The sequence below is a fragment of the Pseudomonas sp. AC242 genome (assembly GCF_979258655.1).
The window spans coordinates 4959442-5014132 of the sequence record NZ_OZ409873.1 but is presented as its reverse complement, the minus strand read 5'-3'; the positions used below and the strand labels follow the sequence as shown (position 1 = coordinate 5014132).

The following is a 54691-nucleotide window of genomic DNA, read 5'->3' as shown; positions in this document are numbered from 1 at the left end:
CTGTGAGGCGTTGAGCTAACCAATACTAATTGCCCGTGAGGCTTGACCATATAACACCCAAGCAATTTGCGTCGAAGAGACCAGATTGCGGTGTGTGAAGACGAAACGAACCGAAAGTTCGAAAGACTCACAAAACACCAGCTGTCACATACCCAATTTGCTGAAGCGAGGCCACAAGGCCACGATTCAGTACCCGAATTTCTTGACGACCATAGAGCGTTGGAACCACCTGATCCCATCCCGAACTCAGCAGTGAAACGATGCATCGCCGATGGTAGTGTGGGGTTTCCCCATGTGAGAGTAGGTCATCGTCAAGATTAAATTCCGAAACCCCAATTGCGAAAGCAGTTGGGGTTTTGTTTTGCCTGCAGGAAAAGCGTCTGCTTGATTTCTATGCAACGGCCCGGAGCATGGCTATTATTCGGGCCTCATTGTGAGGCGAGACCTGCATGCTGACGTTGTTGAACCTTCTGAAGGATGGTCGATTCCATTCTGGTCAGGATCTGGGGGCTGCCCTGGGAATAAGTCGAAGTGCTGTATGGAAACAGCTTCAGCATCTAGAGGCTGAGCTTGGCTTGTCCATTCATAAAGTTCGCGGGCGGGGTTATCAATTGGCTGCGCCATTAACGCTTCTCGACTCTCGGGCGATATCGGCAATGGCGCCAGGTTGGCCGGTGACCGTTCTGGATTCAGTCGACTCGACAAATGCTGAGGCCTTGCGTGCGATCGGCCAAGGTAGTTTGGCCCCCTTTTTGGTACTCGCGGAGCGACAAGTCTCTGGACGTGGGCGAAGAGGTCGCAAGTGGGTGAGTCCGTTTGCTGAGAATCTCTATTACAGTCTTGTCCTGCGTATTGATGGCGGAATGCGGCAACTCGAGGGGTTGAGTCTTGTCGTGGGGTTGGCTGTTTTGCAGGCTCTGCGAAATTTTGGAGTGCAAAGTACCGGATTGAAGTGGCCCAACGATGTCTTGGTAGGTAACAAGAAAATCGCTGGCATTCTCCTTGAACTCGTCGGAGACCCCGCCGACGTTTGCCATGTTGTGCTGGGCATTGGCATTAACGTGAATATGCAGCTATCGGATGAGGTCGATCAGGAATGGACCTCTATCCGTCTTGAGTCAGGCAAAAGCAGTGATCGTAATGCCTTGGTGGTTGAGCTGAGTAAGCAGTTAAGTGCTCACATCAAGCGCCATCAGGCGGATGGTTTCTCGGTTCTCCAGTCAGAATGGGAGGCCAATCACTTGTGGCAGGGTCGGTCTGTATCGTTGATTGCGGGCTCCAGTCAGATAGACGGCGTTGTGCTCGGAATAGATAGTCAGGGTGCGCTGCGCCTGAAGGTGGATGGCGTGGAAAAAGTCTTTAGTGGTGGTGAGCTCAGCCTGAGGTTGCGTGATGATTCTTGAGCTCGACTGCGGGAACAGCTTTATTAAGTGGCGAGTGCTGAAAGCTGCGCCCGGGGTTCTCTTTTCTGAAGGGGTTGTCGACTCTGATCTGGCGTTACTTGAAAGTTTGAGGTCCCTGGACGGGCTTGTGCTGCGCAAGTGCCGCGTGGTCAGTGTCAGGACTGCGGAAGAAACTGATGTATTAATCGATGCGATCAAGCGGGAGTTCGGTATTTCGGTGGTGTGTGCGAAGTCCGCCCGTGAAATGTCTGGTGTCAAAAATGGTTATGAAGACTATGAGCGTCTAGGGCTTGATAGGTGGTTGGCCATGCTGGGCGGGTTTCATCTTGCATCGGGCAGCGCTTGCCTGGTACTCGATTTCGGTACGGCGGTAACGGCTGACTTTATTGCTGCTGATGGTGAGCATCTGGGAGGTTTCATTTGTCCTGGTATGCCATTGATGCGCAATCAGTTACGTACACATACCCGTAAGATTCGCTATGGAGATCTGGCGGCTGAGCGCGCGCTGTCCAGCAATGCACCTGGGCGCACCACCGTTGAGGCGGTGGAACGTGGGTGTTCGTTAATGTTGCGAGGTTTTGTGCTGACGCAGCTGGAAATGGCGAGCGCCTACTGGGGGGAAGATTTTGCAGTCTTTATAACTGGTGGTGATGCTGTATTGGTTGCAGATGTCGCGCCCAGGGCCAAGGTTGTTCCTGACCTGGTATTTGTGGGGCTGGCTATGGCATGTCCTTTTTCCTGAGGTTTGTATGCGTTGGTTGTTCCTCCTGCTTATCGTTCTTAATGGCTTCTATTATGTCTGGCACCAGCAGGAAGCACCTTTGCGGGCGAAGGACGTAACGCCTCTCAGTTTGTATCGAGGTCCCCAGCAAGACATTCGCTTGCTTAGTGAAACGACAGGTGATGTTCGGGAGGGGCGGGGAGGGCGACGGCAGGAATGTCTGTTCCTCGGTGGTTTTTCCCGGCAGGACTCGCTTTCAGCCCTCCAGCAGCGTTTGGCCGAAATGGGGGTCGACGCGCAATCTTCATCGAAGGATGCTTCCGGGGCTGGTTATTGGTTGTCTGTCGCGCCTCAGGGCCAGCGTTTGTTGGGTGATGCTCAGCTGCAGAACCTTTCCAACGAATTCAATGAGTTAAAACATAAAATAATGCTGTGTGAGGGGGTTGCACCTGCTGAGTAGTTTGCATAGAATGGCGCCCGCTCCACAGCGAAGACCCAAACAGGTTTTCAGTGTGAGGCGATGTCAACGCAGCTAACCTCAGGTTTTTAAATGAGAAAATGCTTGACAAGGGGTTGGCATAGTATAGAATGCCGGCCTGATTAGGAGGGGTTCCCGAGCGGCCAAAGGGATCAGACTGTAAATCTGACGTCTACGACTTCGAAGGTTCGAATCCTTCTCCCTCCACCAGATTTAAGCGTGAGCTGCAGGCTCCGCGGGTATAGTTTAGTGGTAGAACCTCAGCCTTCCAAGCTGATGATGCGGGTTCGATTCCCGCTACCCGCTCCAAGTTTGCAGGTTGTGCAAAGTGTTTTGCTCTTGTAGCTCAGTTGGTAGAGCACACCCTTGGTAAGGGTGAGGTCAGCGGTTCAAATCCGCTCAAGAGCTCCATATAACAAGGCAGATATGAAAATATCTGCCTTTGTTTTAATGGTTGATATTGTTTGTCTAATTTCTTCTGTTGAGGGTGATATCGATGGCTAAGGAAAAATTTGATCGTTCCCTGCCCCACGTCAACGTTGGGACCATTGGTCACGTTGACCACGGTAAAACCACTCTGACTGCTGCTCTGACTCGCGTTTGCTCCGAAGTTTTCGGTTCCGCAATCGTTGACTTCGACAAGATCGACAGTGCGCCAGAAGAAAAGGCTCGCGGTATCACCATCAACACCGCACACGTTGAGTACAACTCGAAGATCCGTCACTACGCTCACGTTGACTGCCCGGGTCACGCTGACTATGTGAAGAACATGATCACCGGTGCTGCTCAAATGGACGGCGCTATTCTGGTTTGCTCGGCCGCTGATGGTCCGATGCCACAAACCCGTGAGCACATCCTGCTGTCCCGTCAGGTTGGCGTTCCGTACATCGTGGTTTTCCTGAACAAGGCTGACCTGGTAGACGACGCTGAGCTGCTGGAACTGGTTGAGATGGAAGTTCGCGACCTGCTGTCCACCTATGACTTCCCAGGTGACGATACTCCGATCATCATCGGTTCGGCTCGTATGGCTCTGGAAGGCAAAGACGACAACGAGATGGGCACCACTGCCGTCAAGAAACTGGTTGAAACTCTGGATAGCTACATCCCAGAACCAGTGCGTGTAACCGACAAGCCGTTCCTGATGCCAATCGAAGACGTATTCTCGATCTCGGGTCGCGGTACTGTTGTGACCGGTCGTATCGAGCGCGGTATCGTTCGCGTTCAAGATCCGCTGGAAATCGTTGGTCTGCGTGACACCACCGTTACTACTTGCACCGGTGTTGAAATGTTCCGCAAGCTGCTCGACGAAGGTCGTGCTGGCGAGAACTGCGGCGTTCTGCTGCGTGGCACCAAGCGTGACGACGTTGAGCGTGGTCAGGTTCTGGTTAAGCCGGGTTCGGTTAAGCCGCACACCAAGTTCACTGCAGAGGTTTATGTTCTGAGCAAGGAAGAAGGCGGTCGTCATACTCCGTTCTTCAAAGGCTACCGTCCACAGTTCTACTTCCGTACTACTGACGTGACTGGTAATTGCGAGTTGCCAGAAGGCGTTGAAATGGTAATGCCAGGTGATAACATTCAGATGACTGTTACCCTGATCAAAACCATCGCAATGGAAGATGGTCTGCGCTTCGCTATCCGTGAAGGCGGTCGTACCGTCGGCGCCGGTGTCGTAGCTAAAATCATCGAGTAAGTAGTTGTAATGTATTTTTCGGGCCGGCATAATGGTCGGCCTGATTTTGTTTTAGGTCAGTAGCTCAATTGGCAGAGCGACGGTCTCCAAAACCGTAGGTTGGGGGTTCGATTCCCTCCTGACCTGCCAGATTCACTTGGTGTGTCTGGCTTTCTTTTCACAGGATCTTCAAAGATGACTCCTAAAGCTGAAGCTCAAGGCTCTCGCTTCGATCTGCTCAAGTGGCTTGTAGTTGTCGCTTTGGTGGTTGTTGGCGTTGTTGGCAATCAGTATTACTCTGCTTCGCCGATCCTGTACCGTGTACTCGCCTTGCTTGTCATTGCTGCTGTAGCTGCCTTTGTAGGCCTGCAGACTGCGAAGGGCAAGTCTTTCTTTGTACTGGTTAAGGAAGCTCGCACCGAGATTCGTAAAGTCGTTTGGCCAACTCGCCAAGAAACCACGCAGACCACCCTTATTGTGGTGGCTGTTGTTCTGGTTATGGCGTTGCTGTTGTGGGGTCTTGACTCCCTGCTCGGCTGGCTTGTTTCCTTGATTGTCGGCTAAGGGTGTCCCGTGGCTAAGCGTTGGTATGTTGTGCATGCTTACTCGGGTTACGAGAAGCATGTGATGCGCTCGCTGGTCGAGCGCGTAAAGCTGGCTGGCATGGAAGATGGCTTCGGCGAGATTCTGGTTCCCACTGAAGAAGTGGTTGAAATGCGTAACGGCCAGAAGCGCAAAAGCGAGCGTAAGTTCTTTCCAGGCTACGTGCTGGTTCAGATGGATATGAACGAGGGTACTTGGCACTTGGTCAAGGATACTCCTCGGGTGATGGGTTTCATTGGCGGTACCGCTGATAAGCCTGCACCAATCACCGATAAAGAGGCAGAGGCAATTCTGCGTCGTGTTGCTGATGGTAGCGACAAGCCGAAGCCGAAGACTCTCTTTGAGCCAGGTGAAACGGTGCGAGTCAATGACGGTCCATTTGCTGATTTCAATGGCGTTGTTGAAGAAGTTAACTACGAAAAGAGCCGGATCCAAGTGGCTGTGCTTATTTTCGGTCGCTCTACCCCGGTAGAGTTGGAGTTCAGTCAGGTCGAAAAGGTCTAGCTGAACAAGCATCCCAACCCCGCAGCCCTAGGCTGTGGGGTTTTGTCGTCACTGGGATAAACGCGCAAGTAACCGGGGAGCCTTTCGAGGCGATCGAACCCGTAATTGGAGTGCCTCATGGCCAAAAAAATTACCGCTTACATCAAGCTGCAAGTGAAGGCCGCTCAGGCTAACCCAAGCCCACCTGTTGGTCCTGCTCTGGGTCAACACGGCGTGAACATCATGGAATTCTGCAAGGCTTTCAATGCCCGTACTCAGGGTCTTGAAGCAGGTCTGCCGACTCCAGTGATCATCACTGTCTACAGCGACCGTAGCTTCACTTTTGAAACAAAATCCACCCCTGCTTCGGTTCTGCTGAAGAAAGCGGCCGGTCTGACCAGCGGTTCCGCTCGTCCGAACACCGTTAAGGTTGGCACTGTTACCCGTGCTCAGCTGGAAGAAATCGCGAAAACCAAAAACGCGGATCTGACTGCAGCTGATATGGATGCAGCCGTGCGTACTATCGCCGGTTCTGCTCGTAGCATGGGCCTTAACGTGGAGGGTGTGTAATGGCTAAGCTGACCAAGCGTCAAAAGGCTATCGCCGGCAAAATCGAAGCAGGCAAGGCCTACAACATTGTAGACGCCGCTGCCCTGTTGGCCGAGCTGTCGACTGTCAAGTTCAGCGAGTCGTTTGACGTTGCTGTGAACCTGGGTGTAGACCCGCGTAAATCCGACCAGGTTGTTCGTAGCGCTACTGTGCTGCCACACGGCACTGGCAAGACTGTTCGCGTTGCTGTGTTCACCCAGGGTCCAGCTGCCGAGGCCGCTCTGGCTGCCGGCGCTGACCGTGTAGGTATGGACGACCTGGCTGCCGAAATGAAAGGCGGCGACCTGAACTATGACGTAGTGATCGCATCCCCGGATGCCATGCGCGTTGTAGGTCAACTGGGCCAGATCCTTGGTCCGCGCGGTCTGATGCCTAACCCTAAGGTTGGTACCGTAACTCCAGATGTAGCGACTGCGGTCAAGAATGCTAAAGCTGGTCAGGTTCGTTATCGCACCGACAAAAACGGCATCATTCACACTTCCGTTGGCAAGATGGGCTTCGATGCCGTCAAGCTGAAGGAAAACGTTGAAGCCCTGATCGCTGATCTGAAGCGTATCAAGCCAGCTTCCTCGAAAGGTATCTACGTCAAGCGCGTTACCCTGAGCACCACTATGGGCCCAGGTCTGGTTATCGACCAGAGCTCGCTGGACGCTTAAGACAAAAATTGGCGCGACTATTCGCGCCAGTTGAAATATTGGGGTCCCTGCCTGGCGGGGGCTATCCAAGACCGTAGGCGACGCAAGTCTTAAACCACCAGCCTACGCAGATGGTGCTCCCGGTTCCTTACCGAATCAGACACCAAAACGACATTCGGTTTCGATCGAATGAAACGGTAACAAGCAGGAGTTAAACCCGTGGCAATTAATCTCGAAGACAAGAAGGCCATCGTCGCTGAAGTCAACGAGGCTGCCAAAGTCGCTCTGTCCGCTGTCGTGGTTGATGCCCGTGGCGTAACAGTAGGCGCAATGACCGGACTCCGTAAAGAGGCTCGTGAAGCTGGCGTTTACGTACGTGTTGTACGTAACACCCTGCTCAAGCGCGCTGTTGCTGACACTGAATACAGTGTTCTCAACGACGTGTTCACCGGCCCGACCTTGATCGCATTCTCCAACGAACACCCGGGCGCTGCTGCTCGTCTGTTCAAAGAGTTCGCTAAAGGTCAGGACAAGTTCGAGATCAAGGCAGCTGCGTTCGAGGGCAAGTTCCTCGCAGCTAATCAGATCGACGTTCTGGCAAGCCTGCCGACCCGTGACGAAGCAATTTCCCAGCTGATGAGCGTGATTCAAGGCGCTACCAGCAAATTGGCTCGTACTCTGGCGGCACTTCGCGACCAGAAAGAAGCTGCTGCAGCCTGAGGCTGAGCGTTTCCTCTCTCGCGTATTTTTGTTTATTTCGATGGCCTCCAGGCTATCCCCCAATTCAGGAAATAAGTCATGTCTCTGACTAACGAACAAATCATCGACGCAATCGGCGAAAAATCGGTTCTGGAAATCGTTGAGCTGATCAAGGCAATGGAAGAGAAGTTCGGCGTATCCGCTGCCGCTGCTTCTGCTGGTCCAGCTGCTGCTGCCGCTGTTGTTGAAGAGCAAACCGAGTTCAACGTTGTTCTGCTGGAAGCTGGCGAGAAGAAGGTTAACGTGATCAAGGCAGTTCGTGAACTGACTGGTCTGGGCCTGAAAGAAGCCAAAGAGAAAGTAGACGGCGCTCCTCAGGTTGTAGCTGAAGGCGTTTCGAAAGAAGCGGCTGAAGACGCTAAGAAGAAGCTGGAAGAAGCAGGCGCTAAAGTCGAGCTGAAATAAGTATCGACTTTGCTCCTCCAGCCCGAGCGTCAAGCGACAGGCTGATGGCTGGTGGCTCTTGCCACCGGCCTTTTCCGTTATTGGCAGCCGACTGGGTCGGTGCTGATAAAGGCGCTGTAACCACCCGATGCGGTGGCGCAAACCATGGGGTTTGCACGATTTTCTGGCTGCTCCCGTCGGGAGGGGCCAAACAAGCAGGTGACCAAGCTGGGGAACGCTGATGGCTTACTCATATACTGAGAAAAAACGTATCCGCAAGGACTTTAGCAAGTTGCCGGACGTCATGGATGTGCCTTACCTCCTGGCCATCCAGCTGGATTCGTATCGTGAATTCTTGCAAGCGGGAGCGACTAAAGATCAGTTCCGCGACGTGGGCCTGCATGCGGCCTTCAAATCCGTTTTCCCGATCATCAGCTACTCCGGCAATGCTGCGCTGGAGTACGTCGGTTATCGCTTGGGCGAACCGGCATTTGATGTCAAAGAATGCGTATTGCGCGGTGTAACTTTCGCCGTACCTTTGCGGGTAAAAGTGCGCCTGATCATTTTCGACAAAGAATCGTCGAACAAAGCGATCAAGGACATCAAAGAGCAAGAAGTCTACATGGGTGAAATCCCCCTGATGACTGAGAACGGTACCTTTGTAATCAATGGTACCGAGCGTGTAATCGTTTCCCAGCTGCACCGTTCCCCGGGCGTGTTCTTCGACCACGACCGCGGCAAGACGCATAGCTCCGGCAAACTGCTGTACTCCGCGCGCATCATTCCTTACCGCGGTTCGTGGCTGGACTTCGAGTTCGACCCGAAAGACTGCGTGTTCGTGCGTATCGACCGTCGCCGCAAGCTGCCGGCATCGGTACTGCTGCGCGCGCTCGGCTATACCACTGAAGAAGTGCTGGACGCTTTCTACACCACCAACGTTTTCCACCTGAGCGGCGAAACCCTCAGCCTGGAACTGATTGCTTCGCGTCTGCGTGGTGAAATTGCGGTTCTGGACATTCAGGACGAGAAGGGCAAGGTGATTGTTGAGGCGGGCCGCCGTATTACCGCGCGCCACATCAACCAGATCGAAAAAGCCGGCATCAAGACTCTGGAAGTACCCCTGGACTACGTCCTCGGTCGTACTACCGCCAAGGTCATCGTGCACCCGGCTACCGGCGAAATCCTGGCAGAGTGCAACACCGAACTGAACACCGAAGTCCTGGCAAAAATTGCCAAATCCGGCGTTGTTCGCATCGAAACTCTGTACACCAACGATATCGACTGCGGTCCGTTCGTTTCTGACACGCTGAAGATTGACTCCACCAGCAACCAATTGGAAGCGCTGGTCGAGATCTATCGCATGATGCGTCCAGGCGAGCCGCCAACCAAAGACGCTGCCGAAACCCTGTTCAACAACCTGTTCTTCAGCCCTGAGCGCTATGACCTGTCTGCGGTCGGCCGGATGAAGTTCAACCGTCGTATCGGTCGTACCGAGATCGAAGGTTCGGGCGTGCTGTGCAAGGAAGACATCGTCGCGGTACTGAAGACTCTGGTCGACATCCGTAACGGTAAAGGCATCGTCGATGACATCGACCACCTGGGTAACCGTCGTGTTCGCTGCGTAGGCGAAATGGCCGAGAACCAGTTCCGCGTTGGCCTGGTACGTGTTGAGCGTGCGGTCAAAGAGCGTCTGTCGATGGCTGAAAGCGAAGGCCTGATGCCGCAAGACCTGATCAATGCCAAGCCAGTGGCTGCGGCGGTGAAAGAGTTCTTCGGTTCCAGCCAGCTCTCGCAGTTCATGGACCAGAACAACCCGCTGTCCGAGATCACCCACAAGCGTCGTGTCTCTGCACTCGGCCCTGGCGGTCTGACTCGTGAGCGCGCAGGCTTTGAAGTTCGTGACGTACACCCGACTCACTACGGTCGTGTTTGCCCGATTGAAACGCCGGAAGGTCCGAACATCGGTCTGATCAACTCCCTGGCTGCGTACGCTCGCACCAACCAGTACGGCTTCCTGGAAAGCCCGTACCGCGTGGTGAAAGAGGGTGTGGTCACCGACGAGATCGTGTTCCTGTCCGCTATTGAAGAAGCCGATCACGTGATCGCGCAGGCTTCGGCGACCATGAACGACCAGAAAGTCCTGATCGACGAACTGGTAGCCGTACGTCACCTGAACGAATTCACCGTTAAGGCGCCTGAAGAAGTCACCTTGATGGACGTTTCGCCGAAACAGGTAGTTTCGGTTGCAGCGTCGCTGATTCCGTTCCTCGAGCACGACGACGCCAACCGTGCGTTGATGGGTTCGAACATGCAGCGTCAAGCTGTACCAACCCTGCGCGCTGACAAGCCGCTGGTAGGTACTGGCATGGAGCGTAACGTAGCCCGTGACTCCGGCGTTTGCGTCGTGGCTCGTCGTGGCGGCGTGATCGATTCCGTCGACGCCAGCCGTATCGTGGTTCGTGTTGCTGATGACGAAGTTGAAACCGGCGAAGCTGGTGTCGACATCTACAACCTGACCAAATACACCCGCTCGAACCAGAACACCTGCATCAACCAGCGTCCGCTGGTGAGCAAGGGTGATCGTGTTCAGCGTAGCGACATCATGGCCGACGGCCCGTCCACCGACATGGGTGAACTGGCACTGGGTCAGAACATGCGCATCGCGTTCATGGCATGGAACGGCTTCAACTTCGAAGACTCCATCTGCCTGTCCGAGCGTGTTGTTCAAGAAGACCGCTTCACCACGATCCACATTCAGGAACTGACCTGTGTGGCCCGTGACACCAAGCTTGGGCCTGAAGAGATCACTGCGGACATCCCTAACGTGGGTGAAGCTGCACTGAACAAACTGGACGAAGCCGGTATCGTTTACGTAGGTGCTGAAGTTGGCGCAGGCGACATCCTGGTCGGTAAGGTCACTCCGAAAGGCGAGACCCAACTGACTCCGGAAGAAAAACTGCTGCGTGCAATCTTCGGTGAAAAAGCCAGCGACGTTAAAGACACTTCCCTGCGCGTACCTACCGGTACCAAAGGTACTGTTATCGACGTACAGGTCTTCACCCGCGACGGCGTTGAGCGTGATGCTCGTGCACTGTCGATCGAGAAGACTCAACTCGACGAGATCCGCAAGGATCTGAACGAAGAGTTCCGTATCGTTGAGGGCGCGACCTTCGAACGTCTGCGTTCCGCTCTGGTAGGCCACAAGGCTGAAGGCGGCGCAGGTCTGAAGAAAGGTCAGGACATCACCGACGAAGTGCTCGACGGTCTTGAGCATGGTCAGTGGTTCAAACTGCGCATGGCTGAAGATGCTCTGAACGAGCAGCTCGAGAAGGCTCAGGCCTACATCGTTGATCGCCGCCGTCTGCTGGACGACAAGTTCGAAGACAAGAAGCGCAAACTGCAGCAGGGCGATGACCTGGCTCCAGGCGTGCTGAAAATCGTCAAGGTTTACCTGGCAATCCGTCGTCGCATCCAGCCGGGCGACAAGATGGCCGGTCGTCACGGTAACAAAGGTGTGGTCTCCGTGATCATGCCGGTTGAAGACATGCCGCACGATGCCAATGGCACCCCGGTCGACGTCGTCCTCAACCCACTGGGCGTACCTTCGCGTATGAACGTTGGTCAGATCCTTGAAACCCACCTGGGCCTCGCAGCCAAGGGTCTGGGCGAGAAGATCAACCGGATGATCGAAGAGCAGCGTAAAGTCGCTGAACTGCGTACCTTCCTGGACGAGATCTACAACCAGATCGGCGGTCGTAACGAAGATCTGGACAGCTTCTCCGATCAGGAAATCCTGGATCTGGCGAAGAACCTGCGTGGCGGTGTTCCAATGGCCACTCCAGTGTTCGACGGCGCCAAGGAAAGCGAAATCAAGGCCATGCTGAAACTGGCAGACCTGCCGGAAAGCGGCCAGATGCAGCTGACTGACGGCCGTACCGGCAACAAGTTCGAGCGTCCAGTTACCGTTGGCTACATGTACATGCTGAAGCTGAACCACTTGGTAGACGACAAGATGCACGCGCGTTCTACCGGTTCGTACAGCCTGGTTACCCAGCAGCCGCTGGGTGGTAAGGCACAGTTCGGTGGTCAGCGTTTCGGGGAGATGGAGGTCTGGGCACTGGAAGCATACGGTGCTGCTTACACTCTGCAAGAAATGCTCACAGTGAAGTCGGACGATGTGAACGGCCGTACCAAGATGTACAAAAACATCGTGGATGGCGATCACCGTATGGAGCCGGGCATGCCCGAGTCCTTCAACGTGTTGATCAAGGAAATTCGTTCCCTCGGCATCGATATCGATCTGGAAACCGAATAACACGTGACGCGAATCGAGAGCGGGGCAGGATTGCCCGCTCTCTGCTCCGCCAGGAGGAAAGGCCTTGAAAGACCTACTGAATTTGCTGAAAAACCAGGGTCAAGTCGAAGAGTTCGACGCCATCCGTATCGGATTGGCCTCGCCTGAGATGATCCGCTCATGGTCGTTCGGTGAAGTTAAAAAGCCGGAAACCATCAACTACCGTACGTTCAAACCTGAACGTGATGGCCTGTTCTGCGCCAAGATCTTTGGCCCGGTAAAGGATTACGAGTGCCTGTGCGGTAAGTACAAGCGCTTGAAGCACCGTGGTGTGATCTGCGAGAAGTGCGGCGTTGAAGTTGCGCTGGCCAAGGTTCGTCGTGAGCGCATGGCGCACATCGAACTGGCTTCGCCGGTTGCCCACATCTGGTTCCTGAAATCGCTGCCGTCCCGTATCGGCTTGCTGATGGACATGACCCTGCGTGATATCGAACGCGTTCTCTACTTCGAGAGCTATGTCGTTATCGATCCAGGCATGACCACCCTTGAAAAAGGTCAGCTGCTGAATGACGAGCAGTACTTCGAAGCGCTGGAAGAGTTCGGTGACGACTTCGACGCCCGTATGGGTGCTGAAGCTGTTCGTGAACTGCTGCACGCTATCGACCTGGAACACGAGATTGGCCGTCTGCGCGAAGAAATTCCGCAAACCAACTCTGAAACCAAGATCAAGAAGCTGTCCAAGCGTCTGAAGTTGATGGAAGCCTTCCAGGGTTCCGGCAACTTGCCAGAGTGGATGGTGCTGACCGTTCTGCCGGTTCTGCCGCCAGATCTGCGTCCACTGGTCCCGCTGGACGGCGGTCGTTTCGCGACTTCCGACCTCAACGATCTGTATCGTCGAGTGATCAACCGTAACAACCGTTTGAAGCGCCTGCTGGATCTGTCCGCTCCGGACATCATCGTGCGCAACGAAAAGCGTATGTTGCAGGAAGCTGTCGATGCTCTGCTCGACAACGGTCGTCGTGGCCGCGCTATCACCGGTTCGAACAAGCGTCCTCTGAAATCCCTGGCTGACATGATCAAGGGTAAGCAAGGTCGTTTCCGTCAGAACTTGCTCGGTAAGCGTGTTGACTACTCCGGTCGTTCGGTAATTACCGTAGGCCCGACCCTGCGTCTGCACCAGTGCGGTCTGCCGAAGAAGATGGCTCTCGAGCTGTTCAAGCCGTTCATTTTCGGCAAGCTCGAAATGCGTGGTCTCGCGACCACCATCAAAGCGGCCAAGAAAATGGTCGAGCGCGAACTGCCAGAGGTTTGGGACGTTCTCGCTGAAGTGATTCGCGAACACCCGGTTCTTCTCAACCGTGCACCGACCCTTCACCGTCTGGGTATCCAGGCGTTTGAACCGGTACTGATCGAAGGTAAGGCTATCCAGCTGCACCCTCTGGTCTGCGCCGCGTACAACGCCGACTTCGACGGCGACCAAATGGCCGTGCACGTACCGCTGACTCTGGAAGCCCAGTTGGAAGCGCGTGCGTTGATGATGTCGACCAACAACATTCTGTCGCCAGCCAACGGTGAGCCAATCATCGTTCCGTCGCAGGACGTTGTATTGGGTCTGTACTACATGACTCGTGAAGCGATCAACGCCAAGGGCGAAGGTCGTGTGTTCGCGGATCTGCAGGAAGTTGACCGTGTGTTCCGTGCCGGCGAAGCCGCACTGCACGCCAAGGTTAAAGTTCGTATCAACGAAACCGTCAACGACCGTGACGGCAACAGCGTGAGCGGTACCCGTATCGTCGACACCACTGTCGGCCGTGCGCTGCTGTTCCAGGTTGTGCCAAAAGGCCTGTCGTACGACGTCGTCAACCTGCCGATGAAGAAAAAGGCGATCTCCAAGCTGATCAACCAGTGCTACCGCGTGGTTGGTCTGAAAGAGACCGTGATCTTCGCTGACCAGTTGATGTACACCGGTTTCGCTTACTCGACCATCTCCGGCGTTTCCATCGGTGTTAACGACTTCGTTATCCCGGACGAGAAAGCCCGCATCATCGGTGCAGCCACCGACGAAGTGAAAGAGATCGAGAGCCAGTACGCCTCCGGCCTGGTAACCCAGGGCGAGAAGTACAACAAAGTGATCGACCTTTGGTCGAAAGCGAACGACGAAGTTTCCAAGGCGATGATGGCCAACCTCTCGAAAGAGAAGGTTATCGACCGTCACGGCGTTGAAGTCGATCAAGAGTCGTTCAACTCGATGTACATGATGGCCGACTCGGGTGCGCGGGGTTCCGCAGCACAGATTCGTCAGCTGGCCGGTATGCGTGGTCTGATGGCCAAGCCGGACGGTTCCATCATTGAAACGCCGATTACTGCGAACTTCCGTGAAGGTTTGAGCGTACTTCAGTACTTCATCTCGACTCACGGTGCTCGTAAAGGTCTGGCGGATACCGCGTTGAAAACTGCGAACTCCGGTTACCTGACTCGTCGTCTGGTAGACGTGGCGCAGGATCTGGTTGTAACCGAGATCGATTGCGGCACCGAACACGGTCTGCTGATGACTCCGCACATTGAAGGCGGTGACGTTGTAGAGCCGTTGGGTGAGCGCGTATTGGGTCGTGTTATTGCCCGTGACGTATTCAAGCCAGGCACCGAGGACGTTATCGTTCCAGCCGGTACTCTGGTAGACGAGAAGTGGGTCGAGTTCATCGAGCTGAACAGCATCGACGAAGTGATCGTGCGTTCGCCGATCAGTTGCGAAACCCGCTATGGCATTTGCGCCAAGTGCTATGGCCGTGACTTGGCTCGTGGTCACCAGGTGAACATCGGTGAAGCGGTCGGCGTTATCGCTGCCCAGTCCATCGGTGAGCCGGGTACCCAGCTGACGATGCGTACGTTCCACATCGGTGGTGCGGCAAGCCGTACTTCCGCAGCCGACAGCGTTCAGGTGAAGAATGGCGGTACCGTCCGTCTGCACAACCTGAAGCACGTTGAGCGAGTGGATGGTCACCTGGTTGCTGTGTCCCGTTCCGGTGAGCTGGCCATCGCTGATGACTTCGGTCGTGAGCGTGAGCGTTACAAGCTGCCGTACGGTGCTGTGATTTCGGTTAAAGAAGGTGACAAGGTCGACGCTGGCGCAATCGTGGCCAAGTGGGATCCGCACACTCACCCAATCGTTACCGAAATGAAAGGTACCGTGACCTACGTGGGCATGGAAGAAGGCATCACGATCAAGCGTCAGACTGACGAATTGACCGGTATGACCAACATTGAAGTCCTCGACGCGAAAGATCGTCCAGCTGCGGGCAAAGAAATCCGTCCGGCAGTGAAGATGGTCGACGACAACGGCAAGGATCTGTTGCTGCCAGGCACTGACGTTATCGCTCAGTACTTCCTGCCAGCCAACGCCCTGGTCGGTGTGGCTGACGGTGCGAAGATCGCGATCGGTGATGTTATCGCGCGTATCCCGCAAGAAACTTCGAAGACTCGTGACATCACCGGTGGTCTGCCGCGTGTTGCCGACTTGTTCGAAGCTCGTCGTCCGAAAGAAGCGTCGATTCTCGCTGAAGTCAGCGGCACCATCGCGTTCGGTAAAGAAACCAAAGGCAAGCGCCGTCTGGTTATTACCCCGAACGACGGTACCGATCCGTACGAAGAGCTGATTCCGAAGTGGCGTCACCTGAACGTCTTCGAAGGCGAACAGGTAAACCGCGGCGAAGTTATCTCCGACGGTCCAAGCGATCCGCACGACATCCTGCGTCTGCTGGGTGTGAGCGCGTTGGCCAAGTACATCGTCAACGAGATCCAGGACGTTTACCGTCTGCAAGGCGTGAAGATCAACGACAAGCACATCGAGACCATCCTGCGTCAGATGCTGCGTAAAGTTGAAATCGCTGAATCCGGCGATTCGAGTTTCATCAAGGGCGACCAGATGGAACTGACTCACGTACTGGTAGAAAACGAGCGTTTGGGCGGCGAAGACAAGTTCGTCTCCAAATACACTCGCGTTCTGCTGGGTATCACCAAGGCGTCGTTGTCCACCGAATCGTTCATCTCGGCGGCTTCCTTCCAGGAAACCACTCGTGTACTGACCGAAGCGGCAGTCACCGGCAAGCGCGACTACCTGCGCGGCCTGAAAGAAAACGTTGTCGTGGGTCGTCTGATCCCGGCAGGTACCGGCCTGGCATATCACAGCGAGCGCAAGCGTCGTCGTGAAGCAGACAAGCCGCTGCGCGTAAGCGCCAGTGAAGTGGAAGCTGCACTGACCGAAGCGCTGAACTCGAGCGGTAACTGAGTTCTGCGATAAATGAGCGTAAGGCCCTGGTCGCTCCGTTCATCGAATCGAGACAATTTGTCGAGGTTCGAGGGGCGGGGAGGTCGGGGCCTTGCCTTGACTGGGGACAAGATCCTCTTTAGACTCTTGATCCCCTAAATTTGGCGGGAATTCGTTCCTGCCATTTTGCTTTTCTTGCAAGACAATAGCGTCGCAAGACAACAGTGGAGCTAGTAGATGGCAACTATCAACCAGCTGGTACGTCAGCCGCGTAAGCGTATCGTCGAGAAATCCGACGTACCTGCGCTGCAGAACTGCCCGCAACGTCGTGGCGTGTGCACCCGTGTGTACACCACTACGCCGAAAAAACCTAACTCGGCACTGCGTAAAGTATGCCGTGTGCGCCTGACCAACGGTTTCGAGGTTTCCTCGTACATCGGTGGTGAAGGTCACAACCTGCAAGAGCACAGCGTGGTACTGATCCGCGGCGGTCGTGTAAAAGACTTGCCAGGTGTTCGTTACCACACCGTTCGCGGCTCCTTGGATACTTCCGGCGTTAAAGGTCGTAACCAGGGTCGTTCGAAGTACGGTACCAAGCGTCCGAAGTAATCGGCCGTTTTGCAGATTTTCATTTTATTGAGTCGATAAGAGTAAGGTCGGGCACGCATCCATTGGATCTGTCCCGAGCTAACCTGAAGACCGCTTGAGGGCTTATCATGCCAAGACGTCGCGTAGCAGCAAAGCGTGAGATTCTGGACGATCCGAAATACGGAAGCCAGATCCTCGCCAAATTCATGAACCACGTTATGGAAAGCGGCAAGAAAGCCGTTGCCGAGCGTATCGTTTATGGTGCCCTGGAAACCGTTGCGACCCGTAAGGCTGGCACCGATCCCCTGGAACTCTTCGAAAAAGCACTCGACGCCATCGCTCCGCTGGTCGAAGTGAAGTCGCGCCGCGTTGGTGGTGCTACTTACCAGGTTCCGGTCGAGGTTCGTCCTTCCCGTCGTAACGCTCTGGCAATGCGCTGGTTGGTAGACTTCGCCCGTAAGCGTGGCGAGAAGTCTATGGCTCTGCGTTTGGCTGGCGAACTGCTGGATGCTGCTGAAGGTAAAGGTGCTGCTGTTAAGAAGCGTGAAGACGTGCACCGTATGGCTGAAGCTAACAAAGCTTTCTCGCACTACCGCTTCTAATTTTAGCTTCACTAATTTTGCGAGGGCTTTATGGCTCGTACTACTCCGATTAGCCGCTACCGTAACATCGGTATCGTCGCTCACGTGGATGCTGGTAAAACCACCACCACTGAGCGCGTCCTTTTTTACACCGGCAAAAGTCACAAAATGGGCGAGGTGCATGACGGCGCCGCGACCACAGACTGGATGGTTCAGGAGCAGGAGCGTGGTATTACCATTACTTCTGCTGCTATTACCGCCTTCTGGAAAGGTTCCGAGAAGCAGTACAAAGACGAGCATCGCTTTAACGTAATCGATACCCCGGGCCACGTTGACTTCACTATTGAAGTTGAACGCTCCCTGCGCGTACTCGACGGCGCTGTCGTTGTGTTCTGCGGTACTTCGGGTGTTGAGCCTCAGTCGGAAACCGTATGGCGTCAAGCCAACAAGTACGGTGTTCCACGTCTTGTTTACGTAAACAAGATGGACCGTGCTGGCGCCAACTTCCTGCGCGTGATCGGTCAGATCAAGCAGCGTCTGGGTCACACTCCGGTGCCAATCCAGTTGGCTATCGGTTCCGAAGACAACTTCCAGGGTCAGATCGATCTGATCAACATGCAAGCTGTCTACTGGAACGACTCTGACAAAGGTATGGTCCCTGTTCGCAAGGACATTCCTGCTGAGCTGCAAGAGCTGGCTGAAGAGTGGCGCAACAACATGGTTGAGGCTGCTGCCGAAGCCAACGAAGAGCTGATGAACAAGTACCTGGAAGGCGAAGAGCTGTCGATCGTAGAGATCAAAGCTGCTTTGCGTCAGCGTACTATCGCCGGCGAAATCGTACTGGCTGTTTGCGGTTCTTCGTTCAAGAACAAGGGTGTTCCCCTGGTTCTCGACGCCGTTATCGACTTCCTGCCTGCGCCAACCGACATTCCTGCTATCAAGGGTACTGACCCGGATAACGAGGAAATCGAGCTGGAGCGTCATGCAGACGATGCGGAGCCGTTCTCGGCTCTGGCGTTCAAGATCGCTACCGACCCATTCGTGGGTACCTTGACCTTCGTCCGCGTTTACTCGGGCGTGTTGAACTCCGGCGACGGCGTGATCAACTCGGTTAAAGGCAAAAAAGAGCGCGTGGGTCGTATGGTGCAAATGCACGCAAACGCCCGTGAAGAGATCAAGGAAGTGCGCGCTGGTGACATCGCGGCCCTGATCGGCATGAAGGACGTCACCACTGGTGAAACCCTCTGCAACGCTGACAAGCCAATCATTCTGGTTCGCATGGACTTCCCGGAGCCGGTTATTTCGGTTGCCGTAGAGCCTAAGACCAAGGATGACCAGGAAAAAATGGGTATCGCTCTGGGCAAACTTGCTCAGGAAGACCCGTCTTTCCGCGTTAAAACTGATGAAGAGACTGGTCAAACGATCATCTCCGGCATGGGCGAGCTGCACCTGGACATCCTGGTTGACCGGATGCGCCGTGAGTTCAACGTCGAAGCCAACATCGGCAAGCCTCAGGTTTCGTATCGTGAGCGCATCACGAAGAACTGTGAAATCGAAGGCAAGTTCGTTCGTCAATCCGGTGGTCGCGGCCAGTTTGGTCACTGCTGGATTCGTTTTGCTCCTGCTGACGAAGGTCAGGAAGGTCTGCAATTCGTGAACGAAGTTGTAGGTGGTGTGGTTCCTAAGGAATACATCCCGGCTATCCAGAAAGGTATCGAAGAGCAGATGAAGAACGGCGTTGTTGCCGGCTATCCGCTGATCGGCCTGAAGGCTACCGTGTTCGATGGTTCTTACCACGACGTCGACTCCAACGAGATGGCGTTTAAAGTGGCTGCCTCCATGGCGACCAAGCAACTGGCCCAGAAGGGCGGTGGTGAGTTGCTTGAGCCGATCATGGCTGTAGAGGTTGTTACGCCTGAAGACTATATGGGTGATGTGATGGGCGACCTTAACCGTCGTCGCGGCATGATCCAGGGTATGGAAGACACAGTGTCCGGCAAGGTTATCCGTGCCGAGGTTCCACTGGGTGAGATGTTCGGTTATGCGACCGACGTTCGTTCCATGTCCCAGGGTCGCGCAAGCTACTCTATGGAATTCAAAAAATACGATACGGCTCCGTCGCACATCGTCGAATCCGTAACCAAAAAACAAGGCTGATTCAGCCCCTTTAGGCTAGGAGTTAATTGTCGTGGCTAAAGAAAAATTTGATCGTTCCCTACCGCACGTCAACGTTGGCACCATCGGTCACGTTGACCACGGTAAAACCACTCTGACTGCTGCTCTGACTCGCGTTTGCTCCGAAGTTTTCGGTTCCGCAATCGTTGACTTCGACAAGATCGACAGCGCACCGGAAGAGAAGGCTCGCGGTATCACCATCAACACCGCACACGTTGAGTACAACTCGAAGATCCGTCACTACGCTCACGTTGACTGCCCAGGTCACGCTGACTATGTGAAGAACATGATCACCGGTGCTGCTCAAATGGACGGCGCTATTCTGGTTTGCTCGGCCGCTGATGGTCCGATGCCACAAACCCGTGAGCACATCCTGCTGTCCCGTCAGGTTGGCGTTCCGTACATCGTGGTTTTCCTGAACAAGGCTGACCTGGTAGACGACGCTGAGCTGCTGGAACTGGTTGAGATGGAAGTTCGCGACCTGCTGTCCACCTATGACTTCCCAGGCGACGATACTCCGATCATCATCGGTTCGGCTCGTATGGCTCTGGAAGGCAAAGACGACAACGAGATGGGCACCACTGCCGTCAAGAAACTGGTTGAAACTCTGGACAGCTACATCCCAGAACCAGTGCGTGTAACCGACAAGCCGTTCCTGATGCCAATCGAAGACGTATTCTCGATCTCGGGTCGCGGTACTGTTGTGACCGGTCGTATCGAGCGCGGTATCGTTCGCGTTCAAGATCCGCTGGAAATCGTTGGTCTGCGTGACACCACCGTTACTACTTGCACCGGTGTTGAAATGTTCCGCAAGCTGCTCGACGAAGGTCGTGCTGGCGAGAACTGCGGCGTTCTGCTGCGTGGCACCAAGCGTGACGACGTTGAGCGTGGTCAGGTTCTGGTTAAGCCAGGTTCGGTTAAGCCGCACACCACTTTCACCGCAGAAGTTTACGTTCTGAGCAAGGAAGAAGGCGGCCGTCATACTCCGTTCTTCAAAGGCTACCGTCCACAGTTCTACTTCCGTACTACTGACGTGACTGGTAACTGCGAGCTGCCAGAAGGCGTTGAAATGGTAATGCCAGGTGACAACATTCAGATGACTGTTACCCTGATCAAAACCATCGCAATGGAAGATGGTCTGCGTTTCGCTATCCGTGAAGGCGGTCGTACCGTCGGCGCTGGTGTCGTAGCCAAAATCATCGCGTAATTCTCTTTTATAGAGATTGCTTGATGATGTGAAAAAGCCCCCGCTCAGCGGGGGCTTTTTTATTGGGTTGACACCTATCTGGGGCGTCTATAGAATTGCGCCTCCTTTTAACGGGCGTATTGCGCTCGGTGGGAATAGCAGCCGGAGTCTGAAATCCAATGCAAAATCAGCAAATCCGTATCAGGTTGAAGGCTTTTGACCATCGCCTGATCGACCAATCAACCCAGGAAATCGTGGAAACCGCGAAACGTACTGGTGCTCAAGTGCGTGGTCCAATTCCACTGCCTACCCGTAAAGAGCGGTTTACCGTTCTGGTTTCTCCGCACGTCAACAAAGACGCGCGCGACCAGTACGAAATCCGCACTCATAAGCGCGTTCTGGACATCGTCCAGCCAACGGATAAAACCGTTGATGCACTTATGAAGCTTGATCTTGCGGCCGGTGTGGAAGTGCAGATCAGCCTCGGCTAAGACTCGGTCTTAGTCGTGTAACGCTCTGAAATGGGCGGCCATAGCGGGTGAAAGCCCCGTACACTCATGAGGTTTACAACATGACTATTGGTGTAGTCGGTCGTAAATGCGGTATGACCCGTATTTTCACCGAAGAAGGTGTCTCCATTCCGGTCACGGTCATTGAGATCGAACCGAATCGCGTCACCCAGTTCAAAACTGAAGAGACCGATGGCTATCGTGCAGTGCAAGTCACTGTCGGCGAGCGTCGTGCTTCGCGTGTAACAGCAGCTCAGGCTGGCCACTTCGCCAAGGCGAACGTTGCCGCTGGTCGCACCACCATGGAATTCCGTCTTGAAGAAGGCGAGTACCAGGCTGGCGATCTGATCAACGCTGAAATCTTCGCCGCTGGTCAACTGGTTGATGTAACCGGTCAGTCCAAGGGTAAAGGCTTCCAGGGTACGATCAAGCGTTGGAATTTCCGCGGGCAAGATAACACCCACGGTAACTCCGTATCCCACCGCGTCCCAGGCTCTATCGGCCAGTGCCAGACTCCTGGTCGTGTATTCAAGGGCAAAAAAATGTCCGGTCATATGGGCGCTGAGCGCGTGACCGTGCAGTCCCTGGAAGTAGTGCGCGTGGACGCTGAACGCAATCTGTTGTTGGTCAAGGGTGCTGTTCCTGGCGCTACTGGCGGCAACCTGGTTGTACGTCCAGCAGCCAAGGCTCGCGGTTAAGGGGAAGCTGACATGCAATTAAATGTAAATGACGCTCAATCGATCGAAGTTTCCGAACTGACGTTTGGCGGCGAGTTCAATGAGACGCTGGTTCACCAAGCAGTCGTGGCCTACATGGCCGGCGGCCGTCAAGGTACCAAGCAGCAAAAGACCCGTTCCGACGTTCGTGGTGGCGGCAAGCGCCCATGGCGTCAGAAAGGTACTGGCCGTGCTCGTGCCGGTACTATCCGTAGCCCAATCTGGCGTGGCGGCGGTACCACTTTCGCAGCTCGTCCACAGGATCACTCCCAGAAGCTGAACAAGAAGATGTATCGCGCAGCAATGCGTTCCATCCTTGCTGAGCTGGTGCGTACTGATCGTCTGGTCGTGGTTCAGGATTTCGCTGTTGAAACTCCGAAAACCAAAGACCTGCTGGGCAAGCTGAACAACATGAGCCTGACCGACGTTTTGATCGTGTCGGACGCTGTTGATCAGAACCTGTACCTGGCTGCTCGTAACCTGCCGCACGTAGATGTACGTGACGTTCAAGGTTCCGATCCAGTTAGTCTGATCGCATACGACAAGGTGTTGATCACCGTGTCGGCCGTGAAGAAATTCGAGGAGCTGCTGGGATGAACCAGGAACGCGTATTTAAAGTTCTGCTTGGCCCGCACGTTTCCGAGAAGGCTACGGTTCTGGCAGACAAGAAAGGCCAGTTCGTTTTCAAGGTTGCTACTGATGCAACCAAGCTGGAAATCAAGAAGGCCGTCGAAAGCCTGTTCAGCGTGAAAGTAGAGCGCGTCACTACCCTGAACGTTCTGGGTAAGAGCAAGCGCACTGCTCGCGGTCTGGGCAAGCGTAATGACTGGAAGAAGGCAGTTATCTCCCTTCAGCCAGGCCAAGATCTCGATTTCAGCAGCAGTGCTGAGTAAGGAAGGGGTGCATCATGGCAATCGTTAAATGCAAACCGACTTCCCCTGGCCGCCGTTTTGTGGTCAAGGTGGTCAACCAGGAGCTGCATAAAGGCGCTCCTCACGCACCGCTGCTCGAGAAAAAATCGAAGACTGGTGGTCGTAACAACAATGGCCGTATTACCACGCGTCACATCGGTGGTGGTCATAAGCAGCATTATCGTATGGTCGATTTCCGTCGCAACGACAAAGATGGCATCGTCGCCACTGTCGAGCGTATCGAATACGATCCAAACCGTACTGCTCACATCGCACTGCTCTGCTACGCAGACGGCGAGCGCCGCTACATCATCGCCCCTAAAGGCGTGAGTGCTGGCGACCAGCTGATCGCAGGCGCTCTGGCTCCAATCAAGCCAGGCAACGCTCTGCAACTGCGCAACATTCCAGTGGGTTCTACTGTACACGGCATCGAACTGAAGCCAGGTAAAGGCGCACAGATCGCTCGTTCCGCTGGTGCTTCGGCTCAGCTGATCGCTCGTGAAGGTGTGTACGTTACCCTGCGTCTGCGTTCCGGTGAAATGCGTAAAGTCCTGGCTGAATGCCGTGCGACCCTGGGCGAAGTCTCGAACTCCGAGCATAGCCTGCGTTCGCTGGGTAAAGCTGGTGCCAAACGCTGGCGTGGCGTTCGCCCAACCGTTCGTGGTGTTGCCATGAACCCGGTTGACCACCCACATGGTGGTGGTGAAGGTCGTACCTCTGGTGGTCGTCATCCGGTATCGCCATGGGGCTTCCCGACTAAGGGCGCGAAGACTCGTGGTAATAAGCGTACCGACAAAATGATCGTCCGTCGTCGCAAGTAAATAGAGGGATACGACAGTGCCACGTTCTCTGAAAAAAGGTCCTTTTATTGATCTTCACCTACTGAAGAAGATCGAAGTGGCGGCGGAAAAGAACGATCGCAAACCAATTAAGACTTGGTCGCGTCGTTCGATGATCCTGCCACAGATGGTCGGTCTGACCATCGCCGTACATAACGGTCGTCAGCACGTCCCAGTTCTCGTGAACGAAGACATGGTCGGCCATAAACTGGGCGAGTTCGCCGGTACCCGCACTTATCGTGGGCACGTGGCTGACAAGAAAGCCAAGCGTTAAGGGGTTAGGAAATGGAAGTAGCCGCTAAGTTGTCGGGCGCTCGAATCTCCGCCCAGAAAGCCCGCTTGGTCGCCGACCAGATCCGCGGGAAGAAGGTGGGCGAAGCGCTCAACTTGTTGGCTTTCAGCAGTAAGAAAGCCGCCGAGATCATGAAGAAAGTGCTGGAGTCGGCCGTAGCCAACGCCGAGCATAACGAAGGCGCAGACGTTGATGACCTGAAGGTCAGCACCGTTTTCGTCAACGAAGGGCGTTCGCTGAAGCGCATCATGCCACGTGCCAAAGGCCGTGCTGATCGCATCGTCAAGCGGTCTTGCCATATCACTGTCAAGGTTGCTGACAAGTAACGGAGTCGAAGAGATGGGTCAGAAAGTACATCCCATTGGCATTCGCCTGGGAATCGTCAAGGAGCACACCTCCGTCTGGTACGCAGACGGTCGGACTTATGCGGACTATTTGTTCGCAGATCTGAAAGTGCGTGAGTATCTCCAAGACAAACTAAAAAGCGCGTCCGTAAGCCGTATCGATATCCATCGTCCGGCCCAAACTGCACGTATCACCATCCACACCGCTCGCCCAGGTATCGTTATCGGGAAGAAAGGTGAAGATGTTGAGAAACTGCGTCAGGACCTGACCAAGCAAATGGGTGTGCCTGTGCACATCAATATCGAAGAGATCCGCAAGCCGGAACTCGACGGTATGCTGGTTGCGCAGAGCGTAGCTCAGCAGCTGGAGCGTCGTGTAATGTTCCGTCGCGCTATGAAGCGCGCCGTTCAGAACGCCATGCGCATTGGTGCCAAAGGCATCAAAATCCAAGTGAGCGGTCGTCTCGGCGGTGCTGAAATCGCACGTACTGAATGGTATCGCGAAGGTCGTGTGCCATTGCACACCCTGCGTGCCGACATCGACTATGCCAACTACGAAGCTCACACCACTTATGGTGTGATCGGTGTAAAGGTTTGGATCTTCAAAGGCGAAGTAATTGGTGGTCGCCAAGAAGAGCTGAAACCACAAGCACCAGCGCCTCGTAAAAAAGCTGCTAAGTAAGGGGTACGCCAAATGTTGCAACCTAAGCGTACGAAGTTCCGCAAGCAGATGACAGGCCACAACCGTGGTCTGGCTCAGCGCGGTAGCAAAGTCAGCTTCGGCGAGTTCGCGCTGAAGTCTGTAGCTCGTGGTCGTCTCACCGCTCGTCAGATCGAGTCAGCGCGTCGTGCTCTGACCCGTCACGTTAAACGTGGCGGCAAGATCTGGATCCGTGTATTCCCGGACAAGCCTATTTCCAAGAAGCCACTCGAAGTTCGGATGGGTAAAGGTAAGGGTAGTGTGGAGTACTGGGTTGCCCAGATTCAGCCAGGCAAAGTCCTGTATGAAATCGAGGGTGTTTCTGAAGAGCTGGCGCGTGAGGCTTTTGCCCTGGCTGCTGCAAAGCTGCCGCTCGCCACCGCCTTTGTTAAACGGACGGTGATGTGATGAAAGCGAATGAACTTCGTGAAAAATCCGCACAGCAGCTGAACGAGCAACTGCTCGGCTTGCTGCGCGACCAGTTCAATCTGCGTATGCAGAAAGCAACTGGCCAGTTGGGGCAGTCTCATCTGCTCTCGCAAGTTAAGCGTGACATCGCTCGCGTGAAGACTGTGCTCAACCAGCAGGCAGGTAAGTAATCATGGCTGAAGCCGAAAAAACTGTCCGTACGCTGACTGGCCGTGTTGTCAGCGACAAGATGGACAAAACCATCACCGTACTGATCGAGCGTCGCGTTAAGCACCCGATCTACGGTAAATACGTTAAGCGTTCGACTAAGCTGCACGCGCACGACGAAACCAATCAGTGCCACATCGGCGACAAAGTCACTATTCGTGAAACTCGTCCTTTGGCCAAGACCAAGTCTTGGGCGCTGGTTGATGTTCTCGAACGCGCTGTGGAAGTCTAAGGACTAGGGGTCGGAGAAATTATATGATTCAGACTCAATCCATGCTCGATGTGGCCGATAACAGCGGCGCTCGCCGCGTTATGTGCATCAAGGTGCTGGGTGGCTCCCATCGTCGTTACGCTGGTATCGGTGACATCATCAAAGTTACCGTGAAGGAAGCAATTCCTCGCGGTAAAGTGAAAAAAGGCCAAGTGATGACTGCTGTTGTAGTCCGCACTCGTCACGGCGTACGTCGTGCTGATGGCTCCATTATCCGCTTTGATGGCAACGCTGCTGTTCTTCTGAACAACAAGCAAGAGCCGATCGGCACCCGTATCTTTGGGCCAGTGACCCGTGAACTTCGTACTGAGAAGTTCATGAAGATCGTCTCGCTCGCCCCAGAAGTGCTGTAAGGAGATCCGACATGCAAAAGATTCGTCGTGACGACGAGATCATCGTGATCGCCGGCAAAGACAAAGGTAAGCGCGGTAAGGTGCTTAAGGTTCTTGCTAATAACCGTCTGGTTATTGGTGGTCTGAACCTGGTTAAGCGTCATACCAAGCCTAACCCGATGTCGGGCGTGCAAGGCGGTATCGTCGAAAAAGAAGCTCCACTGGACGCTTCTAACGTCGCCATTTTCAACGGCGAAACCAACAAGGCTGACCGCGTTGGTTTCAAAGTAGAAGACGGCAAGAAAATTCGTGTCTTCAAGTCGACCCAAAAAGCGGTTGATGCTTGAACACTGCTAGGTAGAAGACCATGGCACGACTAAAAGAGATTTACTGGAAGGAAATCGCACCGAAGCTTAAGGAAGAACTTAAGCTTTCGAACGTGATGGAAGTTCCACGCGTTACAAAAATCACCCTGAACATGGGTCTGGGCGAAGCTGTTGGTGACAAGAAAGTCATCGAGCATGCTGTTGCTGACCTGGAAAAGATCACCGGCCAAAAAGTCGTTGTGACCTACGCTCGTAAATCCATCGCTGGCTTTAAAGTCCGTGAAGGATGGCCGATCGGCGTCAAGGTGACCCTGCGCCGTGAGCGTATGTATGAGTTCCTGGATCGTCTGCTGTCGATCTCCCTGCCTCGGGTTCGCGACTTCCGCGGCCTGAATGCCAAGTCCTTTGATGGTCGTGGTAACTACAGTATGGGCGTAAAAGAGCAGATCATTTTCCCGGAAATCGACTACGACAAGATCGATGCTCTCCGCGGTCTGGACATTACCCTGACCACCACTGCCAAGAACGATGATGAAGGCCGCGCTCTGCTGCGTGCTTTCAAATTCCCGTTCCGCAACTGATTGGAGTAGGAAAATGGCCAAGAAGAGCATGAAGAACCGTGAGCTGAAGCGTCAGCTCACTGTTGCCAAGTACGCCACCAAGCGTGCAGCGCTGAAAGCTATCATCGTCGATCTGAACGCAAGTCCAGAAGCGCGTTGGGAAGCTACCGTAGCTCTGCAGAAGCAACCACGTGACGCAAGCGCTGCGCGCATGCGTAACCGTTGCCGCCTGACTGGTCGTCCGCACGGCGTTTACCGCAAGTTCGGCCTCGGCCGTAACAAGCTGCGTGAAGCTGCAATGCGTGGTGACGTACCAGGTCTGGTTAAAGCCAGCTGGTAATTGTTGTCAAAGTCTCGATGTTCGGGTTCGCAAGAACCTGACCATCGGTGGCCTTGAATCTGAATCAAGCCCCTTTTGGGGCTTGATTCATTTCTGGGGTGTGTCTAGAATGACCGGCTCGCCTGAGCCCGTGTTTTTCATGCCCGGAAGTTCTCGGCGACAAGTAGTAGCCGCAAGGCTAATTTTTCTGTATTAGGAGCGTCTAGCCCATGAGTATGCAGGACCCGTTAGCGGACATGCTAACTCGAATCCGTAATGCCCAGATGGCTGAAAAGTCTGTCGTAAGCATGCCGTCTTCCACGCTGAAGGTGGCTGTAGCAAAAGTCCTGAAGGACGAAGGTTACATCGCGGATTTTCAGATCACCACCGACGCTAAGCCGTCGTTGTCCATCGAGCTGAAGTACTTCGAAGGCCGTCCGGTTATCGAAGAAGTGAAGCGCGTTAGTCGTCCAGGCCTGCGTCAGTACAAGTCCGTTGAAGATCTGCCGAAAGTTCGTGGCGGTCTTGGCGTGTCTATCGTCTCCACCAACAAAGGTGTGATGACGGATCGTGCTGCGCGCGCTGCCGGTGTCGGCGGCGAAGTTCTTTGCACTGTGTTCTAAGGGGGGATAAGCATGTCTCGCGTCGCTAAGAACCCCGTTAAGCTGCCAGCCGGTGTCGAAGTAAAATTCGCAGGCCAACAGCTTTCGGTGAAGGGTGCCAAGGGTACTCTTGAACTGAACATCCATTCGTCCGTTGAGATCGTTGAAGAAGCTGGTGAGCTGCGTTTCGCTGCTCGCAATGGCGATCAACAAACTCGCGCAATGGCCGGTACCACGCGTGCGTTGGTAAACAACATGGTCCAAGGCGTAAGCCAAGGCTTCGAGCGCAAGCTCCAGCTGGTCGGTGTTGGTTACAAGGCGCAAGCAAAAGGCACGGTTTTGAACCTGGCCCTTGGCTTCTCGCACCCAGTGGATTACGAACTGCCGGAAGGCATCACCGCTGAGACTCCTAGCCAGACCGATATCCTGATCAAGGGCATCGATAAGCAGCTGGTAGGTCAAGTGGCCGCTGAGATCCGCGACTTCCGTCCACCAGAGCCGTACAAAGGCAAAGGTGTGCGCTACGCGGACGAAGTCGTCCGTCGTAAAGAAGCCAAGAAGAAGTAGGGCATAGCAAATGACCGACAAAAAAGTTACTCGACTGCGTCGCGCTCGCAAAGCACGCCTGAAAATGCACGAACTCGAAGTCGTGCGTCTCTGCGTGTTCCGCTCGTCGCAGCACATCTACGCCCAGGTCATCTCGGCCGACGGCAACAAAGTCCTGGCAAGCGCCTCGACTTTGGATAAAGAACTGCGTGATGGCGCCACTGGCAACATCGACGCGGCCACAAAGGTTGGCCAGCTGGTCGCTACGCGTGCTAAGGCCGCTGGCGTCTCGCAAGTGGCTTTCGACCGCTCTGGCTTCAAGTACCACGGCCGCGTTAAAGCGCTGGCTGATGCTGCTCGTGAAGCTGGGCTGGAGTTCTAAGTTATGTCAAATAACGACCAAAAGCGCGACGAAGGCTACATTGAGAAGCTGGTTCAAGTTAACCGCGTAGCCAAAACCGTTAAAGGCGGCCGTATCTTCACTTTCACCGCGTTGACCGTGGTTGGTGATGGTAAAGGGCGTGTTGGCTTCGGCCGTGGCAAGTCGCGTGAAGTGCCTGCTGCGATCCAGAAGGCAATGGAAGCTGCTCGCCGCAACATGATCCAAGTTGATCTGAACGGCACCACTCTGCAGTACGCAATGAAGTCCGCTCACGGCGCTTCGAAGGTGTACATGCAGCCTGCTTCTGAAGGTACCGGTATCATCGCTGGCGGCGCTATGCGTGCTGTCCTCGAGGTTGCTGGTGTTCAGAACGTTCTGGCCAAGTGCTACGGCTCGACTAACCCGGTAAACGTGGTTCACGCCACTTTCAAAGGTTTGAAAGCTATGCAGTCTCCTGAATCCATTGCCGCCAAGCGTGGCAAAAGCGTCAAGGAGATCTTCTGATCATGGCTACCGTTAAAGTAACGCTGATCAAAAGCATGACCGGCCGCATCCCTAACCACAAACTGTGCGTTAAGGGTCTGGGTCTGCGTCGCATCGGTCACACTGTAGAAGTCCAGGATACTCCCGAGAATCGCGGGATGATCAACAAGGCTTACTACATGCTGCGTGTCGAGGGTTAATCGATGAAACTCAATGATCTGAGTCCAGCGCCGGGTTCCCGTCGCGAAAAGCATCGTCCGGGCCGTGGTATCGGTAGCGGTTTGGGTAAGACTGGTGGCCGTGGTCACAAAGGTCAGACCTCCCGCTCCGGTGGCACCATCGCTCCAGGCTTTGAAGGCGGTCAACAGCCGCTGCATCGTCGCCTGCCGAAGTTCGGTTTCGTTTCCCTGAAAGCCATGGATCGCGCAGAAGTGCGTTTGTCCGAGTTGGCTAAAGTGGAAGGCGACATCGTCACCGTGCAGTCCCTGAAAGATGCCAACGTGATCAACGTCAACGTACAGCGTGTGAAAATCATGCTGTCCGGTGAAGTGACTCGCGCTGTCACTATCGGCAAGGGAATCGGCGCCACCAAAGGTGCGCGTGCGGCTATCGAAGCAGCTGGCGGCAAGTTCGAGGAATAAATGGCTAAGCAAGGTGCTCTCTCTGCGCTCGGCAAAGGCGGTATGTCTGAACTCTGGGCTCGTCTGCGTTTTCTGTTCCTGGCGATTATCGTCTACCGAATAGGCGCACACATCCCGGTTCCAGGTATCAACCCGGACCGACTCGCAGACCTGTTTCGACAGAATGAGGGGACCATTCTTAGCTTGTTCAACATGTTCTCCGGCGGCGCGCTGGAACGGATGAGCATCTTTGCACTGGGGATCATGCCGTACATTTCGGCATCGATCATCATGCAACTGATGACCGCCGTCAGCCCGCAGCTGGAGCAGTTGAAGAAGGAAGGTGAAGCTGGCCGTCGCAAGATCAGCCAGTACACCCGCTACGGCACCGTCGTCCTCGCTCTCGTTCAGGCTATTGGCATGTCCATTGGTCTGGCGGGGCAGGGCGTTGCGTTCACTGGTGACTTTGGCTTCCATTTCGTCGCGGTATCCACTTTTGTGGCTGGTGCGATGTTCATGATGTGGCTGGGTGAGCAGATTACTGAGCGTGGTGTAGGTAACGGTATCTCGATGTTGATTTTTTCGGGTATCGTCGCCGGTCTTCCGAGAGCAATCGGGCAGTCTTTCGAGTCTGCGCGTCAGGGTGATATCAACATCTTCGCCTTGGTTGCCATCGGTTTGCTGGCAGTAGCGATTATCGGTTTTGTGGTGTTCATTGAGCGTGGTCAGCGTCGTATCGCTGTTCACTACGCCAAGCGTCAGCAGGGCCGCAAGGTTTTTGCTGCGCAGACAAGCCACTTGCCGCTGAAGGTGAACATGGCCGGTGTTATTCCGGCTATTTTCGCGAGCAGCATTTTGCTGTTCCCGGCTTCGCTGGGTGCCTGGTTTGGTCAGTCTGAAGGTATGGGCTGGTTGCAGGACATCTCGCAGTCGATCGCTCCTGGTCAGCCGTTGAATATTCTGCTGTTTAGTGCAGGGATTATTTTCTTCTGCTTCTTCTATACGGCGTTGATGTTCAATCCGAAAGACGTAGCGGAAAACCTGAAGAAGTCCGGTGCCTTTATTCCGGGCATCCGTCCAGGTGAGCAGTCTGCGCGCTACATTGATGGCGTTCTGACCCGCTTGACCATGTTCGGTGCTCTTTACATGACGGCCGTGTGCCTGTTGCCCCAGTTCCTGGTGGTTGCAGCAAACGTTCCGTTCTACCTTGGCGGGACCTCGTTGCTGATCGTGGTCGTGGTTGTGATGGACTTCATGTCCCAAGTACAATCGCACCTCGTTTCGCACCAGTACGAATCCCTGATGAAGAAAGCCAACCTGAAGGGTTACGGCAGCGGCATGTTGCGCTGAGTACCCATAAGGTTCGAGGAGTTGGTGATGAAAGTTCGTGCATCGGTGAAAAAGCTGTGCCGTAACTGCAAGATTATTCGCCGCGAAGGTGTTGTTCGAGTAATTTGCAGCGCGGAACCGCGTCACAAACAGCGCCAAGGCTGAGTGTGATCCGCTTGAAGCCCGGCAGCTAGTGCGCTGCCGGGTTGATTATTTGTTATTACAGCGATATTATCTCGCGCCCTATTTCTTGGCTTCCGGGGCGTAGGTAGCTGTCAATTGGAGTCCCACTGAATGGCCCGTATTGCAGGCGTTAACATTCCAGATAACAAGCACACTGTTATCTCGCTGACCTACATCTATGGTGTTGGTCGCACTACTGCGCAGAAAATTTGCGCAGAGACTGGGGTAAACCCAGCCGCAAAGATCAAAGATCTGAGCGACGAGCAGATTGAGCAATTGCGTGGCGAAGTGGCGAAGTTCACCACTGAAGGTGACCTGCGTCGCGAAATCAACATGAAAATCAAGCGTTTGATGGACCTCGGTTGCTACCGTGGTCTGCGTCATCGTCGTGGTCTTCCAGTACGCGGTCAGCGTACCAAGACTAACGCGCGTACCCGTAAAGGTCCGCGTAAGCCGATCCGCAAGTAATCGCCCACGCGAATCGACAGGAAATTAATCATGGCAAAACCTGCTGCTCGTCCTCGTAAAAAAGTTAAAAAGACAGTGGTTGATGGCATCGCCCACATCCATGCTTCTTTTAACAACACAATCGTGACCATCACCGACCGTCAAGGTAACGCGCTTTCTTGGGCTACCTCTGGTGGTTCGGGTTTCCGCGGTTCCCGCAAGTCCACCCCGTTTGCTGCTCAAGTAGCTGCTGAACGTGCTGGTCAAGCTGCGCTGGAATATGGCCTGAAAAACCTCGACGTCAACGTCAAAGGTCCAGGTCCAGGTCGTGAATCCGCAGTCCGCGCTTTGAACGGCTGTGGCTACAAGATCGCCAGCATCACCGACGTGACGCCAATCCCGCACAACGGGTGCCGTCCGCCGAAGAAGCGCCGCGTGTAATCCAGGAGATTGTAAAGAATGGCTCGTTACATTGGTCCAAAATGCAAACTCGCTCGTCGCGAAGGCACCGATCTCTTCCTGAAGAGCGGCGTGCGCGCGATCGAATCGAAGTGCAACATTGAAGCAGCACCTGGTATCCACGGCCAACGCCGCGGTCGCCAGTCCGACTACGGCACCCAACTGCGTGAAAAGCAGAAGGTCCGTCGTATCTACGGCGTTCTCGAGCGTCAGTTCAGCGGCTACTACAAAGAAGCTGCTGGCAAGAAAGGTGCAACCGGTGAAAACCTGCTGCAACTGCTCGAATGCCGTCTGGACAACGTTGTATACCGTATGGGCTTTGGTTCGACTCGTGCCGAATCCCGTCAACTGGTATCGCACAAGTCGATCAGCGTTAACGGTCAGACCGTAAACGTTCCGTCGTATCAGGTTCGTGCTGGTGACGTGGTTGCAGTTCGCGAGAAAGCAAAAAACCAACTTCGCATTGTCCAAGCTCTCGATCTGTGTGCCCAACGTGGCCGCGTAGAATGGGTAGAAGTAGACACTGAGAAGAAGTCGGGCGTTTTCAAGAACGTTCCTGCTCGCAGTGATCTGTCCGCCGACATCAACGAAAGCCTGATTGTCGAGCTCTACTCCAAGTAAGGGCTAGAAAATAGGTGCATCCATGCAGATTTCGGTAAATGAGTTCCTGACACCCCGCCATATTGATGTGCAGGTTGTCAGTCCAACCCGCGCCAAGATCACTCTCGAGCCTCTCGAGCGTGGTTTTGGCCACACCCTGGGCAACGCGCTGCGACGCATCCTGTTGTCCTCAATGCCCGGCTGCGCAGTAGTCGAGGCCGAGATTGACGGTGTGCTCCACGAGTACAGCGCCATCGAAGGTGTACAGGAAGACGTAATTGAAATCCTGTTGAACCTTAAAGGTCTGGCCATCAAGCTGCACGGTCGTGACGAAGTTACGCTGACCTTGTCGAAGAAGGGTTCGGGGGTGGTTACCGCTGCCGATATTCAGCTGGATCATGATGTCGAGATCGTTAATCCCGATCACGTAATCGCTAACCTGGCGTCTAACGGCGCCCTGAACATGAAGCTCACCGTAGCTCGTGGTCGTGGTTATGAACCAGCAGACTCGCGTCAGAGCGATGAAGACGAAAGCCGCAGCATCGGTCGCTTGCAGCTCGACTCTTCGTTCAGCCCGGTTCGCCGTATCGCATACGTGGTGGAAAACGCCCGTGTCGAACAGCGTACTAACCTGGACAAGCTGGTTATTGATCTGGAAACCAACGGTACTCTGGATCCTGAAGAGGCTATCCGCCGCGCTGCAACCATTCTGCAACAGCAGTTGGCTGCGTTCGTCGACCTCAAAGGTGACAGTGAGCCAGTGGTTGTCGAGCAGGAAGACGAGATCGATCCGATCCTGCTTCGCCCGGTTGACGATCTGGAACTGACTGTACGTTCGGCTAACTGCCTTAAGGCGGAAAACATCTACTACATCGGTGACCTGATTCAGCGCACCGAAGTGGAGCTGTTGAAGACTCCGAACCTGGGCAAGAAATCCTTGACTGAAATCAAGGACGTTCTGGCCTCCCGCGGTCTGTCCCTCGGCATGCGCCTCGACAACTGGCCGCCTGCAAGTCTTAAGAAGGACGACAAGGCGACTGCCTGATCGTCGTAATCACCGAACGTAGTGTTTGGTAAGGAATGAACCATGCGTCATCGTAAAAGTGGTCGTCACCTGAGCCGCACCAGCTCGCACCGCAAGGCCATGTTTCAAAACATGGCGGTGTCGCTGTTCGAGCACGAGCTGATCAAAACTACTCTGCCAAAAGCCAAAGAACTGCGCCGCGTTGCTGAGCCGCTGATCACTCTGGCCAAGACAGACAGCCTGGCTAACCGCCGTCTGGCTTTCGACCGTACTCGTTCGAAAGCTATCGTTGGTAAGCTCTTCAACGACCTGGGCAAGCGTTACGCTACCCGTGAGGGTGGCTACCTGCGCATCCTCAAGTGCGGTTTCCGCACTGGCGACAACGCGCCTATGGCGTACGTCGAGTTGGTTGATCGTGCTACTGCTGGCGAAGCTGTATCCGCCGAGTAAGACGTCAGTCTGAAACGAAGAACCGGGCCTAGCGCCCGGTTTTTTGTGTCCGCAGAAAAATGCGTCGTTCGTACAAGCTTCTGACACTGTTCTGTTGTCACTATGTGCCGGGATACATGATTAGTAATTATCTATCGATGCCTGCAAGTTAATGAATTTGTGGCTGTCACATGGATGATCAATACTTCCCAGCAAGCCGATTAGCCGGCAGTTTCAAGACTGACAGAGGAAGAAGACCGTATGAGCCAGATCAAAACGCTTACGACCGCCAGTGGCGCACCTGTCGCCGATAACCAGAATTCCCGCTCCGCCGGCCCGCGTGGCCCTTTGCTGCTCGACGATTTCCACCTGATCGAGAAGCTCGCGCACTTCAACCGTGAAAACATCCCTGAACGCCGCGTACATGCGAAGGGCTCGGGTGCTTATGGCACGTTCACCGTCACTCGTGATATCACTGAATACACCAGCGCCAAGCTGTTCGAATCCGTCGGCAAGCAAACTCCGACTTTCCTGCGCTTCTCCACAGTGGGCGGCGAACGTGGTTCGGCGGATACCGAGCGTGACCCACGCGGCTTCGCGCTGAAGTTCTACACCGAAGAAGGCAACTGGGACATCGTTGGCAACAACACGCCAGTGTTCTTCATTCGCGATCCACTGAAATTTCCTGACTTTATCCATACGCAAAAACGTCTGCCGCAAAGCAATCTCAAAAGCGCGCAGATGATGTGGGACTTCTGGTCGCATTCGCCTGAAGCGCTGCACCAGGTCACCATTCTGTTCTCCGATCGAGGCATCCCGGACGGCTACCGTCACATGCACGGCTTCGGCAGCCACACCTACAGCCTGATCAGCGCTGAAGGCGAGCGTCACTGGGTAAAATGGCACTACAAGACCAAGCAAGGCATCAAGAACCTGGCGCCGGCCGATGCAGCGCGCTTGGCAGGCACTGATCCAGATTACGCGCAGCGTGATTTGTTTGAAGCCATCGAGCGCGGTGACTTCCCGAAATGGCGTGTGTGCATCCAGATCATGACCGAAGCTCAAGCAGCGGCGCATTACGAGAACCCATTCGACGTGACCAAAACCTGGTCGCAGAAAGAGTTCCCGCTGATCGAAGTCGGTGAGCTGGAACTGAATCGCAACCCGCAGAACTACTTCGCTGAAGTCGAGCAAGCGGCGTTTGGCCCAAGCAACATGGTGCCGGGTGTTGGTCTGTCGCCAGATCGCATGCTGCAAGGTCGTGTATTCGCTTACGCCGACGCGCACCGCTACCGTGTCGGTACCAACCACCAGCAACTGCCGGTGAATGCTCCACGCAGCCCGGTTAACACTTACCAGCGTGACGGCTCGATGGCATTCGGCAGTAACGGTGGTGCAGCACCTAACTACGAGCCGAACAGCTACACCGAAGCACCGAAACAAGCTCCGCGTTACGCAGAACCGGCGCTGGCCTTGAGCGGTGCCGCTGATCGCTACGATCACCGCGAAGACACTGATTACTACAGCCACGCCGGTGCGCTGTTCCGTCTGATGAGCGATGAGCAGAAAGCATTGCTGGTCAGCAACATCGCTGGCGCGATGTCGGGTGTTTCCAGTGACGTCGTTGATCGTCAGTTGCAGCATTTCTACAAAGCCGATCCGGCGTATGGAGAAGCAATCGCAACGCTGCTCAACGTACAGCTTAACGAAGTCTAAACGAGAAGCAGAACCGCCCTCATTTGGGCGGTTTTTGCGTTATTTAGGCTGCTTTTCTAAGAATATCTTCGCTTTTATTGCGCTAATCGGGTGACCTTCCGGTCAGCTTGGTTCAAACTACAGACTTTCAAGTAGGGAGATGTAGGGCGATGCAAGGCCACCCAGACGTTATCGATTACCTCAACACGTTGCTGACCGGCGAACTGGCCGCGCGTGACCAATATTTCGTTCATTCGCGGATGTATGAGGACTGGGGGTTCACCAAGCTCTACGAGCGAATCAATCACGAGATGGAAGAAGAAGCAGGTCACGCTGATGCGTTGATGCGCCGCATTCTGATGCTCGAAGGTACGCCGCGCATGCGTCCGGATGACTTGGACGTTGGCACCACGGTGCCGGAGATGCTCGAAGCCGATCTGCGTCTTGAGTACAAGGTCCGCGCTGCCCTGTGCAAAGGCATCGAGTTGTGCGAGCAGCACAAAGACTATGTCAGCCGCGAGATCCTGCGGGTTCAGCTCAATGACACCGAAGAAGATCACACCTACTGGCTGGAAAAGCAGCTGGGCCTGATCAAGCTGATCGGCCTTGAGAACTACCTGCAATCTCATACTTCCTGATTGCAATCGATACAAAAAAGCCCCTGTCACTGATGAAGTGACAGGGGCTTTTTCATGTCTGGCGTTTACGCCCGATCGCGGATCAGCAGTGGTTTGAGGTAATGACCAGTATGAGATTGCTTCATCTCGGCCACTTCTTCCGGTGTACCGGTGGCAATGATCTGCCCACCTTTGGAACCACCCTCGGGTCCGAGATCGACCAGCCAGTCGGCCGTCTTGATCACGTCGAGGTTGTGTTCGATCACCACCACCGTATTGCCGTGGTCGCGCAGGCGATGCAGGACGTCGAGCAACTGCTGAATATCTGCGAAGTGCAAACCGGTAGTCGGCTCATCGAGGATATACAGGGTCTTGCCAGTGTCGCGCTTGGACAGCTCGCGAGACAGCTTGACCCGCTGTGCCTCGCCGCCGGATAACGTGGTCGCCGACTGTCCGAGCTTGATGTACGACAGGCCGACATCCATCAACGTTTGCAGCTTGCGCGCCAGTGCCGGCACCGCGTCGAAGAACTCCCGGGCTTCCTCGATGGTCATTTCGAGGGTTTCGTGGATGCTCTTGCCCTTGTATTTGATTTCAAGGGTTTCGCGGTTGTAACGCTTGCTCTTGCACACGTCGCACGGTACGTAGATGTCCGGCAGAAAGTGCATTTCCACCTTGATCAGGCCATCACCCTGGCATGCTTCGCAACGACCGCCCTTGACGTTGAACGAGAAACGTCCCGGGCCGTAACCACGGGAGCGCGACTCGGGCACGCCGGCGAACAGTTCACGGATCGGCGTGAACAGCCCCGTGTACGTTGCTGGGTTGGAGCGCGGCGTTCGGCCAATCGGGCTCTGGTCGATATCGACGACTTTGTCGAGATGCTCCAGGCCTTTGATACTGTCGTGCGCAGCCGCTTCCAGCGTGGTCGCACCATTGAGCGCCGTGGCGCTCAGCGGGAACAGCGTGTTGTTGATCAGCGTCGATTTGCCCGAGCCGGACACGCCGGTGACGCACGTCAGCAAGCCAATCGGGATGTCGAGGTCGACATTACGCAGGTTGTTGCCGCGCGCGCCTTTCAGCGACAGATTGAGCTTCTTGTTACGTGGCGTACGTTTGGCCGGCACTTCAATCTTCACCCGGCCCGACAGGTATTTACCGGTCAGGGAATCTGGATGCGCCATGACTTCAGCCGGCGTACCTTCGGCAACGATCTGCCCACCGTGTACGCCAGCGCCGGGGCCGATATCGACGACATAGTCAGCCAAGCGAATCGCATCTTCGTCGTGCTCGACCACGATTACCGTGTTACCGATGTCGCGCAGGTGCTTGAGAGTGCCGAGCAGTCGATCATTGTCACGCTGGTGCAAGCCAATGGACGGTTCGTCGAGGATGTACAAAACACCCACCAGGCCTGCGCCGATCTGGCTGGCCAGACGAATACGTTGTGCTTCACCACCGGAAAGGGTGTCAGCGCTGCGATCCAGCGACAGATAATCGAGACCGACGTTGACGAGGAACTGCAGACGCTCACGGATTTCCTTGAGAATCTTGTCCGCGATCTCGCCACGGCGGCCGGTCATCTTCAGTTGGCCGAAGTATTCGCAAGCATCGCCGATCGGCAGATTGGTCACTGCCGGCAATGTCTTCTCGCCAACCCACACGTGGCGCGCTTCGCGACGCAGGCGCGTGCCACGGCAGTCCGGGCACGACTGAGTGCTGAGGAACTTGGCCAACTCTTCACGCACGCTCGCCGACTCGGTCTCGCGGTAGCGACGCTCGAGGTTGGGCACGATGCCTTCGAACGGATGCGAACGTTTGACGATATCGCCGCGGTCGTTGAGGTATTTGAAGTCGACGTTCTGCGAGCCGCTGCCGTGCAGGATGGATTTCTGCTGATCGGCCGGCAGATCGTTGAACGGCACTTCCAGGCTGAAGCCGTAGTGCGAGGCCAGTGAGCCGAGCATCTGGAAGTAATAGACGTTACGCCGGTCCCAGCCGCGAATCGCACCTTCGGCCAGCGTCAGCTCACCGTTGACCAATCGCTTGATGTCGAAGAACTGCTTTACCCCCAGACCATCGCACGTCGGGCAGGCGCCGGCCGGGTTGTTGAAGGAGAACAGTTTGGGTTCGAGTTCGCTGATTGCATGCCCGCAGATCGGGCAAGCGAAGCGGGCGGAGAAGATCATTTCTTCGCCCGGCTCATCGTCCATCGGCGCGACCAGGGCGATACCGTCAGCCAGCTTCAGCGCGGTTTCGAAGGACTCCGCCAAACGCTGTTGCAGGTCGGCGCGCACTTTGAAGCGGTCGACGATCACATCGATCGAGTGCTTCTTCTGTTTATCCAGTTTCGGCAGCTCGTCGAGTTCGCAGATCCGGCCGTTGACCCTGGCGCGGACGAAACCTTGGGCGCGCAGCTCTTCGAAGACCGACAGGTGTTCACCTTTACGCTCGCGGATCACCGGCGCCAGTAGCATCAGTTTGCTGCCTTCCGGTTGCGCCAGCACCAGGTCGACCATCTGGCTGACGGTCTGCGCTTCCAGCGGAATGTCGTGATCGGGGCAGCGCGGCGTACCCACGCGCGCATAAAGCAAACGCAGGTAGTCGTAGATTTCAGTGATGGTGCCGACCGTGGAGCGCGGGTTGTGCGAGGTCGACTTCTGTTCGATGGAGATCGCCGGCGACAGGCCTTCGATGGTGTCGACGTCGGGTTTTTCCATCATCGACAGGAACTGGCGGGCGTAGGCCGACAGCGATTCGACATAGCGGCGCTGACCTTCGGCGTACAGTGTGTCGAAGGCCAGGGACGACTTGCCGGATCCGGACAGGCCGGTGATGACGATCAGCTTGTCCCGTGGCAGGGTCAGGTCGATGTTCTTCAGGTTGTGGGTACGGGCCCCACGTATCAGGATCTTGTCCAAAGTGGCCTCGCTCGGCGGGCGTCGAAAACGTAGGAGTATACGGCCAAATACTGGATGGATGCACACTATCAAACGAAGGGTTTTTTACCCTGGATGAAGAGAGTTTCATCTATACGCGTCAAAGCGTCGCGATATACCCCGTCTACCGATGGGACTGGTAGAATCGCCGCCGGTTCACACGAGGTTTTTCCATGCACGATCCCCACAGCGAACGCATGAGTGGCAGCGAGACCCGCGCGGCGAGCGGTCTGGCCCTGGTGTTCGCCTTCCGTATGCTGGGCATGTTCATGGTGTTGCCGGTACTGGCGACCTATGGCATGGACCTGGCGGGCGCGACCCCGGCCCTGATCGGCTTGGCTATCGGCGCTTACGGCCTGACCCAAGCGATTTTTCAGATTCCGTTCGGGATCATTTCCGACCGCATTGGCCGTCGTCCGGTGATTTACCTCGGGCTGATCGTCTTCGCGCTTGGCAGCGTGCTGGCCTCTCAGGCCGATTCGATCTGGGGCGTAATCGCCGGGCGGATCCTGCAAGGTGCCGGGGCGATTTCCGCTGCGGTCATGGCGCTGCTTTCCGACCTGACCCGCGAACAGCACCGCACCAAAGCGATGGCGATGATCGGCATGACCATCGGTTTGTCGTTTGCCGTGGCCATGGTCGTCGGGCCTTTGCTGACCCGCGCTTTCGGTCTGTCCGGACTGTTCCTCGCCACCGGTGCCATGGCATTGGTCGGTATCGCCATCATCATGTTCATGGTGCCGCGTTCCACCGGGCCGTTGCAGCATCGTGAATCCGGCGTGGCGCGTCAGGCCTTGATGCCAACGCTCAAGCATCCAGACTTGCTGCGCCTCGATTTAGGTATCTTTGTGTTGCATGCGATGCTGATGTCGAGCTTCGTCGCGCTGCCGCTGGCGCTGGTCGAAAAAGCCGGTTTGCCCAAGGAGCAGCACTGGTGGGTCTATCTCACCGCGCTGCTGATTTCGTTCTTCGCCATGATCCCGTTCATCATCTATGGCGAGAAGAAACGCAAAATGAAACGAGTTTTGCTCGGCGCCGTCCTGACGCTGATGCTGACTGAGCTATTCTTCTGGCAGTTCGGCGACAGCCTGCGGGCTCTGGTGATTGGTACGGTGGTGTTCTTCACCGCGTTCAATCTGCTGGAGGCTTCATTGCCGTCGCTGATCAGCAAGGTTTCACCGGCGGGCGGAAAGGGCACGGCCATGGGCGTGTATTCCACCAGCCAGTTCCTTGGTTCGGCACTCGGCGGGATACTCGGCGGCTGGCTGTTTCAGCATGGCGGTCTGTCGGTTGTGTTCCTTGGATGTGCCGGGCTGGCTGCACTTTGGTTGGCCTTTGCTGTTACCATGCGTGAACCTCCCTACGTGACGAGCCTGCGCTTGCCGTTGTCGCCCGAGGCGATCCGCGAAGCGGGTCTGGTCGAGCGCCTCAAGGCCCTCGTAGGGGTAACCGATGCAGTGATAGTTGCTGACGAAGCGGCTGTTTACATCAAACTGGACAAAGAATTAGTGGATCGCGACACCCTCGAACGCCTGGTGAACAACCCGGCCGGGGCTGCTTGCGAAGCCTAGGAGAACGTTATGGCCCGTGGGGTTAACAAAGTCATATTGGTCGGCACTTGCGGCCAGGATCCCGAAGTTCGCTACCTGCCTAACGGTAACGCCGTGACCAACCTGAGTCTGGCCACCAGCGAACAATGGACCGACAAGCAAACCGGTCAGAAGGTCGAGAAGACCGAATGGCACCGTGTTTCGATGTTCGGCAAGGTTGCTGAAATCGCTGGCGAATACCTGCGTAAAGGTTCGCAGGTCTACATCGAAGGCAAGCTGCAGACCCGCGAGTGGGAAAAAGACGGTATCAAGCGTTACACCACCGAAATCGTGGTCGACATGCAAGGCACCATGCAACTGCTCGGCGGCCGTCCACAACAGGGCGACCAACAAGGCGGTGGCAACAACTACCAGCAGTCGGCTCCAGCTCCACGTCAGCAGGCACCGCGTCCGCAGCAGTCGGCTCCACAGCAGCGTTCGGCCCCGGCTCCACAGCAGGCCGCACCGCAACCGGCTCCGGATTTCGACAGCTTTGATGACGATATCCCGTTCTGATTTGTCGCTGCACCCGTTCTAAGTAAAAAGGCCCGTCGCTGAAGCGACGGGCCTTTTTTGTGGGGCTTTTTTTCGTCTGCGGTTATCCCAAATCCCACAGGGATATCAGTGGTTCAGTCGAGGATCAGGTGCGGCAGAAAGCGGCTGGAATCTTTGGTGATCAGGCTGTTGTCTTCCCGTACACCAATCCCCGCAGCCTGATCGCCAATCACCCAGGAACCGATCAGCGTGTAGCTGTCGCCGAATTTCGGCAGCGGTGCAAATTCCTGCAGGATAAATGGCGCATCCGTGTAGGGCCCATCCTCTTTGACGATCAGACCGTCTGCCGTTTGCAGCTCAATGTTGGCGCCTTCGCGGGAGAAGTACGGCTTGCGTACCCATCCCTTGGGCACGGCGCTGGCCGGATTCGGATCGAGATGCGCCGCCAGCAGATTCGGATGGCCCTGGTGCAGCTCCCACAGTAGCGGCAACGCGCCCTTGTTCGACAGGATCGCCTTCCACGCCGGTTCGAAAAACTGCGTATCGCACTCGGCAATCGCCGCGCCGAACGGCTCGTGGAAGATGAATTCCCAGGCGTGCAGCTTGAACAGGTGCGGGATCCAGCGATCTTCCAGGTCGACGAAACGCCCTTCAGCGGTCAAACCGATGTCTTCGATATCGATGTGCCGTGATTCGATGCCGACCTTTTCGGCGATCAAGCGCAGGTAATCCGTGGTGCCCTTGTCCTCGACCGAGTCTCTCATCGAAGCGAAGTAGAACGGCCGCTTCAGTTGCAGCTCGGCGAAGGCCTTATGCAACTGGGTGTCGATGCTGTTGAACTGGTCGGCATGGCGCGGCAGCGTGCCGCGCTCGATGCATTGTTCCAGCCAGCCCCACTGAAAAGCCGCCGCTTCGTAGAGGCTGGTCGGCGTGTCGTAGTTGAGTTCCAGCAATTTCGCCGGGCCGTCGCCGCTGTAGGAAAAGTCCATGCGCCCGTACAGATGCGGATGACCTTCCCGCCAGGACGTGCGGATCATGTCGTAGTACGGTGTCGGGATGCTCAGGCGATCCAGCAGCTCTTCGCTGTCGACCACGCGGTCGACCAGGTCCATGCACATCTCGTGCAGTTCGGTGGTCGGGTCCTCAAGATCGTTTTCGATTTGCGCGAGCGTGAACTGGTAGTACGCGCTTTCGTCCCAGTACGGCTCGTCGTCGATGGTGTGGAACATGAAGCCGAGGCTTTCGGCAGTCTGTTTCCAGTCAGGCCGCTCGGCGCAGAGGATCTTCTTCATCGTCAGCTGCTCGAACGACCAGAACTGCTGCCCCAACCACCCCAGCCGCTGCGGGCGCTGGACTGGCTGCCGAAGCCGCCGCGTGACGTCGATGAGGCCACATTGACCGGTTTGCTTTTGCTGCTTTCGTAATCCGTTTGGCTGCGCGTCGTGGTTTCGGCTCTGCGGTACTGCGTCGAGGTGTTGTACGGCTGGCGCGTTTCGCGATCGCGGTAAACCGTGCGCTCGGAGTTGTTGCTCATCGCGTTGCCGATCAGCCAACCGGTCAGCCAGCCATTTCCACCTCCGCCGCCACCACCGCTGGAGACATGCGAAGTGCTTTGCACATGCTGCGCTGTCGTGTCACCGGCAGGCATTTGAGCATCGGCGATGGCGTCGAGGTTCTGCGCCGGTTCACCGCTCGCAGGCACTTTGAAGCCGCCGAGTTTCGGCACGAAGCGGCCGTCAGAATTCTTTTGGCACCAGTCAGCGGCAAAGTCCGCGTCGCACTTGGCCTTGTCGTCGTACGCCGGGGCAATGCGCCGGTGTTCGGTCAGGGCGGCGACGTAGGCGTTGGAGCAGACATCGGCGGCCACTTCGGCGTCGACGCACTGTTCCACATTCTGGAAACTGCGTGGTTGATCTGCGGCTGCCGCCTGGCCGGAAATGGCCATGGCCACCGAGGCGGCGAGGGACAACTGAACGTATTTGCTGCGTTTCATCTAAGGCTTCCTGCCGATCAGTTGGACGGTGTCATGCACGCGGCGTTGAGCATGCCGACGCTGATCGCGACCGCAGCAACATAGATACCCGAAGCCACTTCACCGTTGGCGATGCGCTGGGAGGTGCCTTTGAGCACTAGACCCGTGGCGAGGAATGCCAGCAGTTGCACCACGGCGGCAATCACTGCCCACAGTACGAAGTCGAGGACATTGACCGAAAACGCAATCACGTTACTGGCCGGAATCGCGAAGCCGATGATCGCGCCGGACAGGGCGATGGCAGCGGCAACGTTGCCGGAGCGAATCAGCTCGAATTCCTTGTGCGGGGTGATGCGCGTGTAGACGAATTGAAACAGCATGAACAGCAGTACGGCGCCGATGAGATAGACGACGAAACCGACCAGTGCGGTTTTGTTCAGGGAAACGGCCAGCACTTCCAGCATGAAAAACTTCCTTTTTTAAATGGTGCTCAGATCTGTCGTATACAGCGAAATGCCCAGCGAGGTGCTCAGGCTGACGGTGCCTTCTTCGTCCTGTTCGACGGAGAACAGCAGCAATTCGCGGCGATCGGTCAGGCCGGTCTCGCGCGCATAAAGCATTGAGTGATGTTCGATGGTGTAGCTCTCGTCCGGATTGACCACCTGTTCGGTCATCGGCACAAGTTCGGTCTGGCCTTGTTCGGTGCCCCACTCACGGCTGTATTCGACACCGTCGTGGTTGTAACCGGGCAAGCCGATCTGGCTGTCGGGGCCGGCCAGGCGCTGCAGTTCGGCGTCACTGTTGACGGTCACGTAACTGAGGTAGTTGAACAGGGTGACGGATTCGATCTGATCGTCACCGGTGACGTGGATCTGCAGCCAGAAATCCTCGTCGTTCATGTAATAGCGGTGCAGTTTATTGGACTGGCCGAGGTCGACCCAGCCGTGGCTCCAGATCGCCTGATCGAAGGGCACTCGCACTGTGGTCGAGCCATCGAGCAACAGCGCCAGCGTCGTATCGAACCTGACAGCCTTGCCTTGGGCCATGCCGAGCGGGCCACTGGCAACGGTCGGTGTTGGCGCAGCGGTCTGCCAGTTGCTGGTGCCCAGCAAGTCTTTAAACCATCCCATGGGTACGTTCCTTGAAGCGGGTGGAAGTGTTCGTCGGCGAAAAAGCGTCGCTAGTGTACCGGGCTCAGCGGCGAACGACACGCCGCAAACCATGTGGGAGCGAGCTTGCTCGCGAAGAGGGCGTATCAGTCAACAACGATGTCGACTGATACGCCGCTTTCGCGAGCAAGCTCGCTCCCACGGTTTTTTTGCGCAGTGCTTACTGAGCGGACTTTTGCTTCAGACGCTCAAGAATCGCATTGGCGCTGCCTTCGTTCGGCGTGATGCCGGCGTCGCGCAGTTTGCGTTCCAGATCGTTGCCGGTCGAAGCGTCGGCCAGTTCGTCGGCAGCGCTCAGTTCAGCCGCGCGTTGCTGCTGCTTGGCCTGCAGACGGTTCAACGTACCGACGGCGGTTTCCAGTTTGCCATTGGCGCCGCCGCTGGCGATGGAGGCGCTGACCTGGGCTTTCTGCACGCTTTCGCGGGCCTTGGCCATGTCCACTTGTTGGCGCAGGCTCTTGATGCGCGACTCGGCTTTGCTGATGTCTTTGCGCATGTTTTCGGCGTAAGTGCCGAACTCGTCGCTCTGCTTTTTCTCGACATCCAGCTCGTTGGTCAGGGTCGAAATCGCTTCGGCCACTTCCAGCGCCAGGTCTTCACGGCCGGCGTTCAGCGCCGAGACGGCTTTGGCTTCCAGATCCCTGATCTTGGCGTCGTACTCGCTTACGCGGTCGGCGGCCAGTTTGTGTTTGGCCATGATGGTGACCAATTCGCGACGGGCGTTCGACAGTGCGCTGTCGGCGTCACGGATTTCCTGATCGAGGATGCGCAGGGCCTGTTGGTCGGCAATCGCTTCGCCGACTTCATTGGCGCCGCCGCGCAGTGCGGTGAACAACTTGCTCCAGATGGACTGAGTCATTGGATATTCCCTGTTGATTACTTGAAGAAGTGTTCGAAGGCTTCGCTCGCGCGCTGCACGTTGTCGACCAGAGTTTTCACCTCGGTGACGACGTTGGTCAGGCTCGAGTCGGCGCTGAGGGCGCCAAACATGTTGTAAACGGTCTGCCCGTTCGGCATCGACTCGATACCGATCGACGACAGCGGGAACATTTCCCGGCTGCGCAACACGGCATCGTTGAAGGCGTGCACGTCGCTGATCGAATCGATGTCCACCAGCACGGTGTCGACGATGATCTGCTGGCCGGCCAGAGCGATGTGAATCGGCAGACCGCCGAATTCGTTCATTTCCAGCTTGATGCTGGGTTCGGAGCTCTGGATCAGCGACAGCGTGATCTCTTGCGAAGCCACCTCGTCCAGTGCCTTGAGGGCGTTGAAGAGGCTATCGATGGTCCAGTTGTTGCCTGCGCTCATGTAATTCTCCGACATGAAAGAGCCAGCCAGAATCGGTTGGCGTAGCTGTTGCTCCATTTGCTTGAGCAAGCTTCGGTTTTCGGGAAGCACCCAAGTTTCGTGTTTCACATAACCGGCAGCGGCCAGGCCTGCGCGCATCTGCTTCATATAGAAGCTCGACGGTTTTTTCGCCGACGGTTTCGCGCGCTCTCCCTTGGGGCTCTCTGACTTCGCGGTGGGGGAACGGCTTTTCATGGCAGTAGCTCGGTTATGGACATCTCACGCGTGAGCCACACTACAACCAATTCAAAGTGCCATCAATGGCTCACGCGTGAGATTTTTATGACAGACGAAAAAAGGCCCGCTGCAGCGCGGGCCCGGATTTCTTGCAGGATATTACTCAGCGCGTGGCGGCGAGGAATTCGTCAGTGGATACCACGCTGGCGTAGGCAAAACCCAGCGCTGACATGAACGCGGCGTGGACGTGGGCGGCCGGCACCGTCAGGCCATTGAACTCCAGATCGCGGCTGGCGCAGGCGTCGTGAATCACCGTGACGGCATAACCCAGATCCGCCGCCGCACGGGTAATGCCGTCAACGCACATGTGGCTCATGCTGCCGACCACCACCAGTTCCTTGATGCCTTGTTGGTTGAGGATCGCTTGCAGTTCGGTTTCGCGGAACGAGTTGACGAAGTGCTTTAGCACCACCGGTTCATCGGCACGGTTGAGTACCTTTGGATGCAGCTTGGCGCCCTCGGAACCCGGGGTGAAAAACGGCGCGTCCGCTGAGGTGAATTCGTGGCGAATGTGTACCACCGAATCGCCGGCCTCGCGGAACGCGGCTATCAGCCGGGCGGCGTTGTCGGCGGCGGCATCAGCACCGGCCAGCGGCCACTTGCCTTGGGGGAAGTAGTCGTTCTGGATATCGACTACGATGAGCGCTTGCTTGGCCATGGGTGTGTCCTCGATGTATTGGCTGGAAGTGGCTTCAGTATTGGTGCTGGCCAGTGATTCGAGGATTGGCCGCACCGACAATAGACAGGGGAAAACTGACAATGGGCGCAGAAAAGGCCGCCATCGCTGAGTTGGGCGTGCTGATCTATCCAGGCGCGCAAATGGCGGCGGTGCACGGTCTGACCGATCTGTTTACGGTGGCCAACCGGATTGCCGCCGAACATCAGGCTGCGCAATTGCCAGTGCTGCGGGTCAGTCATTGGCAGGTCGAAGGTGATCAGTCGCCAACGCGCATTTACGCCAGCCATCCAGGGCACGACAGCGCTTTGCTGGCGGTGCTGATCCCGCCATCGATCGGCGGTTTTTCGGCGGCGCAAATGCCGGTCGGTCTGACGCAATGGTTGCGTGATCAGCATGCCCGCGGTGCGACGCTTGGCGGAGTTTGCGTAGGCTCGCTGCTGCTCGCCGAAAGCGGCTTGCTCGACGGCCGTAGCGCCACCACTCACTGGACCTCTGCCAAGGCTTTCGCCGAGTGTTACCCGAAAATCAAGCTCAAGGCTGATACGCCGATTGTCGATGACGGCGACCTGATCACCACGGCCGGATTGATGGCTTGGTCGGAACTGGGATTACGCCTGGTCGACAGGTTGCTCGGACCGAGCATCGCCACCAGCACCGCGCGCTTTCTGGTGGTGGAACACAGTGACAGCGCCAGTGAATGCGGCAGCAATTTCGCGCCGATTCTCGGTCATGGCGATGCGGCGATTCTCAAGGTTCAACATTGGCTGCAAAGCACCGGTGCGACGGATGTTTCCCTGGCGGCGATGGCGGAGCGGGCGGGGTTGGAAGAGCGCACATTTCTACGGCGGTTCCGCGCGGCGAGCGGGCTGAAACCGACCGAGTACTGCCAGCATTTGCGGGTGGGCAAGGCACGGGAAATGCTCGAGTTCAGCAATGGCACGATCGATCACATTGCCTGGACAGTTGGGTATCAGGATCCGGGGGCGTTTCGCGCGATATTCAAGAAGATTACCGGACTGGCGCCAAGTGATTACCGGGCGCGGTTTGGTGTGACCCCTAACCCTAAACCGGCGAACACCTAATGTGGGAGCGAGCCTGCTCGCGAAAGCGGTGGGGGCTGTAATTTTGATGTCGACTGACACGACGCCTTCGCGAGCAGGCTAGCTCCCACATTGAACTCCACAGGACTATAGATCGTGCAAATTGCCGGGGTTTTGCGCGCGGTCGTGCAGATTGAAACAGGCGTGGTGCCAGCACGATTCTGGCAAGTTTCTGATTGGCCTAGAATTTTCGGAGATCGGTCATTGGCCTGATCTCTGCACCTCTCACCGCTACAGTCATCGAACCGATGGAAGGGGAACGCATGACCCCGACACCCCGCAGGAAAATCGTCGTCGCCCACTCGGTGCGCCCCGACGCGCCACAACATGAAGTACAGACCAACAAAGCGCTGGCCCGCTGGCTGGCGCAGATTCTCGGGTGCAAGTTCGGCGGCAGCTATGACGCTGAAAAACACCACGGTCATGATCTGTATTTACTGCCGACGCAAACCATTGTCGGCCCGGCCAGCGCTCACGCACTCGGTATCAAGGGACCGGAGGATCTGTGGGGCGGGTTCGTCGAGCACGACTTCATCTGCACCAAAGCCATCAGCCACGGCCTGCGCAGTCATCTGGCGCACGCGCCGCAAGGCTGGTCGCCATTGTTTTCCGAGCGCGTGCGTAACGTGGTCCTTGATGGCCTCAGCGTTTTTGCGCTGGAAGACGCGCGGCCCGCTGCCGAGCACTTACTGTACAACGGCCCGATCCGCTTGAAGCCGGTTCACGCCTGCGCCGGTCGTGGCCAGGAAGTGATCAAGAGCCTTGATGCCTTCGACGACATTCTTGCCCGCCCTGACATTGAAAAACAGTTCAGTGAGGGTGTGGTGCTGGAACAGGACTTGAGCGACGTGGTCACCCACAGCGTCGGCCAGTCATTCATCGGCGATAAGGTGCTGAGTTACTGCGGTGATCAATACTTGACCAAGGATGCCCACGGCGAAGAGGTCTACGGCGGCTCGAATCTGCTGGTGGTGCAGGGTGATTATGACGAACTGCTGAAGTTGAACCTGCACGACGATGTGCGTCTGGCCATTGAGCAGGCGCAGGTTTTCGACGCTGCCGCCGATGAGGCTTACCCACGCTTCTACGCCTCGCGACGCAATTACGACATTGCCCAGGGCCTGGACAGCAACGGTAAATCCCGCAGCGGCGTGCTCGAACAATCCTGGCGCATGGGCGGCGCCAGCAGTGCTGAAGTCGCGGCGTTGCAAAGCTTCGTCAACGATCCGGGGATGCGTGCGATTCGCGTGTCATCGGTGGAAACCTATATCGATCAGCCGCTGCCGGCGGACGCCATCGAGGTCTATCGCGGCCCGGCTGAGAACAGCGAATTTCTCCTCAAATACGTAACGGTCAAATCCTATGACGGCTAGAAGCGAAAGCATTCAAATCGACATTGATGATGAACAGATGAGCGGGACCTTTCTCAGTCCCAAATCGAAAGTGCCGGGGGTGTTGTTTGTACATGGTTGGGGCGGTAGTCAGGAGCGCGACCTTGAGCGCGCCAAAGGCATTGCCGGTCTAGGTTGCGTGTGCCTGACCTTCGACTTGCGCGGGCATACCGGCGGCACCGGGATTCCGCTGACCCGCGTTACCCGCGAAGATAACCTGCGTGATTTGCTCGCGGCCTATGACCGCTTGCTCGCGCATCCAGCACTCGATACCTCGGCGATCGCCGTGGTCGGCACCAGTTATGGCGGTTACCTGGCGGCGATCCTCACCTCGCTGCGCCCGGTGCGCTGGCTGGCGTTGCGCGTTCCGGCGCTGTATCGCGACGAGCAATGGCATACGCCCAAGCGTGAGCTGGACAAGGCCGATTTGCGTGATTACCGCAGCACGCTGGTGCGCGCGGACACCAATCGGGCGCTGCATGCGTGTTCGCAATTCACCGGGGATGTGTTGCTGGTGGAGTCGGAAACCGATGACTACGTGCCCCACGCGGCGATCATGAGTTACCGCGCGGCGTGCCAGCAGACGCATTCATTGACGCACCGGATTATCGACGGCGCCGATCATGCGTTGAGCGAGCCGGTGTCGCAGCAGGCTTACACCTCGATTCTGGTGGACTGGATTACCGAGATGGTTGTGGGCGAGCGGTTGAGCATTATTCAATCAGCATGATTTTTTAGTGTTCTTTCGAACGCTATCGCGAGCAGGCTCACTCCTACATTTTGGAATGCGTTCACTTGTAGGCGTGAGCCTGCTCGCGATAGCGATTTCGAATTCAAAAACTAACTCAAGAGGGGTTTTTCTCGATCCGAAGCGCCTTGGCCTTGGCCTCAACCACCAGATACATCACCACCGTGATCAACAACGGCAACAGAAAATAAATCGCCCGATACGCCAGCAATCCCGCCACCAGGCTGCCGCGTGAAGCCTCGTGTTGCAGCAACGCCACAAACACCGCCTCCAGCACCCCAAGGCCCGCCGGAATATGCGTAATGACCCCGGCAATCGCGCTGATCAACAACACGCCCAGCACCAACGGATAATCCAGTTTGCTCGGCAGCAAGGTGAAGATCACCGCCGCCATCAGCGACCAGTTCAACGCGCCCAGCAGTAGTTGCAAGACCGCCATGCGCAATGACGGCAGGTTGATTTCCACGCCGCGGATCGACCACTCGCGGCGTTTGGAAAACTGACAAGCGGCCAGATAGCCGACGCTGATCAACAGCAGCAGAACGCCGATGCCTTGCAGCGCACTGCTGCTGATTTTCCAGCCCGGTGGCATTGTCACCAATCCACTGCTGAACACCACGCCGGCAATGGTCATGTAGCCAAACCAATTGGTCGCCAGGCTCAAACCGAGGATCTTGGCGATGTTGCTTTTGCTCACGCCAAGACGCGAATACAGCCGATAGCGCATGGCGATGCCGCCCACCCACGCGCTCAGATTCAAGTTGAACGCATAGCTGATGATCCCCACCGGCAGAATCTGTTTCCAGGTCAGGTCCTGACGAATGTAAGTGCGGCCGATCAGGTCAAAACTGGCGTAGGTGAGAAAGCTCAGCAAAGTCACGCCAGCGGCGATGATCAACGTGCGCACCTTGAAGTCGGCCAGGGTTTGCAGGACTTCGGCCCATTCGATGCGCGTGGCGAACATCGTCAGCAAGACAATCAGCGCGAGGAAAAACAGCAGGGTCAACGGGCGCTTCCAGCGACTCCATTTCGAATGGGTGGCTGGCGCCGCATGGCCGCTCGGGTGCGCTTCGGAGTGGCTCATGGCGTGTTCCCTCGAAATGGCTTGAGCCGTGGTTTATGTGCTGGCAACCATCCGGCCATCGCCGGGAAATGCCGCAGAAAGTGGAACACCAGAAACCCTACGGTCATGTGCCAGATGCGCCCGCGCGGGGACTTGCTGGCGTCCATGGCTTTGCAGTGGTTCTGGCTGAGGTCGTCGAGGCGTTCGAACAAATGCTGATTGAAAGCGCGGTCGCGGATCAGCACATTGGCTTCCAGATTCAGCGACAGGCTCAGCGGGTCGAGATTGCTCGAGCCGACCGTGCTCCATTCTTCGTCGACCAGCGCCACTTTGCCGTGCAGCGGGCGCTGGCAATATTCGTGGATTTGCACGCCGGCCTTGAGCAAGTAGTCGTAGGTCATGCGCGCCGCCAGTTTGGCCACCAGCATGTCCGGTTGACCCTGCAGAATCAGGCGCACCTCGACCCCGCGACGTGCCGCGTTGCGGATTTCCCGCAGCAAACGGTAACCGGGGAAGAAGTAGGCGTTGGCGATCACCACGCGGCGCTTGGCCCGGCGCAGTACCTGCAAATACACATCTTCGATATCGGAGTGGTGCTGGTCGTTGTCGCGGAATACCAGGCGCACCTGACCGTCGTGGTCATCGAAAGCCATCTCCGCGCGACGTTGACGCCGACGTTGCCACCAGAACCGCGCACGGCCCGGCCGACCACTTTGCAGCAGGGCGAAATGATGGATGTCGGCGACCGCCGGGCCCTGAATTTCCACCGAATAATCCTGCTTGGCTTCAGGGCCGAAATCGGCCAGGTGATCGCCGGAAAAGTTGATCCCGCCAATAAACGCGATCAGGCCGTCGACCACCACAATCTTGCGGTGCAAACGCCGGAACCAGTTGGTGCGAATGCCCAGGCGTTTCGGTGCCGGATCGAAGATTTGCAGATGCACGCCGGCCTCGCTCAGCGCGGTCAGATAACCGGTGCTCAACTCGCCGCAACCAAAGCCGTCGAGGCTGACCGTGGTGCGCACGCCACGCCGGGCAGCGTCGATCAGAATCTCCTGTAACTCGGCACCGACCTTGTCTTCGAAAACGATAAAGGTCTCGAGGAGGATTTCACTTTTCGCTGCGCGCATCGCTTCGAACACACGAGGGAAATACTCCTCGCCGTTTTCCAGTAATTGCACACGGTTGTTGCCCTGCCAGCTGTACTCGACATCAACATGGCCGGGCTCACGGATCGGCGGGTTGATGGCGATCGGTTCCACGGCGGATTTCTCCAGCGGCGCGCTGCTCATAGTTCGATCTCCACCGATAACGGAACATGGTCGGAAAGGTGCGACCAGGGACGGTTGGCCAGGACCTTCGGTTGGCTGGCCTTGAGGTTGCGTACGTAAATACGATCGAGCCGCAGCGCCGGCAAACGTGCCGGAAAACTGCGCGCCGGTTTGCCCTGGTGCTCGGCGAATACTTCGCGCAAGCCGCAGGGTTTGAGTTGTGCATCGGCGCGCTGGCGCCAGTCGTTGAAGTCGCCGGCAACGATCACTGGCGCGTCGTTGGGCAACTCCGCCAGGCGTTGCATGAGCAAATCCAGTTGCGCGTTGCGATGACTTTCGCGCAGGCCCAGATGCACGCAGATCGCATGCACTTCGGTGCCATCACCGGGCAGGCGCAACACGCAATGCAGCAGGCCACGGTTTTCGTGGCCGCTGATCGACACGTCGAGATTGTCGTGGCGGATGATCTGGAATTTCGACAGCAGCGCATTGCCGTGATCGCCCTCCGGGTACACCGCATTGCGCCCGTAGGCGAACTGCGGCCAGAGGCTATCGGCGAGAAACTCGTACTGCGGCATTGTCGGCCAGTTGCTGTAGCGCTTGGGATGATGCTCGTGGGTGCCGTGGACTTCCTGCAGAAACACCACATCGGCCGCGACGCTGCGCACCGCTTCGCGCAGTTCCGGCAGGATGAAGCGCCGATTCAGTGCGGTAAAACCCTTGTGGGTATTGACCGTCAGTACGGTGAACGTCCGCACGGACGGCGCAACCACCGAGCCCTCATCGGTAAAGCCAACCGGCTCTGGAATACTCATGCCAACACTCCTTCGCCAGCGGGTTCGCCGGGGGTGGTGGCGAGGTCCTTGTCCAGCTCGAAACGATGCAACAGATCGCGCGCGTCATACGGAGCGCGGACTTTGATGTCGTTGTCGAAATAGCAGAACACTTCACGGGATTTGCGCGCGCGCGGCTTCAAGCGTGGCGCGATCAGGTGCGCGTCTTTTGGTTGCTCACCGTGGTGCCAGGCGTCGATGCGTTCGGCCCAGCGCTTGAGGGCTGGTGCGGTGTAGCCGCTGGCGTAGAGTTCTTCGGCGCCGTGCAGGCGCAGGTAGACAAAGTCGCTGGTCAGGTCTTCGCGGTACGGCCATTTGTTCGCGGTGTCAGCGATCACCAGCGCGGTGTTGTGGCGCTTCAACAAGCGTACGAACTCGGGGTCGATGAAGCTCTCGTTGCGGATTTCCACAGCGTGGCGCAGTGGTTTTTTACGCCAGGCTTTCATGCTGGCGTGGCCGTGCAGGTGAGCGTCGTGTTGATGGGCGAGGGTGGCGGCGGCTTCGGTGTCGTGGGGCAATAGTGCGAGGAAATGTTCAAAGCGCTCAGGCTCGAATTTGAAGTTCGGCGGAAACTGCCAAAGGATCGGTCCGAGTTTTTCCTTGAGTTCCAGCACCCCGGAGGCGAAGAAATTGGCCAACGGTTTTTCGATCTCGCGCAAGCGGCGGATGTGGGTGATGAAACGCGGCGCCTTGACGCTGAAGACGAAGTCGTCAGGCGTTTCGGCGTACCACTGCGCATAGCGCTCCGGCCGTTGCAGGGCGTAGAACGATCCATTGATTTCGATGCTGTTGAGCGCCCGCGAAGCGAACTGCAATTCGCGTTTCTGCGCCAGTCCCTTGGGGTAGAAGTCC

At 56.3% G+C, this 54691-nt stretch carries 63 protein-coding genes, 4 tRNA genes and 2 rRNA genes (2 of these 69 running past the window's edge); 57 read left to right on the top strand and 12 right to left on the bottom strand.

What is annotated here, in order from left to right; all coding sequences use genetic code 11:
• From ACZZ0A_RS22550 to bfr, 52 genes are all read left to right on the top strand, one after another.
• Positions 1-50 (top strand): 23S ribosomal RNA (locus ACZZ0A_RS22550); it begins 2844 nt to the left of the window's first position.
• Positions 51-201: 151 nt separating this feature from the next.
• A 5S ribosomal RNA gene (gene rrf, locus ACZZ0A_RS22545) occupies positions 202-317 on the top strand.
• Positions 318-449: 132 nt separating this feature from the next.
• The gene (birA, locus tag ACZZ0A_RS22540; RefSeq protein ID WP_095114413.1) at positions 450-1403 is read left to right on the top strand and encodes a bifunctional biotin--[acetyl-CoA-carboxylase] ligase/biotin operon repressor BirA; all 954 of its coding nucleotides are present in this window, start codon (positions 450-452) and stop codon (positions 1401-1403) included.
• Positions 1393-2145 carry a pantothenate kinase gene (locus ACZZ0A_RS22535; RefSeq protein WP_095114414.1) on the top strand — a complete coding sequence of 251 codons (753 nt, stop codon included), beginning with the start codon at positions 1393-1395 and terminating at the stop codon, positions 2143-2145. The genes birA and ACZZ0A_RS22535 overlap by 11 nt, the downstream gene beginning before the upstream one ends.
• Before the next feature lie 7 nt (positions 2146-2152).
• Positions 2153-2584 carry a hypothetical protein gene (locus tag ACZZ0A_RS22530; protein ID WP_007918473.1) on the top strand — a complete coding sequence of 144 codons (432 nt, stop codon included), beginning with the start codon at positions 2153-2155 and terminating at the stop codon, positions 2582-2584.
• 143 nt (positions 2585-2727) lie between these two features.
• Positions 2728-2812 (top strand) — tRNA-Tyr (locus ACZZ0A_RS22525).
• A gap of 25 nt (positions 2813-2837) precedes the next feature.
• Positions 2838-2911, top strand: a tRNA-Gly gene (locus tag ACZZ0A_RS22520).
• Positions 2912-2937: 26 nt separating this feature from the next.
• Positions 2938-3013, top strand: a tRNA-Thr gene (locus tag ACZZ0A_RS22515).
• A gap of 85 nt (positions 3014-3098) precedes the next feature.
• On the top strand, positions 3099-4292 hold the full coding sequence (gene tuf, locus ACZZ0A_RS22510) for an elongation factor Tu (protein WP_053124324.1): 1194 nt from the start codon (positions 3099-3101) through the stop codon (positions 4290-4292).
• A 53-nt stretch (positions 4293-4345) separates the two neighbouring features.
• Positions 4346-4421: transfer RNA gene (locus ACZZ0A_RS22505), tRNA-Trp, on the top strand.
• A 45-nt stretch (positions 4422-4466) separates the two neighbouring features.
• Positions 4467-4835: a preprotein translocase subunit SecE gene (gene secE, locus ACZZ0A_RS22500; RefSeq protein WP_007916493.1), complete on the top strand. Its 369-nt coding sequence runs from the start codon at positions 4467-4469 to the stop codon at positions 4833-4835.
• Between the two features lie 9 nt (positions 4836-4844).
• The gene (gene nusG, locus ACZZ0A_RS22495) at positions 4845-5378 is read left to right on the top strand and encodes a transcription termination/antitermination protein NusG (RefSeq protein WP_007916492.1); all 534 of its coding nucleotides are present in this window, start codon (positions 4845-4847) and stop codon (positions 5376-5378) included.
• A gap of 117 nt (positions 5379-5495) precedes the next feature.
• Entirely contained in the window at positions 5496-5927 is a 432-nt protein-coding gene (gene rplK / locus ACZZ0A_RS22490; protein ID WP_003228756.1) for a 50S ribosomal protein L11, read from the top strand.
• Positions 5927-6622 (top strand): 50S ribosomal protein L1, encoded by a 696-nt coding sequence (gene rplA / locus ACZZ0A_RS22485; RefSeq protein ID WP_007916481.1) that lies wholly within the window; start codon positions 5927-5929, stop codon positions 6620-6622. The genes rplK and rplA overlap by 1 nt, the downstream gene beginning before the upstream one ends.
• A gap of 198 nt (positions 6623-6820) precedes the next feature.
• Complete coding sequence (gene rplJ, locus ACZZ0A_RS22480) at positions 6821-7321, top strand: 50S ribosomal protein L10 (protein WP_007916479.1); 501 nt, start codon at positions 6821-6823, stop codon at positions 7319-7321.
• Positions 7322-7399: 78 nt separating this feature from the next.
• The gene (gene rplL, locus ACZZ0A_RS22475) at positions 7400-7765 is read left to right on the top strand and encodes a 50S ribosomal protein L7/L12 (RefSeq protein ID WP_007916477.1); all 366 of its coding nucleotides are present in this window, start codon (positions 7400-7402) and stop codon (positions 7763-7765) included.
• Between the two features lie 220 nt (positions 7766-7985).
• Positions 7986-12059, top strand: coding sequence for a DNA-directed RNA polymerase subunit beta (rpoB, locus tag ACZZ0A_RS22470; RefSeq protein ID WP_007950180.1), 4074 nt, complete (start codon positions 7986-7988; stop codon positions 12057-12059).
• 64 nt (positions 12060-12123) lie between these two features.
• A complete protein-coding gene (gene rpoC / locus ACZZ0A_RS22465; protein WP_007916472.1) occupies positions 12124-16323 on the top strand; it encodes a DNA-directed RNA polymerase subunit beta' in 4200 nt (1399 codons plus the stop codon).
• Between the two features lie 216 nt (positions 16324-16539).
• Positions 16540-16911: a 30S ribosomal protein S12 gene (gene rpsL / locus ACZZ0A_RS22460; protein WP_003186084.1), complete on the top strand. Its 372-nt coding sequence runs from the start codon at positions 16540-16542 to the stop codon at positions 16909-16911.
• A 107-nt stretch (positions 16912-17018) separates the two neighbouring features.
• A complete protein-coding gene (gene rpsG, locus ACZZ0A_RS22455; RefSeq protein WP_007916467.1) occupies positions 17019-17492 on the top strand; it encodes a 30S ribosomal protein S7 in 474 nt (157 codons plus the stop codon).
• Between the two features lie 30 nt (positions 17493-17522).
• Entirely contained in the window at positions 17523-19628 is a 2106-nt protein-coding gene (gene fusA / locus ACZZ0A_RS22450) for an elongation factor G (protein WP_007950179.1), read from the top strand.
• A gap of 31 nt (positions 19629-19659) precedes the next feature.
• On the top strand, positions 19660-20853 hold the full coding sequence (tuf, locus tag ACZZ0A_RS22445) for an elongation factor Tu (protein ID WP_007918472.1): 1194 nt from the start codon (positions 19660-19662) through the stop codon (positions 20851-20853).
• A 158-nt stretch (positions 20854-21011) separates the two neighbouring features.
• Entirely contained in the window at positions 21012-21323 is a 312-nt protein-coding gene (rpsJ, locus tag ACZZ0A_RS22440; RefSeq protein ID WP_003186070.1) for a 30S ribosomal protein S10, read from the top strand.
• 80 nt (positions 21324-21403) lie between these two features.
• Positions 21404-22039, top strand: a complete 636-nt coding sequence (rplC, locus tag ACZZ0A_RS22435; RefSeq protein ID WP_003228738.1) for a 50S ribosomal protein L3 — start codon at positions 21404-21406, stop codon at positions 22037-22039.
• A gap of 12 nt (positions 22040-22051) precedes the next feature.
• Positions 22052-22654: a 50S ribosomal protein L4 gene (gene rplD / locus ACZZ0A_RS22430; RefSeq protein WP_463543754.1), complete on the top strand. Its 603-nt coding sequence runs from the start codon at positions 22052-22054 to the stop codon at positions 22652-22654.
• Positions 22651-22950 carry a 50S ribosomal protein L23 gene (gene rplW, locus ACZZ0A_RS22425; RefSeq protein ID WP_002555488.1) on the top strand — a complete coding sequence of 100 codons (300 nt, stop codon included), beginning with the start codon at positions 22651-22653 and terminating at the stop codon, positions 22948-22950. The genes rplD and rplW overlap by 4 nt, the downstream gene beginning before the upstream one ends.
• 14 nt (positions 22951-22964) lie before the next feature.
• A complete protein-coding gene (gene rplB, locus ACZZ0A_RS22420; protein ID WP_003228734.1) occupies positions 22965-23789 on the top strand; it encodes a 50S ribosomal protein L2 in 825 nt (274 codons plus the stop codon).
• Between the two features lie 16 nt (positions 23790-23805).
• Complete coding sequence (gene rpsS / locus ACZZ0A_RS22415; protein ID WP_003228731.1) at positions 23806-24081, top strand: 30S ribosomal protein S19; 276 nt, start codon at positions 23806-23808, stop codon at positions 24079-24081.
• 11 nt (positions 24082-24092) lie between these two features.
• Positions 24093-24425 (top strand): 50S ribosomal protein L22, encoded by a 333-nt coding sequence (gene rplV / locus ACZZ0A_RS22410; RefSeq protein WP_003103908.1) that lies wholly within the window; start codon positions 24093-24095, stop codon positions 24423-24425.
• 13 nt (positions 24426-24438) lie between these two features.
• Positions 24439-25125 (top strand): 30S ribosomal protein S3, encoded by a 687-nt coding sequence (gene rpsC, locus ACZZ0A_RS22405; RefSeq protein WP_003176422.1) that lies wholly within the window; start codon positions 24439-24441, stop codon positions 25123-25125.
• A gap of 12 nt (positions 25126-25137) precedes the next feature.
• Positions 25138-25551, top strand: a complete 414-nt coding sequence (gene rplP / locus ACZZ0A_RS22400; RefSeq protein ID WP_007896757.1) for a 50S ribosomal protein L16 — start codon at positions 25138-25140, stop codon at positions 25549-25551.
• On the top strand, positions 25551-25742 hold the full coding sequence (gene rpmC / locus ACZZ0A_RS22395; RefSeq protein ID WP_002555481.1) for a 50S ribosomal protein L29: 192 nt from the start codon (positions 25551-25553) through the stop codon (positions 25740-25742). The genes rplP and rpmC overlap by 1 nt, the downstream gene beginning before the upstream one ends.
• A 2-nt stretch (positions 25743-25744) precedes the next feature.
• Complete coding sequence (gene rpsQ, locus ACZZ0A_RS22390; protein WP_003176419.1) at positions 25745-26011, top strand: 30S ribosomal protein S17; 267 nt, start codon at positions 25745-25747, stop codon at positions 26009-26011.
• A gap of 23 nt (positions 26012-26034) precedes the next feature.
• A complete protein-coding gene (gene rplN / locus ACZZ0A_RS22385; protein ID WP_002555479.1) occupies positions 26035-26403 on the top strand; it encodes a 50S ribosomal protein L14 in 369 nt (122 codons plus the stop codon).
• Between the two features lie 11 nt (positions 26404-26414).
• Positions 26415-26729, top strand: a complete 315-nt coding sequence (gene rplX, locus ACZZ0A_RS22380; RefSeq protein WP_003176416.1) for a 50S ribosomal protein L24 — start codon at positions 26415-26417, stop codon at positions 26727-26729.
• A 20-nt stretch (positions 26730-26749) separates the two neighbouring features.
• Complete coding sequence (gene rplE / locus ACZZ0A_RS22375) at positions 26750-27289, top strand: 50S ribosomal protein L5 (RefSeq protein WP_003176415.1); 540 nt, start codon at positions 26750-26752, stop codon at positions 27287-27289.
• 13 nt (positions 27290-27302) lie between these two features.
• A complete protein-coding gene (gene rpsN, locus ACZZ0A_RS22370) occupies positions 27303-27608 on the top strand; it encodes a 30S ribosomal protein S14 (RefSeq protein ID WP_007918460.1) in 306 nt (101 codons plus the stop codon).
• Positions 27609-27817: 209 nt separating this feature from the next.
• Positions 27818-28210, top strand: coding sequence for a 30S ribosomal protein S8 (rpsH, locus tag ACZZ0A_RS22365; protein WP_007918458.1), 393 nt, complete (start codon positions 27818-27820; stop codon positions 28208-28210).
• Between the two features lie 12 nt (positions 28211-28222).
• Positions 28223-28756, top strand: coding sequence for a 50S ribosomal protein L6 (gene rplF, locus ACZZ0A_RS22360; RefSeq protein WP_003176412.1), 534 nt, complete (start codon positions 28223-28225; stop codon positions 28754-28756).
• A gap of 10 nt (positions 28757-28766) precedes the next feature.
• Positions 28767-29117 (top strand): 50S ribosomal protein L18, encoded by a 351-nt coding sequence (gene rplR / locus ACZZ0A_RS22355; protein WP_003186037.1) that lies wholly within the window; start codon positions 28767-28769, stop codon positions 29115-29117.
• Between the two features lie 3 nt (positions 29118-29120).
• Positions 29121-29621 (top strand): 30S ribosomal protein S5, encoded by a 501-nt coding sequence (rpsE, locus tag ACZZ0A_RS22350; protein WP_003186035.1) that lies wholly within the window; start codon positions 29121-29123, stop codon positions 29619-29621.
• 2 nt (positions 29622-29623) lie between these two features.
• Positions 29624-29800: a 50S ribosomal protein L30 gene (gene rpmD / locus ACZZ0A_RS22345; protein ID WP_003176408.1), complete on the top strand. Its 177-nt coding sequence runs from the start codon at positions 29624-29626 to the stop codon at positions 29798-29800.
• 3 nt (positions 29801-29803) lie between these two features.
• A complete protein-coding gene (rplO, locus tag ACZZ0A_RS22340) occupies positions 29804-30241 on the top strand; it encodes a 50S ribosomal protein L15 (RefSeq protein WP_003228720.1) in 438 nt (145 codons plus the stop codon).
• Positions 30242-31570: a preprotein translocase subunit SecY gene (secY, locus tag ACZZ0A_RS22335; RefSeq protein WP_003228718.1), complete on the top strand. Its 1329-nt coding sequence runs from the start codon at positions 30242-30244 to the stop codon at positions 31568-31570. It abuts the gene before it with no gap.
• A 27-nt stretch (positions 31571-31597) separates the two neighbouring features.
• Positions 31598-31714, top strand: a complete 117-nt coding sequence (gene rpmJ / locus ACZZ0A_RS22330; RefSeq protein ID WP_002555468.1) for a 50S ribosomal protein L36 — start codon at positions 31598-31600, stop codon at positions 31712-31714.
• A gap of 129 nt (positions 31715-31843) precedes the next feature.
• Positions 31844-32200, top strand: coding sequence for a 30S ribosomal protein S13 (gene rpsM, locus ACZZ0A_RS22325; RefSeq protein WP_009045849.1), 357 nt, complete (start codon positions 31844-31846; stop codon positions 32198-32200).
• Positions 32201-32230: 30 nt separating this feature from the next.
• Complete coding sequence (gene rpsK, locus ACZZ0A_RS22320) at positions 32231-32620, top strand: 30S ribosomal protein S11 (RefSeq protein WP_002555466.1); 390 nt, start codon at positions 32231-32233, stop codon at positions 32618-32620.
• A gap of 18 nt (positions 32621-32638) precedes the next feature.
• Positions 32639-33259 carry a 30S ribosomal protein S4 gene (gene rpsD / locus ACZZ0A_RS22315; protein ID WP_003176404.1) on the top strand — a complete coding sequence of 207 codons (621 nt, stop codon included), beginning with the start codon at positions 32639-32641 and terminating at the stop codon, positions 33257-33259.
• A 22-nt stretch (positions 33260-33281) separates the two neighbouring features.
• Positions 33282-34283: a DNA-directed RNA polymerase subunit alpha gene (locus tag ACZZ0A_RS22310; RefSeq protein ID WP_003186012.1), complete on the top strand. Its 1002-nt coding sequence runs from the start codon at positions 33282-33284 to the stop codon at positions 34281-34283.
• Between the two features lie 42 nt (positions 34284-34325).
• Positions 34326-34712 (top strand): 50S ribosomal protein L17, encoded by a 387-nt coding sequence (rplQ, locus tag ACZZ0A_RS22305; RefSeq protein ID WP_007918448.1) that lies wholly within the window; start codon positions 34326-34328, stop codon positions 34710-34712.
• 240 nt (positions 34713-34952) lie between these two features.
• Positions 34953-36407 carry a catalase gene (locus ACZZ0A_RS22300; protein WP_007918446.1) on the top strand — a complete coding sequence of 485 codons (1455 nt, stop codon included), beginning with the start codon at positions 34953-34955 and terminating at the stop codon, positions 36405-36407.
• Positions 36408-36556: 149 nt separating this feature from the next.
• Complete coding sequence (gene bfr, locus ACZZ0A_RS22295; RefSeq protein ID WP_007918444.1) at positions 36557-37024, top strand: bacterioferritin; 468 nt, start codon at positions 36557-36559, stop codon at positions 37022-37024.
• Between the two features lie 65 nt (positions 37025-37089).
• Here the strand turns inward: bfr and uvrA are convergent, their stop codons facing one another.
• Entirely contained in the window at positions 37090-39924 is a 2835-nt protein-coding gene (gene uvrA, locus ACZZ0A_RS22290) for an excinuclease ABC subunit UvrA (protein WP_007918441.1), read from the bottom strand.
• A gap of 191 nt (positions 39925-40115) precedes the next feature.
• On the opposite strand from uvrA, the gene ACZZ0A_RS22285 reads away from it, so the two are divergent.
• Entirely contained in the window at positions 40116-41513 is a 1398-nt protein-coding gene (locus tag ACZZ0A_RS22285) for an MFS transporter (RefSeq protein WP_007950096.1), read from the top strand.
• A gap of 9 nt (positions 41514-41522) precedes the next feature.
• Positions 41523-42047 (top strand): single-stranded DNA-binding protein, encoded by a 525-nt coding sequence (locus ACZZ0A_RS22280; RefSeq protein WP_008081898.1) that lies wholly within the window; start codon positions 41523-41525, stop codon positions 42045-42047.
• A gap of 113 nt (positions 42048-42160) precedes the next feature.
• Here ACZZ0A_RS22280 and ACZZ0A_RS22275 read toward each other — a convergent pair whose 3' ends face one another.
• The 7 genes from ACZZ0A_RS22275 to ACZZ0A_RS22245 all read right to left on the bottom strand — a co-directional run bounded on the left by ACZZ0A_RS22275 (position 42161) and on the right by ACZZ0A_RS22245 (position 47412).
• Positions 42161-43318 carry a glutathionylspermidine synthase family protein gene (locus tag ACZZ0A_RS22275; RefSeq protein ID WP_447787316.1) on the bottom strand — a complete coding sequence of 386 codons (1158 nt, stop codon included), beginning with the start codon at positions 43316-43318 and terminating at the stop codon, positions 42161-42163.
• A 2-nt stretch (positions 43319-43320) separates the two neighbouring features.
• On the bottom strand, positions 43321-44019 hold the full coding sequence (locus tag ACZZ0A_RS22270) for a DUF1190 domain-containing protein (RefSeq protein WP_463543753.1): 699 nt from the start codon (positions 44017-44019) through the stop codon (positions 43321-43323).
• Positions 44020-44036: 17 nt separating this feature from the next.
• Positions 44037-44462, bottom strand: a complete 426-nt coding sequence (locus tag ACZZ0A_RS22265; RefSeq protein ID WP_007917221.1) for a DUF350 domain-containing protein — start codon at positions 44460-44462, stop codon at positions 44037-44039.
• A 15-nt stretch (positions 44463-44477) separates the two neighbouring features.
• Complete coding sequence (locus ACZZ0A_RS22260) at positions 44478-45128, bottom strand: DUF2491 family protein (RefSeq protein WP_007917219.1); 651 nt, start codon at positions 45126-45128, stop codon at positions 44478-44480.
• A gap of 199 nt (positions 45129-45327) precedes the next feature.
• Positions 45328-46026, bottom strand: coding sequence for a PspA/IM30 family protein (locus tag ACZZ0A_RS22255; RefSeq protein ID WP_463543752.1), 699 nt, complete (start codon positions 46024-46026; stop codon positions 45328-45330).
• Positions 46027-46043: 17 nt separating this feature from the next.
• Entirely contained in the window at positions 46044-46712 is a 669-nt protein-coding gene (locus ACZZ0A_RS22250; protein ID WP_007917215.1) for a YjfI family protein, read from the bottom strand.
• Positions 46713-46857: 145 nt separating this feature from the next.
• On the bottom strand, positions 46858-47412 hold the full coding sequence (locus tag ACZZ0A_RS22245) for a cysteine hydrolase family protein (protein WP_123375841.1): 555 nt from the start codon (positions 47410-47412) through the stop codon (positions 46858-46860).
• Between the two features lie 101 nt (positions 47413-47513).
• On the opposite strand from ACZZ0A_RS22245, the gene ACZZ0A_RS22240 reads away from it, so the two are divergent.
• The 3 genes from ACZZ0A_RS22240 (at position 47514) to ACZZ0A_RS22230 (ending at position 50654) form a co-directional block, all read left to right on the top strand.
• Positions 47514-48515: a GlxA family transcriptional regulator gene (locus ACZZ0A_RS22240; RefSeq protein WP_463543751.1), complete on the top strand. Its 1002-nt coding sequence runs from the start codon at positions 47514-47516 to the stop codon at positions 48513-48515.
• A 281-nt stretch (positions 48516-48796) separates the two neighbouring features.
• On the top strand, positions 48797-49906 hold the full coding sequence (locus ACZZ0A_RS22235; RefSeq protein WP_463543750.1) for a DUF3182 family protein: 1110 nt from the start codon (positions 48797-48799) through the stop codon (positions 49904-49906).
• Complete coding sequence (locus tag ACZZ0A_RS22230) at positions 49896-50654, top strand: alpha/beta hydrolase family protein (RefSeq protein WP_007917206.1); 759 nt, start codon at positions 49896-49898, stop codon at positions 50652-50654. The genes ACZZ0A_RS22235 and ACZZ0A_RS22230 overlap by 11 nt, the downstream gene beginning before the upstream one ends.
• 115 nt (positions 50655-50769) lie before the next feature.
• Here ACZZ0A_RS22230 and ACZZ0A_RS22225 read toward each other — a convergent pair whose 3' ends face one another.
• The 4 genes in view from ACZZ0A_RS22225 to ACZZ0A_RS22210 are tightly spaced (each overlapping or abutting the next) and all read right to left on the bottom strand, a layout consistent with a single transcriptional unit that may run on beyond the window.
• Positions 50770-51756 carry a lysylphosphatidylglycerol synthase domain-containing protein gene (locus tag ACZZ0A_RS22225; RefSeq protein ID WP_007917199.1) on the bottom strand — a complete coding sequence of 329 codons (987 nt, stop codon included), beginning with the start codon at positions 51754-51756 and terminating at the stop codon, positions 50770-50772.
• Positions 51753-53027: a cardiolipin synthase ClsB gene (gene clsB, locus ACZZ0A_RS22220; RefSeq protein WP_007917197.1), complete on the bottom strand. Its 1275-nt coding sequence runs from the start codon at positions 53025-53027 to the stop codon at positions 51753-51755. The genes ACZZ0A_RS22225 and clsB overlap by 4 nt, the downstream gene beginning before the upstream one ends.
• Positions 53024-53821 (bottom strand): endonuclease/exonuclease/phosphatase family protein, encoded by a 798-nt coding sequence (locus ACZZ0A_RS22215; RefSeq protein ID WP_007917196.1) that lies wholly within the window; start codon positions 53819-53821, stop codon positions 53024-53026. Before ACZZ0A_RS22215 ends, clsB begins: the two co-directional genes overlap by 4 nt.
• Positions 53818-54691, bottom strand: partial view of a DUF72 domain-containing protein gene (locus ACZZ0A_RS22210; RefSeq protein ID WP_095113990.1) — the 3' portion only. Its footprint extends 53 nt past the window's final position; only the last 874 of its 927 coding nucleotides appear in the window; its start codon lies beyond the right edge, outside the window — the gene reads right to left on this strand; its stop codon occupies positions 53818-53820. Before ACZZ0A_RS22210 ends, ACZZ0A_RS22215 begins: the two co-directional genes overlap by 4 nt.

Bases quoted from the DNA above. Each gene is read 5' to 3' on its own strand.
- birA (WP_095114413.1), top strand. From the start codon at position 450: ATGCTGACGTTGTTGAACCTTCTGAAGGATGGTCGATTCCATTCTGGT.
- ACZZ0A_RS22535 (WP_095114414.1), top strand. From the start codon at position 1,393: ATGATTCTTGAGCTCGACTGCGGGAACAGCTTTATTAAGTGGCGAGTG.
- ACZZ0A_RS22530 (WP_007918473.1), top strand. From the start codon at position 2,153: ATGCGTTGGTTGTTCCTCCTGCTTATCGTTCTTAATGGCTTCTATTAT.
- tuf (WP_053124324.1), top strand. From the start codon at position 3,099: ATGGCTAAGGAAAAATTTGATCGTTCCCTGCCCCACGTCAACGTTGGG.
- secE (WP_007916493.1), top strand. From the start codon at position 4,467: ATGACTCCTAAAGCTGAAGCTCAAGGCTCTCGCTTCGATCTGCTCAAG.
- rplK (WP_003228756.1), top strand. From the start codon at position 5,496: ATGGCCAAAAAAATTACCGCTTACATCAAGCTGCAAGTGAAGGCCGCT.
- rplA (WP_007916481.1), top strand. From the start codon at position 5,927: ATGGCTAAGCTGACCAAGCGTCAAAAGGCTATCGCCGGCAAAATCGAA.
- rplL (WP_007916477.1), top strand. From the start codon at position 7,400: ATGTCTCTGACTAACGAACAAATCATCGACGCAATCGGCGAAAAATCG.
- rpoB (WP_007950180.1), top strand. From the start codon at position 7,986: ATGGCTTACTCATATACTGAGAAAAAACGTATCCGCAAGGACTTTAGC.
- rpsL (WP_003186084.1), top strand. From the start codon at position 16,540: ATGGCAACTATCAACCAGCTGGTACGTCAGCCGCGTAAGCGTATCGTC.
- rpsG (WP_007916467.1), top strand. From the start codon at position 17,019: ATGCCAAGACGTCGCGTAGCAGCAAAGCGTGAGATTCTGGACGATCCG.
- fusA (WP_007950179.1), top strand. From the start codon at position 17,523: ATGGCTCGTACTACTCCGATTAGCCGCTACCGTAACATCGGTATCGTC.
- rpsJ (WP_003186070.1), top strand. From the start codon at position 21,012: ATGCAAAATCAGCAAATCCGTATCAGGTTGAAGGCTTTTGACCATCGC.
- rplC (WP_003228738.1), top strand. From the start codon at position 21,404: ATGACTATTGGTGTAGTCGGTCGTAAATGCGGTATGACCCGTATTTTC.
- rplD (WP_463543754.1), top strand. From the start codon at position 22,052: ATGCAATTAAATGTAAATGACGCTCAATCGATCGAAGTTTCCGAACTG.
- rplW (WP_002555488.1), top strand. From the start codon at position 22,651: ATGAACCAGGAACGCGTATTTAAAGTTCTGCTTGGCCCGCACGTTTCC.
- rplB (WP_003228734.1), top strand. From the start codon at position 22,965: ATGGCAATCGTTAAATGCAAACCGACTTCCCCTGGCCGCCGTTTTGTG.
- rplV (WP_003103908.1), top strand. From the start codon at position 24,093: ATGGAAGTAGCCGCTAAGTTGTCGGGCGCTCGAATCTCCGCCCAGAAA.
- rpsC (WP_003176422.1), top strand. From the start codon at position 24,439: ATGGGTCAGAAAGTACATCCCATTGGCATTCGCCTGGGAATCGTCAAG.
- rplP (WP_007896757.1), top strand. From the start codon at position 25,138: ATGTTGCAACCTAAGCGTACGAAGTTCCGCAAGCAGATGACAGGCCAC.
- rpmC (WP_002555481.1), top strand. From the start codon at position 25,551: ATGAAAGCGAATGAACTTCGTGAAAAATCCGCACAGCAGCTGAACGAG.
- rpsQ (WP_003176419.1), top strand. From the start codon at position 25,745: ATGGCTGAAGCCGAAAAAACTGTCCGTACGCTGACTGGCCGTGTTGTC.
- rplN (WP_002555479.1), top strand. From the start codon at position 26,035: ATGATTCAGACTCAATCCATGCTCGATGTGGCCGATAACAGCGGCGCT.
- rplX (WP_003176416.1), top strand. From the start codon at position 26,415: ATGCAAAAGATTCGTCGTGACGACGAGATCATCGTGATCGCCGGCAAA.
- rplE (WP_003176415.1), top strand. From the start codon at position 26,750: ATGGCACGACTAAAAGAGATTTACTGGAAGGAAATCGCACCGAAGCTT.
- rpsN (WP_007918460.1), top strand. From the start codon at position 27,303: ATGGCCAAGAAGAGCATGAAGAACCGTGAGCTGAAGCGTCAGCTCACT.
- rpsH (WP_007918458.1), top strand. From the start codon at position 27,818: ATGAGTATGCAGGACCCGTTAGCGGACATGCTAACTCGAATCCGTAAT.
- rplF (WP_003176412.1), top strand. From the start codon at position 28,223: ATGTCTCGCGTCGCTAAGAACCCCGTTAAGCTGCCAGCCGGTGTCGAA.
- rplR (WP_003186037.1), top strand. From the start codon at position 28,767: ATGACCGACAAAAAAGTTACTCGACTGCGTCGCGCTCGCAAAGCACGC.
- rpsE (WP_003186035.1), top strand. From the start codon at position 29,121: ATGTCAAATAACGACCAAAAGCGCGACGAAGGCTACATTGAGAAGCTG.
- rpmD (WP_003176408.1), top strand. From the start codon at position 29,624: ATGGCTACCGTTAAAGTAACGCTGATCAAAAGCATGACCGGCCGCATC.
- rplO (WP_003228720.1), top strand. From the start codon at position 29,804: ATGAAACTCAATGATCTGAGTCCAGCGCCGGGTTCCCGTCGCGAAAAG.
- secY (WP_003228718.1), top strand. From the start codon at position 30,242: ATGGCTAAGCAAGGTGCTCTCTCTGCGCTCGGCAAAGGCGGTATGTCT.
- rpmJ (WP_002555468.1), top strand. From the start codon at position 31,598: ATGAAAGTTCGTGCATCGGTGAAAAAGCTGTGCCGTAACTGCAAGATT.
- rpsM (WP_009045849.1), top strand. From the start codon at position 31,844: ATGGCCCGTATTGCAGGCGTTAACATTCCAGATAACAAGCACACTGTT.
- rpsK (WP_002555466.1), top strand. From the start codon at position 32,231: ATGGCAAAACCTGCTGCTCGTCCTCGTAAAAAAGTTAAAAAGACAGTG.
- rpsD (WP_003176404.1), top strand. From the start codon at position 32,639: ATGGCTCGTTACATTGGTCCAAAATGCAAACTCGCTCGTCGCGAAGGC.
- ACZZ0A_RS22310 (WP_003186012.1), top strand. From the start codon at position 33,282: ATGCAGATTTCGGTAAATGAGTTCCTGACACCCCGCCATATTGATGTG.
- rplQ (WP_007918448.1), top strand. From the start codon at position 34,326: ATGCGTCATCGTAAAAGTGGTCGTCACCTGAGCCGCACCAGCTCGCAC.
- ACZZ0A_RS22300 (WP_007918446.1), top strand. From the start codon at position 34,953: ATGAGCCAGATCAAAACGCTTACGACCGCCAGTGGCGCACCTGTCGCC.
- bfr (WP_007918444.1), top strand. From the start codon at position 36,557: ATGCAAGGCCACCCAGACGTTATCGATTACCTCAACACGTTGCTGACC.
- ACZZ0A_RS22285 (WP_007950096.1), top strand. From the start codon at position 40,116: ATGCACGATCCCCACAGCGAACGCATGAGTGGCAGCGAGACCCGCGCG.
- ACZZ0A_RS22280 (WP_008081898.1), top strand. From the start codon at position 41,523: ATGGCCCGTGGGGTTAACAAAGTCATATTGGTCGGCACTTGCGGCCAG.
- ACZZ0A_RS22275 (WP_447787316.1), bottom strand. From the start codon at position 43,318: ATGAAGAAGATCCTCTGCGCCGAGCGGCCTGACTGGAAACAGACTGCC.
- ACZZ0A_RS22270 (WP_463543753.1), bottom strand. From the start codon at position 44,019: ATGAAACGCAGCAAATACGTTCAGTTGTCCCTCGCCGCCTCGGTGGCC.
- ACZZ0A_RS22265 (WP_007917221.1), bottom strand. From the start codon at position 44,462: ATGCTGGAAGTGCTGGCCGTTTCCCTGAACAAAACCGCACTGGTCGGT.
- ACZZ0A_RS22260 (WP_007917219.1), bottom strand. From the start codon at position 45,128: ATGGGATGGTTTAAAGACTTGCTGGGCACCAGCAACTGGCAGACCGCT.
- ACZZ0A_RS22255 (WP_463543752.1), bottom strand. From the start codon at position 46,026: ATGACTCAGTCCATCTGGAGCAAGTTGTTCACCGCACTGCGCGGCGGC.
- ACZZ0A_RS22250 (WP_007917215.1), bottom strand. From the start codon at position 46,712: ATGAAAAGCCGTTCCCCCACCGCGAAGTCAGAGAGCCCCAAGGGAGAG.
- ACZZ0A_RS22245 (WP_123375841.1), bottom strand. From the start codon at position 47,412: ATGGCCAAGCAAGCGCTCATCGTAGTCGATATCCAGAACGACTACTTC.
- ACZZ0A_RS22240 (WP_463543751.1), top strand. From the start codon at position 47,514: ATGGGCGCAGAAAAGGCCGCCATCGCTGAGTTGGGCGTGCTGATCTAT.
- ACZZ0A_RS22235 (WP_463543750.1), top strand. From the start codon at position 48,797: ATGACCCCGACACCCCGCAGGAAAATCGTCGTCGCCCACTCGGTGCGC.
- ACZZ0A_RS22230 (WP_007917206.1), top strand. From the start codon at position 49,896: ATGACGGCTAGAAGCGAAAGCATTCAAATCGACATTGATGATGAACAG.
- ACZZ0A_RS22225 (WP_007917199.1), bottom strand. From the start codon at position 51,756: ATGAGCCACTCCGAAGCGCACCCGAGCGGCCATGCGGCGCCAGCCACC.
- clsB (WP_007917197.1), bottom strand. From the start codon at position 53,027: ATGAGCAGCGCGCCGCTGGAGAAATCCGCCGTGGAACCGATCGCCATC.
- ACZZ0A_RS22215 (WP_007917196.1), bottom strand. From the start codon at position 53,821: ATGAGTATTCCAGAGCCGGTTGGCTTTACCGATGAGGGCTCGGTGGTT.